Source organism: Chloroflexota bacterium, assembly GCA_018648225.1.
GTDB lineage: Bacteria > Chloroflexota > Anaerolineae > Anaerolineales > UBA11858 > NIOZ-UU35.
In genome coordinates this window covers 1-57,671 of sequence record JABGRQ010000098.1, presented here as the reverse complement: position 1 = coordinate 57,671, position 57,671 = coordinate 1, and the positions used below count along the sequence as shown (strand labels likewise).

General features: G+C 52.4%; 58 protein-coding genes (1 of these 58 running past the window's edge). 27 read left to right on the top strand and 31 right to left on the bottom strand.

All coding sequences use genetic code 11. The annotated features are described in order from the left end of the window. On the bottom strand, positions 1–4 hold the 5' end (the start) of the coding sequence (locus HN413_09025) for a winged helix-turn-helix transcriptional regulator (protein MBT3390541.1). Its footprint begins 641 nt before the window's first position; only the first 4 of its 645 coding nucleotides appear in the window; the start codon lies at positions 2–4; its stop codon lies beyond the left edge, outside the window. Between the two features lie 181 nt (positions 5–185). Between HN413_09025 and sufC the strand changes: the two genes are divergently transcribed. The 8 genes from sufC (at position 186) to HN413_08985 (ending at position 7,245) form a co-directional block, all read left to right on the top strand. Further along, on the top strand, positions 186–959 hold the full coding sequence (gene sufC / locus HN413_09020; protein MBT3390540.1) for a Fe-S cluster assembly ATPase SufC: 774 nt from the start codon (positions 186–188) through the stop codon (positions 957–959). A gap of 79 nt (positions 960–1,038) precedes the next feature. Continuing rightward, positions 1,039–2,445, top strand: coding sequence for a Fe-S cluster assembly protein SufB (gene sufB, locus HN413_09015; GenBank protein ID MBT3390539.1), 1,407 nt, complete (start codon positions 1,039–1,041; stop codon positions 2,443–2,445). Between the two features lie 50 nt (positions 2,446–2,495). Next, a complete protein-coding gene (gene sufD / locus HN413_09010; GenBank protein ID MBT3390538.1) occupies positions 2,496–3,845 on the top strand; it encodes a Fe-S cluster assembly protein SufD in 1,350 nt (449 codons plus the stop codon). 155 nt (positions 3,846–4,000) lie between these two features. Beyond that, positions 4,001–4,276 (top strand): hypothetical protein, encoded by a 276-nt coding sequence (locus tag HN413_09005; protein MBT3390537.1) that lies wholly within the window; start codon positions 4,001–4,003, stop codon positions 4,274–4,276. Positions 4,277–4,334: 58 nt separating this feature from the next. Continuing rightward, positions 4,335–5,585 (top strand): cysteine desulfurase, encoded by a 1,251-nt coding sequence (locus tag HN413_09000; GenBank protein MBT3390536.1) that lies wholly within the window; start codon positions 4,335–4,337, stop codon positions 5,583–5,585. Positions 5,586–5,611: 26 nt separating this feature from the next. Further along, positions 5,612–6,013, top strand: coding sequence for an SUF system NifU family Fe-S cluster assembly protein (locus HN413_08995; protein MBT3390535.1), 402 nt, complete (start codon positions 5,612–5,614; stop codon positions 6,011–6,013). A gap of 2 nt (positions 6,014–6,015) precedes the next feature. Further along, positions 6,016–6,360 (top strand): non-heme iron oxygenase ferredoxin subunit, encoded by a 345-nt coding sequence (locus HN413_08990; protein ID MBT3390534.1) that lies wholly within the window; start codon positions 6,016–6,018, stop codon positions 6,358–6,360. A 48-nt stretch (positions 6,361–6,408) separates the two neighbouring features. Next, positions 6,409–7,245: a metal-dependent phosphohydrolase gene (locus tag HN413_08985; protein MBT3390533.1), complete on the top strand. Its 837-nt coding sequence runs from the start codon at positions 6,409–6,411 to the stop codon at positions 7,243–7,245. Here the strand turns inward: HN413_08985 and HN413_08980 are convergent. Further along, a complete protein-coding gene (locus tag HN413_08980) occupies positions 7,240–8,001 on the bottom strand; it encodes a methyltransferase domain-containing protein (GenBank protein MBT3390532.1) in 762 nt (253 codons plus the stop codon). The genes HN413_08985 and HN413_08980 overlap by 6 nt on opposite strands. Beyond that, positions 7,998–8,600, bottom strand: a complete 603-nt coding sequence (locus HN413_08975; GenBank protein MBT3390531.1) for a nitroreductase family deazaflavin-dependent oxidoreductase — start codon at positions 8,598–8,600, stop codon at positions 7,998–8,000. Before HN413_08975 ends, HN413_08980 begins: the two co-directional genes overlap by 4 nt. A gap of 104 nt (positions 8,601–8,704) precedes the next feature. Between HN413_08975 and HN413_08970 the strand changes: the two genes are divergently transcribed. Beyond that, positions 8,705–9,436: a hypothetical protein gene (locus HN413_08970; GenBank protein MBT3390530.1), complete on the top strand. Its 732-nt coding sequence runs from the start codon at positions 8,705–8,707 to the stop codon at positions 9,434–9,436. A 36-nt stretch (positions 9,437–9,472) separates the two neighbouring features. Here HN413_08970 and HN413_08965 read toward each other — a convergent pair whose 3' ends face one another. From HN413_08965 to HN413_08910, 12 genes are all read right to left on the bottom strand, one after another. After that, positions 9,473–10,618: a hypothetical protein gene (locus tag HN413_08965; GenBank protein MBT3390529.1), complete on the bottom strand. Its 1,146-nt coding sequence runs from the start codon at positions 10,616–10,618 to the stop codon at positions 9,473–9,475. Positions 10,619–10,627: 9 nt separating this feature from the next. Then, entirely contained in the window at positions 10,628–11,245 is a 618-nt protein-coding gene (locus tag HN413_08960; protein MBT3390528.1) for a phosphatase PAP2 family protein, read from the bottom strand. After that, positions 11,242–12,150 (bottom strand): lysophospholipid acyltransferase family protein, encoded by a 909-nt coding sequence (locus tag HN413_08955; protein MBT3390527.1) that lies wholly within the window; start codon positions 12,148–12,150, stop codon positions 11,242–11,244. Before HN413_08955 ends, HN413_08960 begins: the two co-directional genes overlap by 4 nt. Before the next feature lie 90 nt (positions 12,151–12,240). Continuing rightward, positions 12,241–12,834 carry a CDP-alcohol phosphatidyltransferase family protein gene (locus HN413_08950; GenBank protein ID MBT3390526.1) on the bottom strand — a complete coding sequence of 198 codons (594 nt, stop codon included), beginning with the start codon at positions 12,832–12,834 and terminating at the stop codon, positions 12,241–12,243. A 37-nt stretch (positions 12,835–12,871) separates the two neighbouring features. Further along, positions 12,872–14,269 carry a radical SAM protein gene (locus tag HN413_08945; protein ID MBT3390525.1) on the bottom strand — a complete coding sequence of 466 codons (1,398 nt, stop codon included), beginning with the start codon at positions 14,267–14,269 and terminating at the stop codon, positions 12,872–12,874. Positions 14,270–14,320: 51 nt separating this feature from the next. Beyond that, positions 14,321–15,988, bottom strand: coding sequence for a hypothetical protein (locus HN413_08940; GenBank protein MBT3390524.1), 1,668 nt, complete (start codon positions 15,986–15,988; stop codon positions 14,321–14,323). A gap of 40 nt (positions 15,989–16,028) precedes the next feature. Further along, positions 16,029–16,397: a hypothetical protein gene (locus HN413_08935; GenBank protein ID MBT3390523.1), complete on the bottom strand. Its 369-nt coding sequence runs from the start codon at positions 16,395–16,397 to the stop codon at positions 16,029–16,031. Positions 16,398–16,592: 195 nt separating this feature from the next. Then, on the bottom strand, positions 16,593–17,267 hold the full coding sequence (gene phoU / locus HN413_08930) for a phosphate signaling complex protein PhoU (protein ID MBT3390522.1): 675 nt from the start codon (positions 17,265–17,267) through the stop codon (positions 16,593–16,595). Positions 17,268–17,291: 24 nt separating this feature from the next. Further along, positions 17,292–18,047, bottom strand: coding sequence for a phosphate ABC transporter ATP-binding protein (locus HN413_08925; GenBank protein MBT3390521.1), 756 nt, complete (start codon positions 18,045–18,047; stop codon positions 17,292–17,294). Positions 18,048–18,053: 6 nt separating this feature from the next. Beyond that, positions 18,054–18,914: a phosphate ABC transporter permease PstA gene (pstA, locus tag HN413_08920; GenBank protein ID MBT3390520.1), complete on the bottom strand. Its 861-nt coding sequence runs from the start codon at positions 18,912–18,914 to the stop codon at positions 18,054–18,056. Positions 18,915–18,920: 6 nt separating this feature from the next. Then, complete coding sequence (pstC, locus tag HN413_08915; protein ID MBT3390519.1) at positions 18,921–19,817, bottom strand: phosphate ABC transporter permease subunit PstC; 897 nt, start codon at positions 19,815–19,817, stop codon at positions 18,921–18,923. A 50-nt stretch (positions 19,818–19,867) separates the two neighbouring features. Continuing rightward, positions 19,868–20,749: a PstS family phosphate ABC transporter substrate-binding protein gene (locus HN413_08910; protein MBT3390518.1), complete on the bottom strand. Its 882-nt coding sequence runs from the start codon at positions 20,747–20,749 to the stop codon at positions 19,868–19,870. 101 nt (positions 20,750–20,850) lie between these two features. Here HN413_08910 and HN413_08905 point away from each other — a divergent pair, with 101 nt between their 5' ends. Further along, entirely contained in the window at positions 20,851–21,615 is a 765-nt protein-coding gene (locus tag HN413_08905) for a phosphate ABC transporter ATP-binding protein (GenBank protein ID MBT3390517.1), read from the top strand. Positions 21,616–21,740: 125 nt separating this feature from the next. On the opposite strand, the gene HN413_08900 is transcribed toward HN413_08905, so the two are convergent. Genes HN413_08900 through HN413_08890 form a run of 3 tightly spaced genes read right to left on the bottom strand, consistent with a single transcriptional unit; the run spans position 21,741 to position 24,864 of the window. Further along, a complete protein-coding gene (locus HN413_08900; GenBank protein MBT3390516.1) occupies positions 21,741–22,733 on the bottom strand; it encodes a hypothetical protein in 993 nt (330 codons plus the stop codon). 26 nt (positions 22,734–22,759) lie between these two features. Then, positions 22,760–23,890, bottom strand: coding sequence for a hypothetical protein (locus tag HN413_08895; GenBank protein ID MBT3390515.1), 1,131 nt, complete (start codon positions 23,888–23,890; stop codon positions 22,760–22,762). Beyond that, a complete protein-coding gene (locus HN413_08890) occupies positions 23,890–24,864 on the bottom strand; it encodes an NAD-dependent epimerase/dehydratase family protein (protein MBT3390514.1) in 975 nt (324 codons plus the stop codon). Before HN413_08890 ends, HN413_08895 begins: the two co-directional genes overlap by 1 nt. 235 nt (positions 24,865–25,099) lie before the next feature. Here HN413_08890 and HN413_08885 point away from each other — a divergent pair, with 235 nt between their 5' ends. Continuing rightward, positions 25,100–27,844, top strand: coding sequence for a S8 family serine peptidase (locus HN413_08885; GenBank protein MBT3390513.1), 2,745 nt, complete (start codon positions 25,100–25,102; stop codon positions 27,842–27,844). Positions 27,845–27,891: 47 nt separating this feature from the next. Here HN413_08885 and HN413_08880 read toward each other — a convergent pair whose 3' ends face one another. The 3 genes from HN413_08880 to HN413_08870 form a co-directional block, all read right to left on the bottom strand. Continuing rightward, positions 27,892–29,055, bottom strand: a complete 1,164-nt coding sequence (locus HN413_08880; protein MBT3390512.1) for a hypothetical protein — start codon at positions 29,053–29,055, stop codon at positions 27,892–27,894. Between the two features lie 110 nt (positions 29,056–29,165). Then, positions 29,166–31,859 carry a hypothetical protein gene (locus HN413_08875; GenBank protein MBT3390511.1) on the bottom strand — a complete coding sequence of 898 codons (2,694 nt, stop codon included), beginning with the start codon at positions 31,857–31,859 and terminating at the stop codon, positions 29,166–29,168. A gap of 11 nt (positions 31,860–31,870) precedes the next feature. Continuing rightward, positions 31,871–33,334: a hypothetical protein gene (locus HN413_08870; GenBank protein ID MBT3390510.1), complete on the bottom strand. Its 1,464-nt coding sequence runs from the start codon at positions 33,332–33,334 to the stop codon at positions 31,871–31,873. Positions 33,335–33,501: 167 nt separating this feature from the next. On the opposite strand from HN413_08870, the gene HN413_08865 reads away from it, so the two are divergent. Continuing rightward, entirely contained in the window at positions 33,502–34,677 is a 1,176-nt protein-coding gene (locus HN413_08865; GenBank protein ID MBT3390509.1) for a hypothetical protein, read from the top strand. A 59-nt stretch (positions 34,678–34,736) separates the two neighbouring features. Here the strand turns inward: HN413_08865 and HN413_08860 are convergent, their stop codons facing one another. From HN413_08860 to HN413_08845, 4 genes are read right to left on the bottom strand one after another with little or no spacing between them, the layout of a single operon-like run. Next, on the bottom strand, positions 34,737–36,101 hold the full coding sequence (locus HN413_08860) for an FAD-binding oxidoreductase (GenBank protein MBT3390508.1): 1,365 nt from the start codon (positions 36,099–36,101) through the stop codon (positions 34,737–34,739). Beyond that, complete coding sequence (locus HN413_08855) at positions 36,085–36,804, bottom strand: alanyl-tRNA editing protein (GenBank protein ID MBT3390507.1); 720 nt, start codon at positions 36,802–36,804, stop codon at positions 36,085–36,087. The genes HN413_08860 and HN413_08855 overlap by 17 nt, the downstream gene beginning before the upstream one ends. A 24-nt stretch (positions 36,805–36,828) precedes the next feature. Next, positions 36,829–37,266, bottom strand: coding sequence for a carboxypeptidase regulatory-like domain-containing protein (locus tag HN413_08850; protein ID MBT3390506.1), 438 nt, complete (start codon positions 37,264–37,266; stop codon positions 36,829–36,831). A gap of 23 nt (positions 37,267–37,289) precedes the next feature. After that, positions 37,290–37,994: a hypothetical protein gene (locus tag HN413_08845; GenBank protein ID MBT3390505.1), complete on the bottom strand. Its 705-nt coding sequence runs from the start codon at positions 37,992–37,994 to the stop codon at positions 37,290–37,292. 248 nt (positions 37,995–38,242) lie between these two features. Here HN413_08845 and HN413_08840 point away from each other — a divergent pair, with 248 nt between their 5' ends. The 14 genes from HN413_08840 to HN413_08775 all read left to right on the top strand — a co-directional run bounded on the left by HN413_08840 (position 38,243) and on the right by HN413_08775 (position 51,796). After that, positions 38,243–39,268, top strand: coding sequence for a histone deacetylase (locus tag HN413_08840; protein ID MBT3390504.1), 1,026 nt, complete (start codon positions 38,243–38,245; stop codon positions 39,266–39,268). Between the two features lie 99 nt (positions 39,269–39,367). After that, entirely contained in the window at positions 39,368–39,793 is a 426-nt protein-coding gene (locus HN413_08835; protein ID MBT3390503.1) for an OsmC family protein, read from the top strand. A gap of 54 nt (positions 39,794–39,847) precedes the next feature. Beyond that, a complete protein-coding gene (locus tag HN413_08830; GenBank protein ID MBT3390502.1) occupies positions 39,848–40,834 on the top strand; it encodes a hypothetical protein in 987 nt (328 codons plus the stop codon). Positions 40,835–40,997: 163 nt separating this feature from the next. After that, on the top strand, positions 40,998–42,152 hold the full coding sequence (locus HN413_08825; GenBank protein ID MBT3390501.1) for an aminopeptidase P family protein: 1,155 nt from the start codon (positions 40,998–41,000) through the stop codon (positions 42,150–42,152). After that, positions 42,153–43,418, top strand: a complete 1,266-nt coding sequence (locus HN413_08820) for a CpaF family protein (protein MBT3390500.1) — start codon at positions 42,153–42,155, stop codon at positions 43,416–43,418. 40 nt (positions 43,419–43,458) lie between these two features. After that, on the top strand, positions 43,459–44,751 hold the full coding sequence (locus HN413_08815; GenBank protein MBT3390499.1) for a CpaF family protein: 1,293 nt from the start codon (positions 43,459–43,461) through the stop codon (positions 44,749–44,751). Between the two features lie 140 nt (positions 44,752–44,891). Then, the gene (locus tag HN413_08810; GenBank protein MBT3390498.1) at positions 44,892–45,185 is read left to right on the top strand and encodes a glycoside hydrolase; all 294 of its coding nucleotides are present in this window, start codon (positions 44,892–44,894) and stop codon (positions 45,183–45,185) included. Between the two features lie 224 nt (positions 45,186–45,409). Further along, entirely contained in the window at positions 45,410–45,967 is a 558-nt protein-coding gene (locus HN413_08805; protein MBT3390497.1) for a hypothetical protein, read from the top strand. Then, positions 45,954–46,760: a hypothetical protein gene (locus tag HN413_08800; protein MBT3390496.1), complete on the top strand. Its 807-nt coding sequence runs from the start codon at positions 45,954–45,956 to the stop codon at positions 46,758–46,760. The genes HN413_08805 and HN413_08800 overlap by 14 nt, the downstream gene beginning before the upstream one ends. Positions 46,761–46,778: 18 nt before the next feature. Continuing rightward, a complete protein-coding gene (locus tag HN413_08795) occupies positions 46,779–47,408 on the top strand; it encodes a hypothetical protein (GenBank protein MBT3390495.1) in 630 nt (209 codons plus the stop codon). Between the two features lie 76 nt (positions 47,409–47,484). Beyond that, positions 47,485–47,910, top strand: a complete 426-nt coding sequence (locus tag HN413_08790; GenBank protein MBT3390494.1) for a PspC domain-containing protein — start codon at positions 47,485–47,487, stop codon at positions 47,908–47,910. A 13-nt stretch (positions 47,911–47,923) separates the two neighbouring features. Next, positions 47,924–48,991 carry a hypothetical protein gene (locus HN413_08785; protein MBT3390493.1) on the top strand — a complete coding sequence of 356 codons (1,068 nt, stop codon included), beginning with the start codon at positions 47,924–47,926 and terminating at the stop codon, positions 48,989–48,991. Continuing rightward, positions 48,991–49,743: a 5'-methylthioadenosine/S-adenosylhomocysteine nucleosidase gene (locus tag HN413_08780; GenBank protein ID MBT3390492.1), complete on the top strand. Its 753-nt coding sequence runs from the start codon at positions 48,991–48,993 to the stop codon at positions 49,741–49,743. Before HN413_08785 ends, HN413_08780 begins: the two co-directional genes overlap by 1 nt. A 109-nt stretch (positions 49,744–49,852) precedes the next feature. After that, a complete protein-coding gene (locus HN413_08775; protein MBT3390491.1) occupies positions 49,853–51,796 on the top strand; it encodes a diguanylate cyclase in 1,944 nt (647 codons plus the stop codon). Between the two features lies 1 nt (position 51,797). On the opposite strand, the gene HN413_08770 is transcribed toward HN413_08775, so the two are convergent. The 6 genes from HN413_08770 to HN413_08745 form a co-directional block, all read right to left on the bottom strand. After that, the gene (locus HN413_08770) at positions 51,798–53,117 is read right to left on the bottom strand and encodes a hypothetical protein (GenBank protein MBT3390490.1); all 1,320 of its coding nucleotides are present in this window, start codon (positions 53,115–53,117) and stop codon (positions 51,798–51,800) included. Further along, positions 53,114–53,563 (bottom strand): SnoaL-like domain-containing protein, encoded by a 450-nt coding sequence (locus HN413_08765; GenBank protein ID MBT3390489.1) that lies wholly within the window; start codon positions 53,561–53,563, stop codon positions 53,114–53,116. Before HN413_08765 ends, HN413_08770 begins: the two co-directional genes overlap by 4 nt. Before the next feature lie 37 nt (positions 53,564–53,600). Next, complete coding sequence (locus HN413_08760; GenBank protein ID MBT3390488.1) at positions 53,601–53,936, bottom strand: nucleoside triphosphate pyrophosphohydrolase family protein; 336 nt, start codon at positions 53,934–53,936, stop codon at positions 53,601–53,603. Continuing rightward, positions 53,933–54,502 carry an HD domain-containing protein gene (locus tag HN413_08755; protein ID MBT3390487.1) on the bottom strand — a complete coding sequence of 190 codons (570 nt, stop codon included), beginning with the start codon at positions 54,500–54,502 and terminating at the stop codon, positions 53,933–53,935. Before HN413_08755 ends, HN413_08760 begins: the two co-directional genes overlap by 4 nt. 288 nt (positions 54,503–54,790) lie before the next feature. Further along, complete coding sequence (locus HN413_08750; GenBank protein MBT3390486.1) at positions 54,791–55,714, bottom strand: NAD(P)H-binding protein; 924 nt, start codon at positions 55,712–55,714, stop codon at positions 54,791–54,793. A 22-nt stretch (positions 55,715–55,736) separates the two neighbouring features. Then, the gene (locus HN413_08745) at positions 55,737–56,276 is read right to left on the bottom strand and encodes a hypothetical protein (protein MBT3390485.1); all 540 of its coding nucleotides are present in this window, start codon (positions 56,274–56,276) and stop codon (positions 55,737–55,739) included. A 316-nt stretch (positions 56,277–56,592) separates the two neighbouring features. On the opposite strand from HN413_08745, the gene HN413_08740 reads away from it, so the two are divergent. Further along, a complete protein-coding gene (locus tag HN413_08740; protein ID MBT3390484.1) occupies positions 56,593–57,627 on the top strand; it encodes a PAS domain-containing protein in 1,035 nt (344 codons plus the stop codon). Positions 57,628–57,671 lie beyond the last annotated feature (44 nt).

Genomic DNA, 57,671 nt, shown 5'->3' with positions numbered 1-57,671 from the left:
ACATTTAATGCTATTCCTTAGTAAAGGCAGTATATCATCCGTTAATTCGAATGTCAATAATATATATGAAATTTATCTGAAATATTGACCTAAAACAAGCCGCGTGCTATAATACCGCCCGTTCAACCAATAGAAATTTCCGACATCGATGGTGTTTTCGTCATGTCGACCAAGGAGTATTTTTCATGTCTGAGTTGGTGATTAAGGATCTGCACGTTAACGTGGCAGGAAACGAAATTCTAAAAGGGCTGAACCTGACGGTGCGTCAGGGTGAAATTCATGCCATTATGGGACCGAATGGCACCGGTAAATCTACCCTGGCTTATGCGTTGATGGGACATCCCAATTATGATGTTACTGGTGGGGAAGTTTGGTTTAAGGGCGAAAATATTCTGGAATTAGAGCCGGACGAGCGGTCTCACTTGGGGTTGTTCCTGGCTTTTCAGTATCCGGTTTCCATCCCGGGGGTGACCGTGGCAAATTTCTTGCGCACAGCGATCAACGCCCACCGCAAAGCAGCCGACCCAGAAGATAAGGGCATTAAAATTCCCCAGTTTCGTACCATGCTCAAAGAGCGCATGGATATGTTGAAAATGGATCATGCTTTTGCCGGACGTTATCTCAACGAAGGTTTTTCAGGCGGCGAAAAGAAGCGTGCTGAAATTCTACAAATGGCAACACTACAACCCGAGATCGCCATCCTTGACGAAACCGACTCTGGCCTGGATATTGATGCCTTGCGAATTGTTTCCGAAGGCGTGAACGCCTTGCGTAACAGCGAATTTGGCGCTTTGGTGATTACGCACTACCAGCGGATTTTAAATTATATCCAGCCTGATTTTGTGCATGTCATGCTCGACGGACGTGTGGTCGAATCTGGCGGCCCCGAATTGGCGCTTCAACTTGAGGAACAGGGCTACGATTGGGTGCGCGAGAAACATAGTTCGGTAGTGGCATAGTTAGATAGTTGCATAGTTTTTGAAAGTTCAATATCAACTATCCAATTAATAATTACTCAACTATCTTACTGGAGAAATTATGAGTTCAGATAATCAACTTTTAGAAGGTATTGGCGATTACAAGTATGGGTTTAGTGATCCCGATGTTTCTGTGTATAACACCGGCAAAGGGTTGAGTCGAGATGTTGTCGAACAAATATCGGCCATGAAAGGTGAGCCACAGTGGATGCTGGATTTCCGCTTGCGCGCTTTGGCGCATTACGAACAGCGTCCAATGCCCACCTGGGGGGGCGATATTGCCAAACTTGACCTGGAAAATATTTACTATTACGTTCGGCCTTCAGATGGTGAAGGTAAATCCTGGGATGATATTCCCGATAGTATCAAAGATACTTTTGACAAATTAGGCATTCCTGAAGCCGAGCAAAAATTCCTGGCTGGTGTGGGTGCGCAATACGAATCCGAAATGGTCTATCATAGCATTCAGGAGCACCTTGAAAAAAAGGGCGTTATTTTCCTGAGCATCGAAGAAGGCTTGCGTCAGCACCCCGAACTTTTCCGAGAATATTTTAGCACCGTCATTCCGATTGAAGATAATAAGCTGGCGGCTCTCAATAGTGCGGTCTGGTCGGGTGGTTCTTTTGTATACATTCCCCCGGGCGTGAAAGTTGATTTGCCCTTGCAGGCGTATTTTCGTTTGAATATCGCCAATATCGGCCAATTTGAGCGTAGTCTGATTATCGCGGATGAAGGCGCACAGGTTCACTATGTGGAGGGCTGTACCGCTCCGCAATATACAACCGATTCATTCCACAGCGGCGTGATCGAGATTGTGGTCAAGAAGAATGCCCGCGTGCGCTATACCACCATCCAGAACTGGTCGAATAATGTTTATAATCTGGTGACCCAGCGCGCCATCGTAGAAGAAGGCGCCACCATGGAATGGGTAGATGCCAACCTGGGCTCCAAACTGACCATGAAATACCCCTCCTGCTATTTGATGGGGCCGGGTGCGCATGGCGAAATTCTTTCGATGGCATTCGCCGGGAAAGGCCAGCATCAGGATACCGGTGGGAAAGTGATCCATTTTGCTCCGCATACCAGCAGCAAGATCGTATCGAAATCGATTAGCAAAGACGGCGGGCGAGCATCGTACCGCGGCTTGCTCAAAGTGCATGAAGGGATGGGGGATGTGCGCTCGAACGTGGTTTGTGATGCCCTGTTGCTGGACCCGGGTTCGCGTTCCGATACCTATCCATATATCGAAATCGATGACGAAGATGTCAATATTGGGCACGAAGCCTCGGTATCAAAAATTGGCGAGGAGCAAATGTTCTACCTGATGAGCCGCGGTTTGTCTGAAGAAGAAGCTACCACGATGATCGTTTCGGGTTTTATCGAACCGCTGGTCAAAGAATTGCCAATGGAATATGCGATCGAAATGAACCGGCTGATTCAATTGCAAATGGAAGGCTCGATCGGATAGTTGCGTCAGACACCTTGACGTCAAGATGTCGACACTAAGATGGATATATTATGACAACGAAAAAAATAGTTGCGAGAACACAAAGAACGCGTCGAAAAACGCAATTTGAAGGTTTCCATTTTTCACGGGATATGGCAATTCCCGGCGAGGGAGACGGAATTTTGGCTGATTTTCGCGCCCGTGCCTGGGATGCGTTTGAGAAATTGCCTTACCCAACGACGAAAGACGAACCCTGGCGTCGCACCGATATTCGCGGCCTGGAAGGCGATTTTCTATTGCCTGGGGCAGATGCCTATTTGGATTTGCCCGCGATCCCCTCGCGGTTGTTGAAGCCACTGGTTGGCAATCAACACGGGGGCCAGATCACGTTGCTCCCCGGTGGGATGGAGAAAAACTTCGAGTCAGAATCGGCTCCGAAAGGCATTATCTTCACGGATTTTGAAACTGCATCCCGCGAATATCCCAAAGAATTTGGAAAAGCGTTGGGGAAAGTCGTTGATCCGGCAGAAGGGAAATTTGCCGCCCTGACGGCGGCTTTAACACCTAACGGCGTTTTTGTGTATGTGCCGCGGGGTGTACAGGTGAAAGAGCCATTGCACAGCCTTGTGTGGGCGGCTGGCGAAAACTTGGCTCATTTTTCTCATTTAGTAATCTGGCTGGAAGAAGGCGCTGAGCTAACCTATGTTCATGAAGTGGCCTCGCCAAATGGCGCCCAGGCACAAACGTTGCACGGAGGCATTGTTGAGTTGTGTGTGGGCGCAGGTGCAAATCTGCGTTTTGTTGAGTTGCAATCCCTGGGCGATACTGTGTGGAATTTCACCCATGAGCGCGCCCGCGTGGAACAAGACGGCAATATTGATTGGATTTTTGGCGCGATTGGCACTCGCCTGACCAAAAATTTCTCCGATTTGGATTTAGCCGGGAAAGGTGCCAATGGCCGTATGTCGGGCTTTTATTTTACCGATGGACAGCAGCTTCTCGACCATGATACCCAGCAAAATCATCTTGCCCCGCACACCACCAGCGACCTGCTATTTAAGGGCGCACTGAAAGGCGAGAGCCGTTCCGTGTGGCAGGGGATGATTTACGTGGCCCCCGACGCACAACAAACCGATGGCTATCAGGCCAATCGTAACCTGATCCTCAGCAACAATGCCCGCGCCGATTCGATCCCTGGCCTGGAAATTCTGGCTGATGACGTGCGTTGCACGCATGGCGCTACCGTGGGGAAGATTGACCCTGATCTCGTGTTTTATCTCCGCAGCCGCGGCATTCCCAATGAGCAGGCCGAGCGCCTGGTTGTGGAAGGTTTCTTCGATCCGATTATGCAGCGAATCCCCTTTGATGGTGTGCGCAATCGGTTTCAGGAAGCAATTCAAGAAAAAATGGACGCACAATAAGCAAGTTTTGCCTTATAATAGATTGTTTTAAACTTACGCATTTTTCAGCGATAAGCCTGTAAATAGGGGGTGTCATTCCCCGACATCGGCGCAATTGTTTTGAACTGCGTAAGCCCTGGTATTATTTAGTGAGATTTTCTTATTTGGAGGTTAAATTGGCAGGTTTACCTTTTTCCGCTCCTCCCGAAGCAAGGCGTGAATATGAAGTTGGCGACATGGTTGAAGTTCTATGCGACCACGACAACGACAAAAAAGACCGCGTGCGCGATTGGCTTACTGGTGTTGTCGTTCAGGTAGATGACAAAATGGTTGCTATCCAGTTTCGTGAGAATGTTTATTTGACAAATGGCTGGATGGTCCCCGATCATGTATTATGGTGTCCTAAAGAGGCCGAAAATATCCGCCGCCCGAAAACTCGCAGCCGCGGGTGATTAAAAGCACAAAAATGTGGCTGAGAAAAGCCACATTTTTTATATTGGATAATTACGCATGTCTACAACAGATCATATGATAGCAGCATTTGATGTGCAAAAAATTCGGGCTGATTTCCCAATTTTGAGTCGGGAAGTACATCCCGCGGTGCCATTGATCTACCTCGACTCGACGGCAACTAGCCAGAAACCGCTTCAGGTGATCGCGGCGATGGATGAGTTCTATCGGTATTCGAATGCCAATATTCACCGCGGGATTCATGTGCTGGCGGAAGAATCGACCGCGGCCTACGAATCGGCCCGCGAGAGGATTGCCGCGTTCATTGGCGCGGCGACCCCCCGAGAGGTGATTTTCACCCGCAACACCACAGAATCGATCAACCTGGTGACTCAATCCTGGGGGCGTGCCAATCTCAATCTGGGCGATATGGTCGTCCTGACCGAGATGGAGCATCACTCGAACCTGGTTCCTTGGCAGATGCTGGCCCAGGAGCGCAGCCTGCGCCTTGAGTTTATTCCCGTGACTGGGGATGGCCTGCTCGATTTGGATGAGTATGCCCGTCTGCTCAGACTGGAACCCAAAATGGTCGCCTTCACACATATGTCGAATGTGTTGGGCACGATCAACCCCGCGGCAGAGATCATCCGCATGGCGCATGAAGTCGGCGCGCTGACATTGGTAGATGGGGCCCAGTCGGTGCCGCATTTGCCAGTGGATGTGCAGGCGCTGGATGCGGATTTCGTGGCTTTTTCAGCTCATAAGATGCTTGGTCCCAGCGGAATTGGTATTCTTTATGGGCGCAAAGCATTGCTCGAAGCCATGCCGCCTTTTCTGGGTGGTGGCGACATGATTAAGCGTGTGGAGTTGCGTTCTTTCCAAAGCAATGCTTTGCCTTACAAATTTGAAGCTGGAACCCCGGCGATCGCCGAAGCGATAGGCTTTGGCGCAGCGGTGGATTATCTCGCCAATTTGGGCATGGAAGCTGTTGAACGGCACGAGCGCCAGATCATCACCTATGCGCTGGAACGCCTGGAAGAAATTCCCGGTGTGAAGGTCTTTGGCCCAGCGGCAGAACAAAGGGGCGGGGTAGCATCGTTTACCTTGCCCGAAGCGCACGCACACGATATCTCCCAAATTCTGGATGCAGACGGTATTGCCGTGCGTGCGGGTCATCATTGTGCCATGCCCCTGCATACAAAATTCGGTATCCCGGCGACTGCCAGAGCCAGTTTTTATGTCTATAACACCCTCGAAGAAGTAGATCGCCTGGTAGATGGTATTTATAAAGTCAAGAAATTATTTTCATAAGTTTCGTTACAAGAGAACACAAGATCATGGATGACCTATACCGCGAACTAATTATTGACCGCTATAAAAATCCCCAATTCCGCGGCGAGCTTGATCCGCATGATTTTACATTTGAAGATGATAATCCCTATTGCGGCGATCATATTCGTGTGGATGTGCGTGTGGACGATAACGATGTTGTTATCGAAGCCGCTTATAGTGGTGAGGGTTGCTCGATTTCGCAGGCTTCTGCTGACTTGCTAATTGAATTTATCCACGGGAAAACGCTGGATGAAGTCAAGGCGCTAACTAAAGATGATTTGCTCGAATTATTGGGCATTGAACTCGGTCCGGTGCGTCTCAAATGTGCCCTGCTCTCGTTGAAAGTGCTCAAAGCCGGAGCCTATGGTCTGGGCAAAGATGAAGTCAGCGATGACCTGGTGGAATAGCTATGCATTACCATCGGCTAGATCCTTCGGAATGCGAATTTGTCGTCGTTGCCGCGCTGGATGAACTTTCCAATGGAGAGCGTTTATTCATCGAAATTGACGACTTGTATATGGTGGTTTTTAATATCGCCGGGGATATTTACGCAATTGCCGATCTCTGTTCGCATGATGACGGCCCGCTGGGGGATGGCGAACTGGCTGGTTGTGAGATCGCTTGCCCGCGGCATGGGGCGCGTTTTGATGTACGGACTGGCGAAGCGTTGACTCTGCCCGCTGTCGAGTCAATTCCCGCTTATCCGGTGCGAATCCAGAATGAGCAGATTGAAGTCGGTTTGCCGAAAGCTTAGTCTTTGTTTTACTTACGTGACTTATCTCGAAAAGGTGAGTTGAATTCGATGTTTTACTATCAAGAATTGGTCATTGAGCATTTTGTAAAAAGCCTCAAAGCTGCCTATCAGCAGACGTATTCTGCCCTGGAGCCACAATTTGCCAACATTATCGAATGGACAGGCCGATTAGCGCTTGAAAATATCGCCAACTCCGATGCGCTCTATCATAATGTAGAACATACCATTCTGGTTACGCTGGCTGGTCAATCGATCCTGAAGGGCAAACATATTCTACGGGGAGGGGTTACACCACACGACTGGCTGCATGTTATGATGGCTTTGTTGTGCCATGATATTGGTTATGTACGCGGTGTTTGCCGGGCCGATAAACGGGGAGAATATGCCACGGGCATTGCAGGTCAAACCGTGCAGATTTCGGCTGACGGCACCGATGCGGCCCTGTCAGCATACCATGTTGACCGCAGCAAACTTTTTGTGCAAGAGCGTTTTGACATCCATAAATTAACCGCAGAAGTAGAGGCCGAATTGATTTGCGCGTATATTGAACGCACGCGTTTCCCCATTCCGAAAGACGATGCCTATCAGGAGACAGGCGATTATGCTGGCCTGGTGCGGGCAGCCGATCTAATTGGTCAGCTTGGCGATTTGAATTATTTGCGCAAAACTCCGGCGCTATTTTATGAGTTTGAAGAGATTGGGATGAATCAGAAGCTTGGTTATGAAAGCCCGGGGAATATGCGTAGTAATTATATTAAATTCTATTGGGAAGTGGCATATCCTTATTTGTCAGATGCCATGAGTTATCTGGATGTGACGCAAGAAGGCAAAATATGGCTGGCGAATCTTTATGCCCATGTGCATGAAGTAGAGCATGATTTATAGCTGTCTGACCCAACCTATCGCGTAAAATGTGGGCACAAAGAGTACCCGTTGGCCACTTGCCCAGGCACCAGCATCGAGTTGTTTTAAGACGTTCGAGTTCCCAGAGAACTCGGACGTCTGCGCGAAATCTGATTCCAATACGCTCCACTCACTTTTCCATGCATCATCTGTCGGCGCACCGCGCCACTGCCCGCCTAAAACCCCCGTTTCGATATTTTCGAATCCAACATGATGAAATAACCCAGAGAGTTTACGCCCGATCAGCGGATCTGCGCCCTGACGTCTGAGTGATTCGGTTTGCCATGCACCGATTTGCTCCAGTTCCGTGGGAAAGTCGATCCGTCCGCCGTAATCGGGTTCGGCCAGAGCCAGCACCATGCCACCGGGACGTGTCACACGCGCCATTTCGCTGAGCGCCTGCACCGGGTTAGCGACCCACAGGAGCAGGAAATGGCACAGGGTGATATCAAATACTTCATTGGCGTATGGCATTTGGAGGGCATCCCCCTGCGAGAGTAGTACATCTTTGTGAGTACGCGCCAGCCTCAGGTGTTGGCGTTGAATATCCACGCCGAAAATAGCCGCATCGCTTTGGGCCAATAATTCCCCAAATAGCGCGCCTGTACCACAGCCCACATCCAAAATTTGTCGCGCAACATTAAATCCCATTCGCGGAAACAGGTGCGCGCGCAGGGCGCGTGTCCATTGGGCTTGTTGGCTAAAACGGGCGTGCCAGTCTTGCGGGGTGAGACTCATGCGTGATTGCGGCACAGCATTCGACGCAGCAGGCCCCAGGCGAACAGGGCGCTGATCACGATCCAGGCCAGATCGGCGGGGTGTGGTTGCGTGGTTTCGGGAGCGGTTTCGAGTTCAATGCGGATCAAAGGCGAGCGTTGTGCCATCGAGCGAATAATTTCTTTGGGCGCAGTTTTGGGATTCAGGCCTTCAAAAAGCGGTGCGGCGAAACCGCTATTGATCAACACCCGACGGTAGATATCCAGATGATTTTCGAAATTCTCCAACGAATGAGCCATGCCGGGGATGCGTTGCACACCGATCCAGACATTTACCTGCGGGTTATGCTGAATATTGCGATACCATTGGGATTTGGCGCCAAATCCGCTCAGGCAGTAGACCGCGTTTCCTTCGGACGCGATCGCATAGTTGACCGGAGCCTGACGGATGAGGCCGCTTTTGCGTCCAACGTTTTCGATGACCATGATTTTCCCGGCAAATGTTTGTCGGGTGAAAAAAGGGCCAAAGCCAGCGCGGAAGACAAATACGATCCAGCGGTTGAGCCATTTGAAGATATTCTTGAGTTGCCTGGTTTGGGATGGAGAATATTGGGATTGCATGATGCCTCACAATCTTGCAAATTAACAAGGAAAACACGGTAAAATGGAAATTGTTAAGATGTGTAGATGGAACCTACATTGTATCAGTTTTCAAGAGGTGCTTAATGAATCTTTTTCGATCGTTGCGAGAACGCTTTGGCGCCCTGATTTGGGTAGGGATTGGTGCGGTTGTGCTGCTGAGCTGCGGCCTGTTATTCGTGTTTTTTCTCGCCCCCCGGCAAAAACTGGAGGCGCGGCGCATTGAGCAATTGCCGCTGATGGATGCTGCAACCGTCACGAGCTCGGCTCCGGGCGATGAGTTGCTGGTCACCGGGATTTTGCAGGGCGAGGCGCTGCCAGATGTTAATAATTTTGTGGCCTATAAGGTGGATGAGTGGCAGGTTCGCCAAGATACATCTGAAACTAGCGATAGCCAGCCCAGCGGCTCCTGGCAGAGAATCGAAACTCGGATACCCGATTTACGCCTGGATGTAGGGGGACAGTGGGTGGATTTATGGGGGGCAACAGACGTCAATTTGAGTGGCCCGTTGCACGAGGTGTTGATTCTCTCCAATTCGCGAGAGACAGCCCCCTATGATTCACAATCGCTGCCCGACGGCTCTTACCGCTATCTGGGCTTCTACGATGGTGATCTGGTGACCACTCTGGGGAAGAAAGCTGCCTCGGGGGGCATTTTGCCCGATGAGTTATTTGCTGGCGATCGGGTGGCTTTTGTAGAGAGTCAACATGCCGCGGCGCAAGGCCTACTAATTGCCGGGATTATCATGTTGGTATGTTCGCCAGTCGTATTGATTGGGGGTGGCCTGGCGGCCATATTGGGTAGGCGAAGGCGCTAAAAAAAGAGCCGGTCAATGAAATTGACCGGCTCTTTTTTAGCGATAAATCTGTTCCCACTCATCCCGCAGAAGATTGCCCAATATCTGGTTAACGCCCTGCGTGGGCAGCACATCGCCATCGGGTTCTACATAGAGCCAGGCGCGTCCGGCTCCCTGCGGTGGGGCATCTTCTTCAATTTCAAGAGTTACAGGGTTACGTTCAGAGTACGGCACAGGTACATCCCAGACCAGCGAGAGTCCCAATTCGGCAGCCAACGCGCTAGCGGATTGAAGCGTCTCGTTGAGAGCGGGGCTGGATTCGCTGAGCGAAATCGCATTGGCGCCCATTTCGGCAAGACGTTCTAACAGAGCGGGGGTGGCACTGGCATTCTCGGGGGTGATGCTCAGATGTACAGTGGTATGCAAATCTTCAGGGAGAATCTTTTCAAGTGCGGCCCAGGCGGCTTCGTCTTCGGGGCGCAGCACCATCAGCAGGTGATCGAGGCCGGTTTGAAGCAACATATTGAAATAATCTTTATTAGCAAGGCGCAGCCCATCGCTGAGCAACCCCGTCACCTGCCCGTTGGCTTCGGCGTGGGCGATCAATTCGGGTAGATCGTCGCGCAGGGTGGGTTCGCCACCTGTGAAGACAATATGCGGAATTCCGGCTTGCCATGCTTTGTCGATAATCGTCTGCCATTCGGTAGTGGTTAGTTCGCGATCGACGCGTTTGGTCGGGGCAACTTCGGGGTTTACGCCTTTGGGTAGACGATAGGTCAGGGCGCAATCCAGACGGTAAGGTGCAGCAATCTCGCCGCCGTATGGATCGTCGCGCTCGAACCCCAGAAATGACACCGGGTCGAGATCGGGCATATCGATCATCGTCAGCAGGCGCTCTTTGAGATCAGCGAAATCTTGCTGTGCTCGTTTGGCGGGTACGCGATAACGGCGGGCGATCTGGCGGGAGGCCTGTTCAATGGGAGTTTCCTGTACGAGATGGTAGGCATATTCGGCAGCCGTCTGGTTGAGGTGCAGCACCGTGGCAGCGTTGACGATCAGAATGCCTTCACCGCTGGCATCCAGGCGCAGGTGCAGACGGTAAGGATTCTCGACCTCGGGCGGGGTTTGATAATGAAATACGCCCACGGGTAGGGGTTCTTTTTGCACAAAAAGTTCTCGGATAGAATTGACAAGGTTGCTCATGGCGGCCTCCTAAAGAATTGCAAATTGAAAATTGGCAAGCATCATTTGAAATATTCCTGCGCCGAGAATGCCCAGCCCGGCTCCAGCCAGCACATCGAGGGGATAGTGAACACCCAGGGCCACGCGCCCCAGGCAAACGGTCAACGCCAGGATGCTCATCACTACGCCGACGAACAGGGGCACCCCGAAGGTCGTCGGCAGCGCCAACGCTAAAAACCAGATGCGCATGGCATCCCCACTGGGGAAGGACGCATCGTACGGCTGACGCGGTTGTCCCATTTCTACATTGGGCAAAACTGTGAAGGGACGGACGCGTTGCAGCGTGCGTTTGATGCTCCATTCGATGGAGGCGATCAGGGCGAAGACGATGGCAGCCTGCACGCCGCTTTGTAGATTGAAGAGCGCGGCGACGATGAGGCATAGTATGGTAAAAGGTGTGCGTCCCAGGTGCCACAGGATTTGGAAAGTGCGTGTCCAACGCCGCAGCGGGGGGTGCAGGGCAAGGAACAGGCGCGCATCCCACAGGGCGACGGCAGGAGCGAAGTGGGTGGTTCCCAGGAGGAAGAGCGCGATGCCGAGAGCAATGATGAATTGTGAATTGTGAATTGACCCTTGTGAGTTCATCATTCGTCATTCCCAATTAGCTCCGGCCAAACCGGATAATACATCATCCATTGCCCTGGAGTTTGGCGAATATAGCCCTCGATGACCTTCAATACAGCCTCGGCGTGCAGGCGTAAGGCCTCAGCCGGATCAGCGTGCGGCTGGATATAGATCGGTTCTGAAAGGCGCAGGTGATATGTGCCATCGGGCATGAATTGCGGTGCGACAACGATGACCGGCACTTCGGCTTCGAGTGCCATGCGGATATGCCCCGCCGGGAGTGGACTGGGCTGCCCGAAGAAGGTCAGCGTGTGGGCTTTATTACGAATTGGACGGTCTATAGCCGTGAGTACGATGCCACCGCTACGCATATATTCGATGACTTCGACTTCGGTTTCGTGGCCGCGCACGGGGGTGATCTCCAATCCGGTGGCGGCGCGCAGATCATTTTGCAATTTGTAACCGCCGGTTGGGTTGCCATAGGTCAGTACTTTTCCATTCATGCCGTGATAGGCCAACGTCAGCAAGACCAGGTCGAAGGCGCTGGTATGCGGTGCGACGATGAATGCGCCGGGAGTGTCGAATTGGCTGCGCTCAATCAATTTACGCACATTATCGCTGAGTACAAAGAGGGTCTTCAGACCTTCTGGATCGGTGATATTGTGATACAGGTCGACAAAACAGCGTCCGGCGTGGCATAGTACTTCATGGACGGCTTCATCCAACTCAGCGGGGGTAGATTTTTCGCCGCGTGCCACCCACTGATTGCTGCGTACAGCGCGGGTGATACTGTTTTCGCGGCGCGCAATTCGCCCGGCAAACCATTCGGCCAGCCGGTAGGCCATGCCTAGAGGCAGAGTTTTGCCGATCCACAGGGTCAACCCTACGGCAGCACGGCTGTTGGTGAGGGATTGGAAGTTCAGATTCATGGTTTTGATGTATTTCTATAAGGAAGCTAGGAATGCAGGAGAAAAAATTCTTGGCTTCCTGGTTTCCTCATAGGAAAAATCAAGGAAATTTTACGCGGTTTCCTTCAGCAAGCTATAGCCTTCAATTAGCACGGGTAAGCCGCGGGCAATGGTAAAGCTGACTGCCAGCCAGGACAAAATTAATGCAGTGGTGTGGATTGCCGGGCTCCACGGTGAAGCGGCAGTGGTCAGGCCGAGATCAAGTGTTAGAAAAGCAAATGCAAAACCTTTGGCAATACCATAGCTACTGCGCATGAAGCGCGAAGATACCAGAAAACGAGTGATGGGATGCTTGACCTGCTCGAAGGCGCTCAGGCTTTTTTGCATGCCCACCGAGCGCACCGCATCTACGGTGGTGCCGCGGGTGATGACGATCAGCGGAATGAAGATTGGGATCAGACCCAGGTGGGCGAAGACGACCCACAGAACGATTTCGAGCGTGCGGTCGGTGGCAATATCGAGCACGCTGCCGATCAAACTGGTTTCTTTGAGCGCGCGGGCAATCATGCCATCGAAGGTATCCATCAATATAATTACAACGATGAAAGGGACGCACCACAACTGAATCGCCGCGTTTTCAGAATATAGCAGAGCGACGTATCCAAACAATAGGGGGAAACGAAATAAAGTAATCAGATTTGCCATGGGTGGTTGGTTCGTCAGTTGTTGTCTTTAGCGCCTTTTACAAAGCAATCAGTTGTTCCAAATTTTCTGTCAATGTAGCAATGCTGTTAAAAGGGATCAACGCCGGTTGGTTTGCATCTAGCGAGAGCGGGCAGCCCGCCCCGCATTCGGGCAGCAACATGCAATTATGGCAGGCCTCGGGGGCATAGCTGCGCTCCCGGATGCCAATAGCCAACTTGTGGTTCCAAATCGAATCCCATGTATCGTGCAGGATATTCCCCAGCGGATGATAATAGGACTGGCAAGGCAGCACGCCGCCATCCGGCTCCACACACATATTATAGAGCGCCGCTGTGCAGCCTTTGACGCCGAGATCATATTGCATGGGGTCAAAATGGCAGTACTGCGTGGGCGTGTACCAGATCAGGCGCTGGCCGCGGGCCTCGGTTTTCTGGATGGCAGTTTCCAACAGTGGGTGCAGTTCATTTTCATGCAGACCAGTGCCTACATCCAGACCGCGCCCGGCATAAATCAGCGCGTTTAGCCCGATGGTTGGCACGCCCAGGTCGGCCAGAAAATCGAGCGTAGCGCCGATACCGGCGTAATTGGCTTGCAGCATAGTAGTATTCGTCATCACGAAAAGTGGGCTGGCGAGCACATTTCTCAGCCCGGCGATGGTCTGTCGCCAGGCGCCATTTTTTCGTACCATTTGATCGTGGATGGCTTCATCGTGGGATTCGACCGTAATCTGGATGTGATCGAGACCAGCCCCGGTGAGGGCTGCCACAAACTGGGGATCGCTCAACCGTCGGGCGTTGGTGTTCATCCCGGTGATCTGCCCATTGGCCTCGGCGTGAGCGATTAATTCAGGGAGATCGTCCCGCAGGGTGGGTTCGCCGCCGGTGAAAACAATATGCGGAATGCCCAGTTCCCAGGTGCGGTCAATGACGCGTTTCCAGTCGTCGGTACTCATTTCAGGGAAGTCGCGCGGTCGGGCATTGTAGCAGTGGGCGCAATCGTCGTTGCAGCGATAGGTGAGCGCTAAATCCATGCGATAGGGGGCCAATGGACGCGTACTGAAAGGCATGGCGATTTCCAGCTCGTCCAGCGAACAGGCAAGGCAGCCACCCGGTTGTAAGATGACCTCGAATTCATCCAGAAATTGATAGTAGTCACGCTGCGCGTCGGCGGCAGAAATTTTATATTGACGCTGAATCAGGCGCACAGCCTGCTCTTGCGTTTTTTTTTCAAGAAAGAGAAAAGCCATCAACGTCGCTGTCGGGTTAAGATGCACTACCTGATTGGCATTGATCATCAGCGTGCCGTGCCCGTCAGGGTCTACGCGCAAATGGACGCGCGTGCGCTCGCCGGGCGCTTCGCGCAGGTAATGATGCAGGCCAGGGGGTGGGAAAACATCTTTTTTTATAAAGGATTGCATACCGCTAAAAAGGTGCATAAGTGGCTCCATAAAACGTTTGAACATTCAAACGTTGGGAAGTTGGAACGTTTATCGTCCTCCTCCTGCGCAGGCGCAGGCGCAACCGGCACAGGCGCAAGCACAAGCGCAACTGCCGCCGCTACTGCGGCCTCCGCTGCTCGTGGCAACAGGCGCCGGATTTGTCTTGTTGGTGACGCGGCTGGTAAAGTCGGTCACATTGCCGACCACATCACTGGCAAAGCCTTGCATCCCGGTCACCATCGAGGCGGCAAACTCGCCGCCGGGCAGGCTTGGCATGGAGGGCGCAGAGCGCCCGCTGCCGCTGCTGGGTACGCTGCCGGTCGATACGGGTCGGGAGATGGTTTTGCGGCTCCAGGTGGGGTCGTAGCGATTCCACCAGATTGGCACAAATACCGGCCCACCGCGAAAGACATCCTGCGTGCGCTGGTCGAAATCTTTATCCAGCATGGTCCAGCCCATGTGTTCGTCGTAGCGTTCGCTGCGCACTTCGGGCGTATCGGATTGCTCGATTTGTTGCCAGGCTTTTTGCATGATGTGCTTATAGTAGGCCACCGATTCCTTGTGGCTGAAACCTTTCATCTTCGTGCTAACACTCTTGATTAGATCAATCATCAGGTCTTGTAATTTTTTGCGTCGCTGGGCGGCTTTGGGTTCGCGGAAAGCTTCCAGGAATTTTTGTTCATACGAACGCAATTTGGCATCAATCGGATGCTGAATATCCAATTTCAAGGGGTCTTGCGAAATTACGCTGGCGGCCTCTTTTTTCAACACGGCGAAAAGGATCATCGTCAGCACTTTATCGGCGGGGTGCTCCATCAAAATCGCCGCTTCTACGGCGGTCAGTCCGCGTTTGATGCCATGCCCTTCAATGCGAATCTTGGGCGGCAGATACTTCATTTTACGTTTCTTGGCGCTGCGATTTCCGACCCAACTCAGGAAGACGAAAAATAGCCCAAACCCGCCGCAACACATGAAGCCGATGATCGCATCCGGGTCAATACCCAGGCGTTCGAGCAGGCCGGGCGCGTAGATGGCGCTTTCAGGCACATAACTTTTCGGGAAGGATGCGCCAAATTTATATTGTGTATAACCATTGGCATTTGGATTTTGCCAGGTATACATAACCCTGCCCTGGTTGTCGATCGCGGCCTGGGGTTGCTCCGGGAAGCCCGAGGGGGAAGCGTGCCAACGGGGTTCTTCAGATGTGACCCCTGGCGGCAAGTGATAAATCACAGTAATATCTGTAGAACCGAATACATACTCCGAACCAAACCAGGTTGGGCTGAAAACAGCGCTGGCATACGCGCTGTCTGTCGAGTCTGTATACAATACATTGCGGATGCCTGCCACCGCCACGCGCACGCGTCCGCTGCGCCCGGGCTGAATGGCATTGCTGCCCAAACCCAGCGCCACGCCGTTATCTACGTAGGGAGATGATTCAATATCGAGAATGGGGTGCCCATCGACATCGGCGGTGATGTTTGAGATGTTGTAATTATTATTCGGCATACCCACATCTACGAAATCAATCGGTGAGACGCCAGCGCCGTTGGTGAAGAAGAAGACATATTCCAGCGCTAGGGTGCCATCTTCCTGCCAGTAAACATTGACAATCTCCTGGTCGAGACTGAAATAATAAGTCTGAGCCAATGTGTCAATCGGTATGGATAGTAGAATCGTGAGAATAAAAAGAAAAGAAATCAGTTTTTTCTTCATTTGTTTTCTCCTTCACGCTTGACGTCAGGACAGAGATGCGTCACCACTTCGGTTCTTCAGTAAGCTGATAGCTGGAATTGCAAAACGGGCAGTTGACCACTGGCGCTCCGGCCAGCATTTGGATATTATTTGCAGTCAGCGCGCCGCCGCAAGATTGGCATTTCATCGTTTCCAGGTTGACATCGCCAGAGAGTTCAATATTGAGGGTTACGTTCTCCCCCTGACCAGCGGGTGTGGCTTTGCTGCGCCCGGCAAACCAGATTAATCCAAATCCGATGGCGACACTGATCACACCCACTACGAGCCATCCGATTTGCCCCTCCGGGCTGAATGTGCCCCAGATAAACAGCACACCAAAGAAAATCAGGATAGCGGCAAAGACATACGCAATAATTTTTCCGGCAGACATAGCGAGACCTCCAAAACGGATAAGGGATGATGCTTCATGTAGTGTAGCATTATCTGGAATTGAAAGCAATTGGAGATTCATCACCCTCATGAGATACGAAAACAGGAGTGTTTGGGTTGCGCGGCAGCACAGACACTCCTGTTTTTATGGTGATACCACGCGATTACTTTCGTTGCAGTAGAGAATTGATACAGGCTAGCGCGCTTCGTCGTCTGAAACGTCAATCTCGTCCAGAACACCCGTCGCGATAAACACAGTGCGCTCGCAAATATTGGTCACGCGGTCGGCGGTGCGCTCCAGATTATGCGCCACCCACAAGAGATAGGTAGCTCGATCAATGGTGGTGGGATCTGAGATCATAAAAGTTAGTAATTCCCGATATACCTGATTATACAGTTGGTCAACTTCGTCATCCTCTCTGGGAAGGGCCAGCGCGCAATCTTTATCCGCACTGACAAAAGCGCCTAACGCACGGTGGAGCATCCCGGCGGTAATATCGGCCATGCGGGGAATGTCGATCAGCGGCTTGATAGGCGCTTCGGTTCCCAGGCGAAGCGTAATTCGCGCGATTCCTTTGGCATAGTCGCCCATGCGCTCCAATTCTCCGGCAACATCAATCACGGATGCCAAAATGCGCAGATCGCGCGCCATGGGTTGTTGGGTCGCAATGGTAATAATGGCCGCATTTTCGACTTCAAAGCGTTTTTGATTGATGATCGAATCGGCATCATAAATGCTCTTCGCCGATTCGATATCGCGGTTTTTCAGCGCGTTAACAGCTTTGATGATGGCTTCTTCAACCATGCTGCCCAATGCCAGGATGCTGTCGAGTAAACCCTGAATTTGGTGATCTAATGTCTCTCTGGTCATGCAATTTTCCTTTCCAATAAATTATTATCCAAAGCGGCCTTCGACGTAATCTTCGGTTTGTTGATGTTGGGGATTCGTGAACAGGGTTTTTTCGGCGGCATACTCGATTAACTCACCCTGAAGGAAGAAAGCGGCAAAATCGGCGGTGCGGGCGGCTTGCTGCACCGAGTGGGGGACCAATATGATGGTGTAGGTTTTCTTTAATACTTGCAGCGACTCTTCGACTTTCCCCGTTGAAATCGGGTCCAGGCCGGAGGTAGGTTCATCGAGCAAGATCACTTCGGGTTCCAGGGCCAATACACGCGCTAAACATAAACGCTGCTGCTGCCCGCCAGAGAGCGCAATCGCGGCATCGTCCAGGCGGTCGCTGACTTCACCCCACAGCGCAGCTTGCTGCAGGCTGCGTTCTACGGCGGATTCCAGGCGGGCGTGGTCTTTCACTCCGGCAACTTCCAGGCCGTAGGTTATATTCTGGCGGATGCTCATGGGCAGCACCACCGGTCGGGCGAAGACCATCCCCACACGGCGGCGCAGTTTAATCACATCGATCTTGGGGCTGAGAATATCTTCATCGTCCAGGAGCACGCGCCCATCCAGATAGGTGACATCCGCTAAATCGTTGAGACGATTTAAAACCCGCAGCAAACTCGACTTGCCCCCTCCTGCCGGGCCGAACAAAACCGTAATCTGGTTGGCCGGGATGCCCATCGTGATATTGCGCAAGGATTCAGTGCCATCCGAATAATGCAGAGTCAGGTTTTCGATGGAGATTTTATTCATGCTGAGTTACCATTGACGCCGCGCCCGCGCCCGCGAGCGGATGGTGGTGGCGATGAAGTTCATGCCGAGGACGAAGGTGAGCAGCACCAGCGCCGTGCCATATTGAATTTTGACCGGCATCCCTGGAACCTGGGTGGAGATGACAAAAAGATGGTAGGGTAACGCCATGGTGGCATCCAGCGGTGAGGAGGGCAAGCGCGGCAGGAAGAAGGCAGCTACAGTGAACAGAATGGGCGCAGTTTCCCCCGCGGCGCGTTCCAGGCCCAGGATTACGCCCGTGAGCATACCGGGCAGCGCCTGCGGCAACACAATCCGGCGGATGGTTTGCCATTTGGTGGCTCCGAGAGAAATACTCACTGTGCGAAAAGCTTGCGGTACAGCGCGCAGGGCTTCTTCAGTGGTGCTAATGATGACGGGCAGCGTCATGATCGAGAGCGTCAGCGAACCGGCCAGGATGCTGGTGCCGAATTGCAGGAAAAGCACAAACAAGCCCAGACCAAACAATCCGTAGACCACTGAAGGTATGCCCGCCAGATTGATAATTGCAATGCGGATAAGCCGCGTCCAGCGGTTTTCGGGGGCATACTCCGAGAGATAGATCGCCGCGCCGATGCCCAGCGGCACAGCAAAGACGGCTGTACCCAGGGTGAGGTAGAACGTGCCCACGATGGCAGGCCAGATGCCCCCGGCGCGCATTCCCTCACGGGGAAAGCCGCTGAGGAATTCCCAGGATATTGCCGGTGCGCCGAGAACGACAATATAAATGACCACGGCTAGAATCGGCAGCACGGTGAGCAGTGTCATGCTGGTGAGCAGGCCGAAGCCGATGCGTTGGGTGGTGAGACGAGATTTGGATGTAGAAGCCATGATGGTTTACGAAAGAATACGCTCCTGGCGTTTGCGCTGCCGGAAGACAACCGCCGAAGCGGTGACGTTGACAATCAGCGAGATCAGGAACAAAATTATGCCGATGAAAAATAGCACATGGTAGTGAACACTGCCGTTGGCAACTTCGCCCATTTCGGCGGCGATGGTGGCGGTCATGGTGCGGGCAGGGGCGAAGAGCGCGCTCAGGCCGGTTGGCAACACTGGGGCGTTGCCCGTGACCATCATTACCGTCATGGTTTCGCCGATGGCGCGCCCGATGCCGAGCATCACGGCGGTTAGCACGCCGGAGCGCGCCGCGGGCAGCGTCACTCGCCAGATGGTTTGCCATTCGGAGGCGCCCAGCGCCAGGGCCGCGTCCCGGTACGATTTTGGCACCGCGTCGAGGGCATCTTCGGCTACAGAGACCACCGTGGGGATAGCAATGCCCCCCAAAAGCAGCGACCCGGCCAGAGCGGTCAGCCCGGTGGGTAAATCGAGCAAAACGCGCAAATATGGCGAGAGCACTAAAATCCCCAGAAAGCCAAGAACGACCGATGGCAGCCCGCCGAGAACTTCCACCAGCGGTTTGAGGATTTCACGCATCCAGCGGGGCGCGATTTCGGAGATGTAGATTGCGGCTCCCACGCCAAACGGAACTGCAATCAGTGTCGCCCCGATCGTGACGATCAACGAGCCGCCAATCAGCGGCAAAATGCCGAAATAGTCTTCGATGGGATACCAGCGAGTGGCGAACAGACTGTTGAATTGAACTTCGCCGAGCGTAGGCAAGCCTTCGCGCAGCAGAAAATAGAATATCAGGCCGACAAAAATAATGGCGGAGTATCCGGATACTTTGATGAAACGGGTAATGATTTTTTCGCGCCAGTTGAGAGCGTTATTCATGGGGGTATCGTAAGGGTGAGACGCACTTGTCAAGTGCGTCTCACCTGTGTCTATGGGAAAACCGGCACAAAGCCAAGCTCGGTCACAATTGGCTGGGCCGCGGCAGAAAGTATCCAATCGAGATAGGTCTTGACCGCTCCCGTAGGTTCGCCGTTGGTATACATATATAAATCGCGTGCAATGGGGTACTTGCCGTTGTTAACGGTTTCTGCGGAGGGCAGAATATAACCGGTGTTGATTTCGCGCGCAACCGCGATGACTTTCATTTCATCGGTCACATAACCCAGCCCGTCGTAGCCAAGCGCATTGGGGTTTTGGCGGATCTCAACGCTGATGCCCTCCGACGAAGGCAGCAAGAGCGTATTTTGAGAGAACAGGGTTGTGTTGTCTTTCTCGCCCAGGCGCAGAACTTCTTCGAGAAAATAGACATGCGTACCGGAGTTGGTTTCGCGCGACAGGCGTACAATTGGACGGTCGTCGCCGCCAACTTCAAGCCAATTGTTGATCTTCCCGCTGTAAATATCCGAAATTTGTTGCAAGGTGAGTTCATTGATCGGGTTTTCCAGATTCACAATCACCGCAATCGCATCGCGGGCGATCACAAACTCCACCGGGTCGCTGCCGTTGGCCTGGGCGGCTTCAATTTCCTCGGTTTTGATTTGTCGTGAGGCGTTGGCAATATCCACCGTGCCGTTAATCAGCGCCGCGATGCCGGTTCCCGATCCGCCGCCAGTGACCGAGATACGAATATCAGGATTGACGTGTTGGTATGCTTCAGCCCATGCCAGTGCCAGATTGACAATCGTGTCGGAGCCTTTATTCTCGATCGTATCCGCGTTCGTGGAAGATGAACTCGCCGCACCGTTCTGGGTGGCACACCCGGCCAGGAAAAGCAAGAATATAACAAATGGAAGAATGCGTAAATACTTCATTGGTTGCAGATTATAGCCGCAAATAAAATCGAATACAAGAGAACTTGGTTGGGTAAAACTCTATCTACGCAATGCGCTATGCCTTGTGTATAATCTCCTGTATGAGCAAACCACCTGTCTTCGCCATCCGAGATTTAGATTTTTACTATGGGGTCAGCAAAGCCTTGAGCCAGATCAATATGGATATTCTGCCTCAAAAAGTGACCGCGTTAATCGGCCCGTCGGGCTGCGGAAAATCCACCTACCTGCGTTGTCTCAATCGCATGAACGATACCATCGCGGGAACGCGCGTTGAAGGACAAATACTATTGGATGGAGAAGATATCTACGCTCCGGATATGGATTTGGCGTACCTGCGCCAGCGGGTTGGGATGGTCTTCCAGAAGCCGAATCCATTCCCGCAGAGTATCTACGATAATGTGGCCTTTGGCCCACGGGTTCTCCAGATGACGAAGAGCCGCGCCGACCTCGACGAAATTGTCGAGCGCAGTTTGCAGCGTGCTGCGGTTTGGGATGATGTAAAGGATCAACTTCATGATGATGCGCTGGGTCTCTCGCTGGGGGAGCAGCAGCGTCTGTGCATTGCCCGCGTATTGGCAGTTGAAGCCGAAGTCATTCTTATGGACGAACCGGCTTCGGCGCTGGACCCGATCGCAACCGCAAAAATCGAAGAGCTGATTCATGAACTGAAGGAGCGTTACACGATTGTGATTGTGACACATAATATGCAACAGGCCGCACGGGTATCCGATTCTACGGGGTTATTCTGGTTAGGTGAATTAATCGAATTTGATGTTACTGAAAGAATCTTTACAAATCCGGAACACGAACTTACCGAAGCCTATATTACCGGGCGTATGGGATAGCCCCATGTTCACGCTACGCGGTGACGCGTTTCTGTGTTCTCATTTCCGTTGATGAATACGCTTTTTTGTAACTGCTCAGCCTTTTTCTGTTCGAGGCTGAGCAATTACATTTTTTTATTTAAGCATCAGGGTATCGTTTTGTGGGAAACGTAAATATCGGCTTCTAGCATTTGGCTTAAGTCTTTGTCGAAATAATGATGCACGAAATAGAGCGTGTTCCCATCTGGCGAGAGAATGGGTTCGCCTGCGAATTGTGAGACAATCTCCTGCGCTGTGTCCCATGTGCCATCGGTCTGGCGTTCGGAACGGAAAACGGCTGGCCCGGGGTAGTACAAGCCGCTGCGAGTGGTAGAGTCAAACCACAAGGCCGCACCATCCGCCGTTAAAAAGGGGCGATTCTCATCAGCGGCGGTGTTGACCCCCGGCCCCAGGTTAATGGGTTCGCCCCAACCCTGATCTGATTTTACCGACATCCAGATATCAAAACCGCCATACCCGCCAGAGCGCTCCGAGCCGAAGTACAATTCATTTCCGTCGGCTGAGATATGCAGTTCGCCGACCTGATAGGCCGGGTCAATTTCGTCGCTCCAATCTTGCCAATCTACCCAAACTGAATCCGCCTTTTGGGCGCTGAACCAGCGGATTTCGCTCCCCGTACTTTCGCGCACCGAGCAGAATAGCATCCAATCTCCCAGCACAAAGGGGCAGCCATCCAGGTGGAGTTCATCTTCGGGCGCCAGAATCACGCGGCTTGGCGCCTCCCACCCCTCCCCAAGTTTGGCCGCCACCCAGATACCGGTTACGCCATCGTGAAGCTGTTCTCCCGCCGGGACGCGCACATCCGGCGTAAAAAAGAAGTACAGTGCGCTGCCATCTACGGGGATAAAGGGACTGTCTTCGCCCCCAGCGGTATTGATCGGCGCCCCCAGCGGCTGCGGCTGGCTCCAGCCTGTGGCGATCACCGGCGGCCAAACATCATCATCGGGAGTTTTTTTGATATTATCGGAAGGGATGCTGCTCTGGCGTGAGATCGGTGTCGGGGAGGCTTGCAAAACAGATGTGGATGCGCAGGCCAGAGAGACAGACAAAAGCAGGAGAATGATAGAATAGCGTTTCATGTCTCGGCTCCGTTTAGTTTAATTCTTCATTCAGTGCGAATTTGATCCCAGGTTTCCAGCGCTGGTTTCGGGGCGCCATCCATCTCGCGCAGCCCCACAGCGGCAAACCACAGAATCGTGTCGGCGGTGGATTGCATACCATTCTGGGCCAGGAATTCGCGGTAGGCTTCGCCGTTGATGTCGTCCAGCATCAGATAGATCCAAAAATCCAGCCGTGACCCAATTTGCTGATGTATGGCGTTGAGATAATCGCTTTGGTCTTGTGGCGTGCCGGGGAATTGCCCAATCGGGCGTGAGTTCATCCCGCCCTCGGCCACAGCCAGCGGTTTGTCCGTGCGCGTCAGCAGGGGAGTGTAATAATCGGCGGGGATGTCGGCGGCGGAATCGAAGACCACGAAGGGATAGGATGAAATTGCCCAAAGATCCAATTGCGGTTCGAAGACTTCGATTTGCTCCCACTTGGGCTGGAAAGGCTCTCCATCGGCGATATCAAACGGAATTACGTTGTTGAGATCATCCCATTGAAAGGTGACGAAAACCTGTGTTTGCGGTGAAACGGCTTTTATTGCGGCATAGGTTTCACGGTACAGATTGACGAAATTCTCAAAATCGGCAGGTTGGGCGTCGGCGTAGGTGTTGATTTCGGAGGCCAATCCCAAATAGCGCGGCTGAAGATCGCCTGCCAGCCGGGTGGCGTAATTTTTGAAGGCGGCGCGTATTTCGGGCGTGCCAAAATTACTACCTTCGAGTTCGGCTGGCAAGCTGGCGAACTGGCGGCGGTCGAGGCCGTTGAGAGGGTCGATCACCAGAATATATTCCAGATTGTGCTGGGAAGCCACGGTCAGCAAGTCGACCAGATCGGTGTATTCTTGCGACTCGGCATCCGAGGCCTCGATGAAAGCTTCCCAGGGGACGGGACGTTGCACCAGAATCACGTCGCCGTGCTGGTGGATGCCATCCAGTGTAGATAGCAGACTTTCAGTGGTCAGTTCCGGCGGGCTGGGGAAGAATCCGTAAACCGTGCGCCCGGAATCAAAGACAGAAATTTCAGGTTTAGGGGGGATGGCCGAAGTTGGGGCGGCGTTGCCGCAGGCTAAGGTTGTGAGCAAGAGTGCAATGATACCGACAATTATTCTGTGACGTTTGGATCGTATCATCACAAATAACCTTTTTGTTTGAACCAGTGTAACGCGTCGCGTACAGTTTCATCAAAGGGACGCGGCACCAGGTCCAATTCAGTCTGCGCTTTGGCTGTGTTATAGCCCTGCCAATGGGGGAGGGCGCGCAGGTGATTGCCAGAAATCGAAACGAAGGGCAGCGCGTCATCGAGAGCGACGAGGGCGCGCGTAACCCATAGTGGAATCTCGAAACGCGGCTCGGGCATATTAGCCGCGTGGGCGGCCTGACGCAGCGCTTCTTCAACCGTGAAGTTATACCCGCCAAGAATATAACGCTCGCCGCGTTTGCCATGTTGCGCCGCGGTAATATGTGCCGTGGCGACATCGCGCACATCTATGGCATTGATGATGCCCGGTAGCCACGCGGGGATGCGCCCACGCGCCACACCGATGAGCAATTTACCCATTGTCAGGTGCACATCGCCGGGGCCGAATACGGCTGTGGGGCAGAGTACGATCGAGTCTATATCTTCAGCAGTCAGCACGGCGTTTTCCATGGCAATTTTGCACTCGTAGTAGGCGTTTTTTGGCATTGAGCCGGGTTGGTAAATATCGCGTTCATCGGCGAGACGCTTTTCTTCGGGTGGGGGTTGCCCAATGGTGGAGAGCGTGGATGTGAAGATCAGTCGCGGTGCCTGGGTTGCGCGCACAGCATTGAGCACAGTTTCGATCTCCTGCCGGGCGTGGGTAACGGCTGCGGGCACCTGCCGCGGATGTGTGCCGCTGGGATAGTAGGCCGCGGCATGGAAGACAATATCCATGCCTTGCATTGCCGCCCGTAAGGAGGCAGAATCGGCCAAATTTCCGGCAACCCACGCTACAGGCGCGCCGTCGAGGTCCCCATTGCTGTTGGGGTTACGACGCAGGGCGCTCACTTCCCAGCCTGCATCCAATGCTGCGCGGGCGATTTGCCCGCCAATAAAACCGGTGGCTCCGAGTACGAGTATCTTCATAGTGTGCCTCTTTGGTAATGACTTCTGTCCGCGGTCAATGGTAGAATTATAGTAACTGCTCAGGCTATACTAAGGCACGTAAGCTTCACAGAGAGAATTCCGAAAAAGGGTGTGCGTGGGGTGCGCAGCACCCCACGCACACCCTTTTTCGGCCTCTTTTGGTTCGATGTTGAGTTGTTGCGAATTATAAACGATTGAAAAATTCATGGCGGAGAATTACTTTGGGAACGCCCGAATGAAGCATAAGCAACGCATACTAACCGGCATACTCATTTTTACAACACTGTTTGCCCTCGCCGCACCCGTTGTGCAATCTTTGGTGGCGCTGGCCGCGGATGCAGGCGAAGACCCGCAGCCTGTGATTGAGCCAGAATTGCAGGCGCAGTTTATGGTGGAGCAAGAAGCCGGATATATGATCCAGTTTCGCCACCAACCCAACCTGGATTTAGCTTACGAGTTAGACTGGGAGACGCGCGGCCGTTTTGTGATCAATATGTTGCAAATATCGGCAGATAACTCACAACAGCGCGTGCGCGCTTATCTCGATGTCAAGGGGATCGATTATCAATCTTTTTGGATTAATAATACCATTCTGGTAAATGTCTCGGATCAAACGACATTTAACGGGCTGTTGAGTTTTGTGGAAATTGATGCGCTACGCGCCCGTCGCCGCCCGCAATTGGTCGAGCCGATTGAAGATATTGCCGCGCCGATGAATGTTCCCAACGTGGCGCAAAGTAATATTGCCCAGATTGGCACGGCTGTAGTTTGGGATTTGGGGTACGATGGTTCGGGGATTGTGGTGGCGAATATTGATACCGGGGTGCGTTATACGCATGAAGCCCTGGTAGATACCTACCGCGGTAATCTGGGGGATGGGACGTATGACCATAATTACAACTGGTGGGATCCGGCGCTGGGCGGCAGCGACCGCGAGCCAAACGATTGGCATGGGCATGGATCGCACACAATGGGCACGATTCTTGGCTCGGGGGGGATCGGCATGGCCCCCGGTGCGCAATGGATGGCCTGTCAGGCGTTTGAGGGTAACGACAGCGAATTGCTCGAATGCGGCCAGTTTTTACTGGCTCCCTGGGATTTGAACGGCCAGAATCCCGATTCGTCCAGACGCCCGCATATTATCAACAACTCATGGGGCGATTGCGTGCAGTATCTCGATACCTGGTATTTGGGCATGATCGAGAGTTGGCTGGCCGCGGGAATTTACCCGGTTTTCTCGAATGGTAATAGCACATCGTGTGGCTATGCTTCGCCGCCGGGATTGAATACGGTGGGCAACCCGGCACGCTATGGCAATGTCACCGCGGTGGGTTCTACTGGCAATACGGGTGGCGTGTACGCGCCGCATTCCAACTGGGGGCCTACCGACGACCCGGATGTACTCAATCCCGCGGAGTACCCGAATTTAAAACCACAGGTAGTTGCCCCGGGCGTCGACATCCGTTCGGCGGCGCGCAGCGGAGATCGCGATTATCGCCTGATGAGTGGCACATCCATGTCGGCGCCGCATGTCAGCGGGTTGATTGCCCTGATGTGGGATGCCGCGCCCTGCCTGATTGGGGAGTATGCCACGACGGAGAGTATTTTGCAGGTCACGGCCAATCCTGTGCTGTATGACGATGGTACGGGTAATGGCGTGCGTTCACCCAATTATGCTACCGGTTGGGGCGAAATTGACGCGCTCGCTGCGGTGCAGGCCGCTAAAGATTATTGCGGGGCCGATTTCCGTATTGACGCTGCGCCCGAAACCGTGAATATCTGCGCGCCAGAAGCGGCCCTGTATGATGTTAATATCAACCCGTTATTGGGCTTTGACGAGTTGGTGACGTTCAGCGTGCAAAATAAACCCTCGGGGGCAACGCTCCACTTCGAGCCGGATTCGCTTACCCCGCCGGGGAGTAGTGTACTCACCCTCGGCGCCACTCAATCCATCGCCGCAGGCGATCATGAATTTTCTGTTGTCGCCACATCTGGCGATCTTGTCCACACCGATATCGTCACGCTGCATGTCGATCAGACTACGCCCAATTTGCCCGAGTTGAGCTTTCCTGCCGATGGCGCAGATAATATCTCGGTGGCGCCGACGTTGCGCTGGGAGGCAATCTCACAGGCCTATTATTATCGTATCGAGGTTGCTGCCGACGCGGCTTTTAACATCATTTTGCAAACTGCCGAAGTCGTCGAAACCAGCTACACGCTGCCAACCTGGCTGGAAAATAGCACGCGTTATTATTGGCGTGTCCAGGCGGGTAATTATTGCGGCCTTTCGTCGCCCACCGCGGCCAGCTTTACTACTCGTACGCCGGTATCGGTTTTGCTGGTGGATGATGATGACAATAACCCCGATGTGCGCGGCTATTACACCGCTGCGCTGGATACGCTGGGGCAATCCTACGCCGTTTGGGATACGCACAATAGCGACACCGAGCCGAGTGCAGCGCAGTTGGCCCCTTATGAAATTGTGATCTGGTTTGTGGGGGATGGGTGGAAATCGCCCGCCGGGCCGGGAACTTCGGGGGAGGCGGCTTTGGCAAACTGGTTGGATACAGGGGGCTGTCTGGTCGTCAGCGGGCAGGATTATTTGTGGAATCGTCAGGTGACCGATTTTATCGGGGAATATCTGGGTGTGGCTTCCTTTGCGGGCGACGCGGCGCAAACCTCAGTAACCGGAGTTGGGGAGGCGTTTTCAGGGGTGGGGCCTTACTCGTTGAGTTATCCCTTCTATAACTTCAGCGATGTGCTTTCGCCAACAGCGGGCGTTTCGGTGGCCTTGCAAGGCGATAAAGGCTCCGCCGGGCTGCTGGTGGATACAGGCGTTTATAAAACCACGCTCTGGGCCTTCCCCTTTGAAGCGGTTAGTCCCGCCGCCGACCGCGCCGAATTGCTTGAACACACCCTTGCCTGGTGTCGCAGCGGAGCGACAGAGTACCAGATTTTCTTGCCCTTGATTGAAAAATGAACCTAAAAAGAGAGTGGCTCTCGGCAAAGCCGAGAGCCACTCTCTTTTTAGGAAAGATTCACTTCAAACTTAATCCCCCGTTCACGCACAGCTTGCATAAATTCCGTTGCCGGCACAGCCACTTCCATCGAGACGCCGCCCGCCGGAACGCGACCGCGCGCCTGAAAACCCATCATCATGGCGCAATGCCAACCGGTCAAGCGTTCCATAGCGGTGAAGCCGGTGGCTTCGTCGTAATAGTCAATCAGGTCAATCGTGACGGTGGTTTCTTTACCATCTTTCACCCCATAGCCGATTACGCGTATTACGCACACATCACGAATTTCAGTTGCGCTGAGTTTGGGAGCCAACAGGGTGTGATAGACCTCGCGCGGGACGATAGTGGAGCCATTCACCTGCAACGCTTCTTCCGAGAAAAGCCCTAATTCCTTGAAGGCGCGCAGCCATTCGAAGTGGCCGGGGTAACGCAGGGTTTTGTTGGTGAAATCCTGTAACTGGCCCTCAAACGTCCACGGCGAAGTGGAAAGCCCGCCCGAAGTGACATCCGCTTCCAATTTGCCCAGCGGAGCGAATTCAATGAATTCCGATTCGGTGAGGGTATCTACGGGAGTCAGGTTACCATCTCGCAGGAAGGTAGCCTGTCCATCCATCTCGTTGGTCAGGCCGTTGATGTGGAAGGTGGCCTGGTAATTCCACGGCGGGATGGGTTTTTGCGGCAGGCCGCCATCAAAGATATGCACAGCGCGCGGTGCATCGAGCAGGTCTTTAGCGTAGGCTGCCATGGTCACGTTAAGTCCCGGTCCCATGCCGCAATCGGGCACAATACTGATTCCCGCGGCTTTGGCTTCGGTATCCAGCGCCAATTGCTCGCGCACAACGCCGGTGTGCCCGCCCATATCGCACAGGCTGGAACCCGCTGCTAGACAGGCTTTGGTGATTTCCAGATTATAGTAGTAGGGCACGGCGCTAAGGGCTACATCCACGCCCTGTAGCACGCGCGCCAGTGCGGCGCGGTCGCTAACACCCAATTGCTGCGCAACAGCCACTTCCCGCCCGATGAGCTGGTTGATACGTTTTGCGGCATTTTGAGCGGCCTGTGCATCCAGGTCGGCCATGATGATCTTTTGCGCCGCACCAAACTTGGCGAGATCGTAGGCCGCGGCGGTTCCCTGCCGCCCGGCGCCCAAAATAGCGTAAGTGTATTGGGTCAAAATTTGCTCCTTGTAGGGATAGTTTTATAACCACAGATCCCCTGAGGGGCACACGTGAACACAGATGAAAAGCGAAAATCAGCGTGTATCCGTGTTTATCTGCGATTTTATTATTTTGTACACCAGTGTACTTGATTCGATAAAATCGTCTGCTGACTTCCATCCTGATTTTGCACGACAACCGCCTGAGCCAGAAGATGCCCCTCCGCCTGTGTCCCGATGACGAAAACATCCTCGGCGTGGGGGAAAGCAGCGGGTGCTTCTTCGAGCGGCAAGATCACATTTACATTTTCTGGCCCGGCGACCAAAAAGCCAATCCGGGCGTAGGGATAATGGTTATAGGCTGCCCAAACTCCCCAGCCGTAGCCTTGATTGGCTGCATAAAACCGGGGATACAACGCTCGCCCCTGAATCACGGTCACACCTTCATCCAGACCGCAAATTTCTTCCAGCTCAATGGGAAGCACGGCAGTGACGGCTTCGGTTGTGCGTTCCGGGTAACGGGTTGGGGGTAGAAATTCCAGGATGGGGATCAGCGCGCCGAGTAATGCGATACTTCCCAGGAGGGGCAGCGGGCGCATCAACTGGGATGCTCGCGCGCAGCCTGGGGTGGGGGTTTGTTTCACAGGGATTTTTCTTATCCCGAACAGGGCGCGCACCAAAACCACCAAGCCGATGATGTAATACCAGATGATGATCCAATCGACTGGCAACATAAACCGTGAACCGGAGACGCGCGCAATCGCCGTGCTAAAACTATACGCCAAATGAATGCCCAGCGGCATAAGGCCAATCCAGCGTGTCCGCCGCCACGCGGCTGCGATCCCCATGCCGAGTATTGCCAGATTAAAGATGATGGGAATTACAGCGCCGGGCGGCCAATTGCCTTGCCAGCGTTCTTGAAAGCTCCAGAAGGGGAGGTTTTCGATGTAGGCTCTCCGGTGTGATGCCTCGCCGGAGGGTATGTATCTCAGCCGGGATAGCCAATAATCTGTCAGATCAAAGCGCATGGGCAATGACAATAACGCCGTCACTTCGTTATGGAAAAAGTGATTGCTGATAAATTGGGCTACGTAACCTGGGTTGGCGCGGGCAAAATCTGCCGCATTGCCGAAACCCTGCTCGATGCGCTCATTTGGCGCGGCTTGCGCCAGATCAAAAACGCCTGGTTCGCGTGTGTATTGACTGTCCAAATAAACCGCCTGCATGGGCTGTGAATAGCCAAATTTGCCAACTACGAATCCATTGCGGACCATCCACGGCAGGATAAAAACCGCTGTACCGAGCAAAAAAGCCCCCAACGGCAGGAGAATTTTGCGCGATTGACCCCAGAATTGAAACACCACCACGCCGAACACCACGGGAACAAAAATAATTGCCTGTGAACGGATGAGAATAAGCGCGCCCAACGCGCTCCCGGTAATCATCGCAGATGCAATGGCACTGGCATCACTGGGAACGCGAATATCGCGTATGGGCAAATGGCGCGAATTTTTCTTGTTTTTATTTGTGTCATTCACTGCATTCGTGACATGCGTGTTCCACCATTTTACAAATAACAGCCCGAAAACCGCCATCCCTAACGCCGCCGGAAAATCGGTCATTATTAATTTGGAATGGGATACATTGATGCGGCTGGAAAGCGCAATCGCATTTTGTTCGCGCAGAATCAGGGCTACGGCGGCGACCAGCCCCGCCAGGCGTTGATCCATGCCCACGGAGAAGAGGTAAACCACCGCGGGGAAGAAGGCCAAAGTCCCGACTTGCAGCAAGATGATGGTGTTATAGTCATGCCCGCCGAGGGCGGTTAACAGTCCCAGCAGTACATTATAGAGCGGTTTTTCCGCCGGGAACTGGAAGCCCTCGCCGATGAGCATATCTTCGGCGTTCATCATCAGCAGGGCCGCGTCGGAATAGGGCGTATACATGAAATTGGGAGCGTTCGGCTCCAGCGAATAGTGTGTGGGCTGCATTGGTTGCGCGGCCCACACACCCAACGCCGCAGCCCAAATGACGAAGAAAATCAGCCGGTCACTGATTTTGGTTGTGCGTGTAGCCACAATATAGACAACGTTACCCGCGATCAATGCCAGAATGATTTGGCTGAACAATAATGGAGTGCCGGGAAAATCCCAGCCAACAATGTCGGGGATTAGTCCCATGCCGGTTGCCTGAATCACCACCGCCAATCCCGCGAGGGTGATCCAGGCGATTAGGAGAGAAAATCCAAATTTTGCAGAAAATACTTCTTCCAGATGCTGGCTAGTTTTTACCACAATACCCTGAAGGGTACGAGCAGTACGTAGGCTCGAAGAAACTACTTTTCTTTGTGTCTTTGTGTCTTCGTGGTGAATATTTCTTTTCACCGTTGTGAACATGATGATGGTAACGCCCGCGTTCCAGGTTGTCCATCCAACCAGCGGGGCGATGCGCACAAGCAAGGGAAAAGCGGTTTGATCCCAGGTATATGCGAGGGCATATAAATAATCGCCCCCCAGGATGAAGATGCCGAGAGCGCCAGACAAGCTACCGTAGAAGATGCTGTGATTTTTGAGACGAGTCACGCTGGAGTTGAGGCGGTTTTCCCACACGGATGGTTTATGCGAGAGCACGAGGATAAAAACCAGCAAGCTGATTTCGATGGCAGCCATGCTCGCGGTGAGCAGCAAACGGTTGCGTGAATAGCCAAAAAGCCCAGATGCATATTGCTCTGAAGGTATCGCAAATAGGGTCAGGAGCGCGACAACACCACCCAGACAGAGCAAGGCAAGATAGATGCGTACTACATTTAAGGGTTTATGCACAATTTCCCCGGCTAGTCACGCGGTAGCGGCGGCAATTCGTCCATGCCGATATTTTTGGCGGCTCGGGTGGTGATGGCGCGCAACTCGACGCGCAATTCGTCAGCGATAGGTGAGGGTTTGTAGGTCTGCAATAGTTGGCTGACGCGCGCTTTGGCTCTGTCCCAGGTTGTCAACGCGCCGGAACGCTCCCAGTCTTCGGGTTCGCGGCGGTCAATCACCATTGAAGGGATATAATCTTCTTTGCGGAACCATTGATAAGTATGGTCATGTGAGAAATATTCGGCATTATGTCCCATCTCACGGATTAGATCCAATCCAATAGGATCGTCGCGTACTTCAATCCCGCCGATGATGTGTTTTGCCATGCCGATGATTTCGGCATCAATGACCAGTTTCTCGAAACTTTGGCAGTTTTCAAAGGCCATCATCCCCGCGCCCGAAACCATATTGACGCCAGCCAGGGCTGCCATCAGCGCCCCGCCGGACGATTCCAGCCCGCATTGGGCATCCACGACTTTGGCATCGCTCATCCCCAGATAGGCGTGGGTGGGCATCCCCAGAGCTTTGCCGACCTGCGAGTAAGCGCAATCGATCATCCAGGTGCCGACCGCTCCCATCGGTGTAGTACCCTGGCGCATGTCGAAGGCCGCGGGCGAGCCGCCCCAAATAATGGGCGCACCCGGATTCGCAAGTTGCGAAAGCGTCACTCCGCTGAGACACTCCGCGGTATGCTGTACTACCGCTCCGGCCAGCGTGATTGGGGCGGTGGCGCCGGTTAGAGGCATGGAGACCAGTTCGGCGGGGATGTTGTAGCGGGCCGAGTCGATCAGGTTTTGGCAGGTGATGTCGCTCCAGAGCAAGGGTGGGGAGGGGCAAACGTCGAAAACAGCGATGGGTTTTGCAGCCAGCGCCGCTTCGCTCCCGGCGGTTGCAACGAGCATATCTTTCATATACCACCAGGTGTCTTTCTCAAAAGCCCCGGTGATGATGGGTTTGCGCATGAAGTTCAGGGCCAGATACAGGCGATACAGATCATGAATCCCGATGGCGACATCCGCGGGGATGAAGGCTGTGCTTTGGGCGTCTAATTGGGGCAACATTTCGACCAATTTGACGAAGTTTACAAAATCGGCGGTGTTGGGCTGGCGCATCTTTTGCGTCTCACTGTCGAGTAGTAGCAGAGCCGCGGAACCGGGATCAAATTGCACGCTGTCGCCACCGTAATGCACTGCCGGATCGCCGTCTAGATTGTAGAGATAAAATTCTGAAGGGCGCGTTTCTAAGGCTCGCCGAGCGATGGTTTCAGGGATGCGGGCGACCTGGGTTTCAAAATCAACTTGCGCCCCGGCTTCAGCTAATAATTCTAGCCCCTCCCGGTTATGGATTTGAATCCCGGGGTCCATCAGAAGTTGGAAGGCTTCGTCAATAATTTGATGTACGACTTCATCGCTGAGAAAATGTACTTTAGGACGCATGATGTATTCTCTCCTGTTGGCGTGTGATGGCGGTTGGATATACACAAATACCTGAAATTAAAAATCAGTTGAAGGATATTGTATCGCAAGTTATTAGTGCCGGTTTCCCAAAACACACAGACAATTTATGATATATTTGAGAAAACAGATTCTATTGGAGGATCACAATGAACCGAAAACTGTTATTTGCATTATTGCTCGCGATATCCCTTTGGGTAGGAGCCTGTTCCCCAGCCGCAACGCCAGAACCCACGGCTGTTCCTACGGAGCCACCGACAGCTACTGCTACGGTTACTCCCGAACCCACTGCGACTCCAGAGCCAACGGCTACAGATACACCAGTCCCCACAGAAACGCCAATTCCCTTAGCTTCCGTAGATGGCGGCATGTCTGCTGAGTTGGTCTTGTCCAATACATCGGATCGCAATCTTGCAATCTACTGGTTGAATCTGAACGGTGAGGAAGAATTCGCCAAACGTCTGACGCCGGGTCAATCTTATACGCAGGAAACCTTTGTAGAGCACGCCTGGCGGGTGCGCGACGAAGCCAGCGGCGAGATCGTCAAGGATATTGTTGTCAAAAGCCGGGAAACCAATCTGCCAATCCTCGTTCCATCAAGTATTGCCAATTTACCCACCCTCGAACCCACCCCGACCATTGTCTCGGTTTTGGTAGAAAATGGCGATGGGTGCGAAATTACGGATCCGGGGCATAGTTACTTTGGAAAAGAGTGCAGTATTGACGGTATTAAAATCTTGGCTTCTGATGCGGTTCAAGATCAAGCGCTGAAGCAAGCGTGGTACATTGTCTCAAATATGCTGGCATCCCGCCCGGATGTGCGCGAGCAGTTATCTAATCGAGGGTTGGAAGTAATGATCTTTCCGGCTGGGAAAAATGCTTCTGATCTTCCCGCAGCTATTGACGCAACCGAAGCCTTCGCGAATGCGGATGCTGACGCTGACCCTCGATTTATTACAGGTGAGAATAATCTTATGTGTGTTGGTGGCGGGCAAGAGTACCAGGGGTATTCAGTCACCGCTCATGAATTTGCCCACTCTATTCATATGGTTGGCCTAAATTCGGTTGAACCCGGTTTTGATAATCGTTTAGCGACGGCATATAGCGCAGCTATGTCTGCTGGTAAATGGGAAGACCACTACGCCGCTACTAATAAGTACGAATACTGGGCAGAAGGTGTTGTCATGTATTTCGAAGCTAGTCCAACAAACTATGAAAATCATCCGGTCAACACGAAAGCCGAATTACAAGAATATGATCCCGATTTATACAGTTTGGTTGAAGAAATATTCCGCGGCTTTGAGTGGACTCTTAATTGCCCCTAAAAAGATTATCCCTAAAATAAGCAGCCCCCGGAAGTTCTCAAAACTTACGGGAGTTTTTTTTATAACTGTCCTTCATCTCCCCAATCTTCAAGCAGTTTTTGATATTCAGCGTTCTGGTATCGCTCCAGGGAGAATGACGGGGCATACGATGGTAATTCAATACCGGTGATGTGGGCTGCCAACAGGTCCCCAGCCCCGCAGGCAGACATGAGGCCATAGCCGGAAAGCGCCCCGATGATATAGGCCCCCTTCACAGGCAGCGGCCCGATCAGCGGGCGGTTCTCTTGGGTCTTGGTGTAGTAGCCGCCGTCGAGCATCGGCTGGGGCATGCGCTCGAAATACTCGCTGAAACGCGGCAGCAGCGCCGCCATACCGCGCAGAGCGATCTCAGGGTACATCTCATCCAGGGGCGGTGGAATAACCGGCTCCACCACATGCGTGTGATACTCCCACAGCAGCAAAATAATATCGCTGTCTCCTGCGCCCTCGGGGCGTGTGTGCGCTCCGGCGGGCATTTCATCTAGCAGCCAGCCTGTCTCGTTATCTTCGGCCAGGAATTCCTGTTCTTCGGCATTCCACTGCAAGGTTTGCGGATCGGTCCAGATCAGCATCGGGGCGTGGCGCGGCACTACGCCCAAGTGATCGCGGAAGGCAACTTTGAGATGCAACTCGGTGTGGATGGGGAGATCAAGTCCCAGCATTTGACCAACTTCTTTGAGCATTGGGCCGGCAGCGTTGACGAAATGGTTGGTTGCAATCGTCGAGTCGTTGTTCAAGTGGACGGCTGATACACGTCCCTGAGAGACATCCACCCCTGTGACGCGGGCTTTGACAAATTTCACGCCATGAGCGCGCGCCTGATCGAGCATATACATGCCCAATTGTTGGGCGCTGAACCAGCCCGCCCGCCGGGCGTGCAGCGCGGCGGTGATGGTATCGGGCAAATAGGGGAAATACTGCTGGATGGCGACCGGATTTAGGAAAAGATCAGCGCCCGCGGGGTTGCCACGGAAGCCCTCGGGGCTGGATGGCTGGTAGGTTGTGGCCTCCCTCGGGGAGCGGTACACTCTCAGGGGGCCAGCGCCCAACTGCGAGGGAGTCTGCGTGTCCTGTTCAAAGGCAGAGATTTTCTGCGGGTCAGCCGTCAAATATAAATAGCCGCGCCGGTTCAAGTGAAAACTATTCCCGCTCTCTTCGGCGAGTTCTTCCAGGATGTCAATCGAGCGGTTCATCAGGCTGACCATAGGCGCATCGGGCCACCAGTTGCGATAGCATTCCGTGGATTTGTCGCTGGTCAGTGAGAGAGGGGCGCGCTCGTCGACGAGAATAATATCGCGAATGCCGTGCCGCACAGATAGGTGATAAGCAGCGGCGATACCAGCGATGCCCGCTCCGCAGATCAGAATTTCAGTCGAGTTCGACATAGATGCGCTTGTTGATCGCCCCTTTGCTTTTATAATTGGTGACGCGGATCGTGCCGACTTCAGATGTGTTGCGCACATGGGTGCCACCGTCGGCTTGCAGGTCTAGCCCTTCGATTTCGACGACGCGCACTTCGCTGATGCCTTCAGGCAGCAGGTTTATTTTTGTGCGGATCAGATCGGGAATTTGGAAGGCTTCTTCACGCGGCAGCGCGCGCCAACTCACTGGGCGGGCGTTGGCGACCTCGGCGATGATGGTCTGGTTGATCTCCTCGACGAGTTCTTTCTGCATCGTCTCGAACTCGAAATCCATGCGGCCTTTGAGCGGTTCCATATTGCCGCCGGTGACGGAGGCACCGTAATCGCGGAAGATGACCCCGCACAAGATGTGCATGGCGGTGTGCGTGCGCATAATTCTATAGCGGTGTTCCCAGTCGAGTTGTCCGTGAACTTTTGCGCCGACCGCGGGCAACGGATCGTCGCCTTCGAGCAGATGCACAAGCTGGTTGCCAATACGCTTGCCGCGTTTGAGTGTATAAATTTTTCCGTCAACGGTCAAGGTTCCCTTGTCGGCGGGCTGGCCACCGCCACCAGGGAAGAAGATGGTGCGGTCGAGCACGATGCCGTGGTTCTCTTCGTCAATGGCGGTGATGGTGGCGTTGAATTCTTGCAGGTAGCTGTCAATATGATATAGGGCTTCAGTCATGTTTTTTTCCTGGGGGGTGAAATGTTACTCCAAGTCTAAATCTGTGGGTATTTGAATATTTCCGAGATCTGTTTCACTACCGGGGTTAATTTGAGCCGTGACCTCGGCTCCAATTTCACCGAAAATGAAAATTACAGATTGTTCTCCGGCGGGAACGCCATCGAGGTAGAAATAACCATCGGTGCTGCTTTCACCCCGCATAGATGTGCCAAAGACGATGACCCTGGCGGCAAGGGGGGTGTTGCTTTCGTCCATAACGTAACCGCTGATAGCCCCTTTGCGCATCAATGTGGCGGCAGTTCCGCTGGCGAAAAAATTATAAGCTGCCAGAGCGATAAGTGTTAAACCGAGCAGCGCGAGCAACACCCGCGCCGGTGATTTTTTTTCAGGTTTTTCTTCCCCAGAGTGCGGAAATATTTCGCCGCTCATATCATCAAGTTGAGGGGAGTCTTCTAATTTCATGATTATCTCCTTAATTATTTTTGCTAGGGAAGTAAGCCAACACTCAGGCCATCGAGGCAAGTTTTTGAGCTGGGTTTATTCCGCAGGCCCACTTTGCCCTGCGTGTATGCGTCGTCGGTGGCCTGGAGAAGCAGGTCGCCTTCACGGAAAACCTGAAAAGTATCACCGACAACTTTGATCTCAAAGTCATTAGCTTGTGTGTTCCACGCATTGGGCACGTTAGTGTGCGCCAGACGGATCCATGCTCCATCTACGCGCTTCCAGATACGCACGAAATTATTTTTTGTATTGTATGTGAAGTGATAACCGTTCTTTTCATCCTGCGCGCGAAACCACACATCAAGGCCGGTATTCTTATCGTTATCGACAGCTTTATCGATATTGGCAGCCGTAACATTGATGACCACATTGTCGCTGCCGAAATCAGTTGCACAACTGTTGAGATAAGAATAGGCGTCCTTTCCATTCCCGGTGATGCAGGCTTGTCCATTTTCTACGCTGAAACTATCTCGATTGCCTCCCTCCCAAGAATCCAGCGCGCTTGCATCATCAAAGGTAAATTGGCAGCCGCATCCAGAGCCGCCCAGTTCGCTGACTGCACTACAATATACTTGTTGCAAGCTGGTGCCCATCGTTGAAAGCGCCAGCAGGGCAATCAGCGCGACGGCTGTGAAAATCAGGGCATATTCAACCAACCCCTGGCCTGATTCGTCGGTGTATGTTCTCATTTTTTAGCTCCTGAAAAATTGGGAGAAATCGACATATAATGATTTTATCACTAACCCATATGAGATTTGTTGCAGCAACCCTAAATGTGGGGTTTCTCACCGCAGTTCCCAAAGAGACCTAAAAAGTATGGTTTTTGTCTTACGAAGGACTGGTACAATGTTAGCAAAGGTATCAGGTTTGTCAAACCTGTTCATCTAAAAAAATCAACTACAAGCAAATCACCAATCGCTGATTTCCGGAGCCATTCATGCTCGAACTTGTCTACTTTTACCCCAAAGGCCACGCAGCTCACTATGAACGTGATCACCCCGAACGCCCGGAACGTGTCGAAGCCATGTGCCGCGCCCTGGATGAAATCGGCTGGTGGCAGCCTTACCCCAAATTGCCGCCGGTTGAAACGCCCGCCGCGGTACTCGAAGCGGTCCATACGCCAGATTATCTAAAAACATTGCAGCGCGCCTCAGCCCGCGGCCAGCATCTGGATATGGATACCTACACAACGCACGAATCATGGGATTTGGCCGTCAACGCCGCCGGGGGCGCGTTAGCTGTTTGCCAGACGGTGTGGAGCGGAGAAGCTCGGCGCGGTTTTGCGTTCACCCGCCCGCCGGGACATCATGCCACGCAAAACCGCGGCATGGGCTTTTGCCTGCTCAACAACATCGCCCTGGCCGCCGAAGATTTGCTGCAAAACGCCGGGGCGCAGCGCATTGCCATACTTGATCTCGACCAGCATCACGGCAACGGCACGCAAGATATTTTCTACGCCCGTGGGGATGTGTTCTATATCTCAACGCACCAATCGCCGCATTATCCTGGTACCGGCCGCGTGGATGAGATCGGTGTGGGGGAAGGCGAGGGGACGACAGCCAATTTCCCGCTGCCCGCCTATTCGGGGGATACGGCTTTCGTCACTGTAACCGATGAGTTGATTCTGCCCCTGCTGGAGCGCTTTGCCCCCGAGATGATTTTGGTCAGTTACGGCTTCGACCCGCATTGGCGCGACCCCCTGGGGAATCTGCTGCTGACAGCGGGGGGCTATAAAACCATCATCGAGCGGCTGTGCGCCTGGGCTGATGCCAACTGCCAGGGACGCATTGCCCTGGTTCTCGAAGGTGGTTATGATCTGGATGCGGCAGCGGCCTGCGCCCAGGGTGTGGTTGCGGCGTTGCTTTCTCAGGGATGGGATGATCCTCTGGGCGCGCCTCCCCAGCCCGAGACCGAGTCCTGGAAATCCATGCTGGGGCAGGCGAAAAATCTCTGGGAACTATAAAATCTTAGTACGCGGGTGATGCTTGACTTTCAGGCATCCTTCTCACATAATGGGGAAGATGAAACCCCAACGAAGCAATGAAAGGAATTAAATCATCGTATGGATACAGTCTCAGGAACGGTTTCACTAAAATGGGTGGACGCCACTTTTTTTGTGGGTTCAGATTCACGGGGCAGCACCATCAGTATCGGGTTTGACCGCCAGCGGGAACCCGCCTGGAACGCGGTAAAACCCTCCGATTTGTTATTGATGTCGGCAGCGTCGTGCTCAAGTTATGATGTAGTCACAATTTTGGAAAAACAACATGAGCCATTGGAAGCGCTTGAAGTGCAGTGTACCGGCGAGCAGAAAACAGAGCCGCCCTACGTGTTTGTGACGATGCACTTGAAATATCTTGTCCGTGGAGCGGTTGATGAGAAAAAATTGGCGCGGGCGATTAAACTCTCGGAAGATAAATACTGCTCTGTGTTGGCTACCTTGCGTCCAACCGTGGCGATTACGAGTTCGTATGAATTTGTGGAGTAATACATCCACTTGCGGAGATAAAACCACATAACTGTATCGTAAAGGAGGATACCGATGAAAAAGTGGAATATATTGATTGTGTTGTTGTCGTTGGCGCTGATATTTGCGGCCTGCAAGCCGGATGCGCCCCCCGCGGTTGAAGATGCTCAGCCAGAGCAAGCCCAACCTGAGGCTGCCCAGCCCGAAGAACCCACTGAACTCCCGCCCACGGAGCCGCCTCCCACCGAGACCCCGGAACCGACTCCAGTGCCGCCTACCGCGACGCCGGAGCCTACGGCAGAACCGACTCTGGAACCGTTACCTGCTGATCCGCAGGAGATCGAGTTCCAGGCCGCGGATGGCTTTACCCTCAAAGGGCGCTATTACCCCGCCGCGGTGAACCCTGCCCCAATGATTGTGCTGCACCATTGGGCGGGCGGCGATATGAACGATTGGAACGAGATTGCTTTTTGGTTCCAAAACCGCGGATTGAGTGGAACCAGCCCCAATGTGGGCGCCGAGCCGTGGCTTGACCCAACCTGGTTCCCGCCAATGCTTGAAGGCCGGTCCTTTGGAGTATTCTCCTTCACATACCGCAAATGTGCGGGGGGGTGTTCTTCGTTTGAACCGGCAGGCTGGTTATTGGATGCTCAGGCGGCGATGGAAACGGCCTATAGTCTCGAAGGCGTCGATCAACTTCAGATCGTTGCAATGGGAGCCAGCATCGGCGCGGATGGCGCGCCGGATGGCTGTTTCTGGCTAAATGATCTGTACCCCGGAAGTTGTCTGGGGGCGTTGTCGCTTTCCCCAGGATCGTACTTGACAATTGATTATGCCGAAGCCGTAACCGCTGTCGATGAGGATGGCTACCCCGTTTGGTGTTTCTTTTCCGCGGGCGATAGCGAATCCTCCCGCACCTGTAAATCGGCAACAGGCGATTTCTATCAGTTGTACGAATGGCCGGGCAGCGATCACGGCATGATGCTGATTCGCCCCGAGATTGACCCCTCTGCCATTCAGCTCATGCTCGATTTTGTGGAAATGGTTTTTGCCATCGAGTAAACTGGTTCTACAAGAGACACTGAGATACACTTTTCGACAAAGGGAAGCCAGGAAATCAGGAAGAAAAACTTCCTGCATTCCTGGTTTCCTCATAGAATACAATCAATAGTACAAGGATAAAATGAGAAAAGTATCGTTGCATATTCAGGCCGAAGAGTACCAGATGCGTGTTAATCGTCTGATTGACCACCTTGTAGAGCAAAAACTTTCTGGTGCGGTGATTTTTGATCGCGACTATATTCTCTATTACACCGGATTCGCATTTATCCCCACCGAGCGCCCGATTGGTTTTACGGTCAATGCTGCTGGTCTGAGGGCCATGTTCGTTCCCCGTCTGGAAGTGGAACATGCTTCGGGCAACGCGTTGATTGATCGCGTCGATTATTATCTCGAATACCCGCATCACCCGCACCCGATGTTCATTTTCAAGGATTTGCTGGCCGAGATGAAAATCCAGGGCGATTTTGGCGCCGACCATGATGGTTATCCGTGGATATTCGGCTACCGCGGTCCGGCGTTGAGTGAACTCACCGGGGTGAAACCCACCCCCCTGGCCGGGTTCATCGAAGATCAGATGATGGTCAAGAGCGACGCCGAGTTAGATTTGATTCGTGAAAGCGCCAGGTGGGGTAATCTGGCTCTGACGTTGTTGCAACGCTATACACATCCAGGAACCAGCGAGACCGAAGTGTCCATGCGCGCCAGCAATGAAGCCACACTTGCCATGTTAGATACATTAGGCCCGCTCTATCGTGCCCAAAGCGCTTTTGCCAATGGCGCGCAGGCGGTGTACCGCGGCCAGATTGGGCGCAACTCGGCCATTCCACATGCGTTGGCGAATAATATTATTTTTCAGGTGGGCGATGTGTTGGTGGGCGAATCCAACGCTCCGGTGTGGGGCTACAACTCAGAGCTTGAACGTACCATGATTATCGGGCCAGCCAGTGATGAGCAGAAACGCATCTTTGACCACATGCGCCAATTGCAAGATTTGGCCTTGTCCTCCATACAGCCGGGAATCCTCTGCGCAGAGGTGGATAAAACGGTGCGCGCCTATTATGAAAAACACGATCTGATGCCCTACTGGAAACATCATGTGGGGCATACCATCGGCTTGCGATACCATGAAGGGCCGTATCTGGATATTGGCGACCAGACGATCATCCAGCCGGGGATGGTTTTTTGCGTCGAGCCGGGGTTATACGTCCCCGCTCTGGGTGGATTCCGGCATTCGGATACAGTAGCCATCAATGAAGCTGGCATCGAAATTCTAACCTACTATCCGCGCGAACTGGAAGCGCTCACCATCCCAGCGTAGTTGAAAGGCATCCCTGTGGACGAATATCAAATCAAAGCCTATTTGCTGGAAGCGGTCACACGTAGATCGCAGGGCGAATCATTGGCTACGTTTGAGCATCAGCCGCAAGTAGAAACCTGGCTGCAGCAAGCCTATCAACACGCAGATTTTGAACTCGATGAACCGCTCCGCAAAAAAATATTTCGGGATGTGCGCGCCGAGCTACTTGGATATGGGCCGCTTCAGATATTGCTGGACGATGAAGATATTAGTGAAATCATGGTAAATGGCGCCAAGCAGGTGTATGTAGAACGCATGGGAGAATTGCGGGATACAAATATCACCTTTGAGGATGACAATCATGTGATGCGCATCATCGACCGTATTCTAAGCCCGTTGGGACGGCAGGTAAATTACGATTCGCCCACAGCAGATGCACGCTTGCCAGATGGTTCGCGGGTCAATATTGCCATCCCGCCAGTGGTGTTGGACGGCCCGGTGATTACAATCCGCAAATTCCTGAAACAGCATCTCACCATAGAGCAACTCATCCAATTGGGGTCGCTCACAACCCACATGGCGCAATTTTTACAAGCCTGCGTTGCAGCGCGGCTCAATATCGTAGTGACCGGGAATACCAGTTCGGGGAAAACTACGCTGTTGAATAATTTAACGCAGTATATACCGGGCAATGAGCGTATAATTACCATTGAAGATGCCGCCGAATTGAGCTTGCGGCAAAAATACGCAGTGCGTATGGAAACCAAATCCCCAAATGTGGACGGTTCCGGTGCGGTTTCGCCGCGTGATTTGGTGCGCAATGCGCTGCGGATGCGTCCCGACCGAATCGTAATTGGAGAAGTGCGCGGCAGCGAAGCGTTGGATATGCTTCAGGCGATGAATACGGGCCATGAGGGTTCGCTGACCACGCTGCACGCCAATGCTCCCCGAGATGCTATCTCGCGGCTGGAAACCATGGCCATGATGGCCGGACTGGAAATCCCGCTGATGGCGATTCGCAAACAAATCGTTTCGGCTGTAGATTTAATTGTCCATATGCAGCGTTTTACGGATGGCTCTCGAAAAATTGTGCGTATCAGCGAAATCCCGCGTATGGAAAGTGATATTGCCACACTATCTGATATTTTTGTCTTTGAACAAACCGGTATGGACGCGGCAGGAAGAATTGAAGGCAAATTGCGCGCCACCGGGTTACGTCCGTTATTCACGCCGCGTCTGGAAGTGGCCGGGTTTAAATTAGGTGGCGAAATTTTTGGCGCTGTATAGTTTGTTGATATATATGCCGAAGCAGATCTAAGGAGCGGTTATGAGTAATTCTGAAGTCAAACCCTTCAATTTCAACGATACCCAGTCCATCAAAACCTACCTGATGGATGTTGTGGCGCAACAAATTGAGCGTTACCCGCCTTCTGCGACTGAATATCGCAACAAAATCGCTGATTGGATTGGAAAAGCGTTAGATGGCACCAGCCACAATTTGAGCGCACCCGCTCGGCAGGCTCTGATCCGTGAAGTGCTGGCTGAACTCATTGGCTATGGCCCAATCCAGCCTTTATTGGAAGATCCGGGGATTAATGAAGTCATGGTTTATGGGCCGAATCAAGTATATATCGAGCGCGAAGGCCATCTCGAAGATACACCCATCAAATTTGATGATGAAGCGCACGTTATTCGCGTGATAAACCGTATGTTGCACCCCGTTGGGCGGCAAGTCAGTATAGACAACCCAACCGCCGATGCGCGCTTGCCCGATGGCTCGCGTGTCAATGTGGTCATTCCCCCAATTTCTATCGATGGCCCCTGCATTACTGTGCGCCGTTTTCTCAAAGATAGCTTTACGATAGAGCAACTGATCCGCAGCGGCTCGCTGAATGAAAGCATGGCGAATTTGCTGGAGGCCTGCGTTGTTGCCCGACTAAGTATTGTGATCAGCGGGAATACCAGTTCAGGAAAAACTACGCTTATGAATGTGCTTTCAAGCCATATTCCCGATGGAGAGCGAATTGTTGTGATCGAAGATGCTGCCGAACTGAAATTGCAGCAAAAATATACCGTTCGCCTCGAAACTCGGCCTGCCAATACCGAAGGCAAGGGCCTGGTTACCACCCGCGATCTGGTACGTAATGCCCTGCGAATGCGCCCGGACCGCTTGGTGATTGGTGAGGTACGTGGCGAAGAATCCCTCGATTTGCTTCAGGCGATGAATACCGGCCACGAAGGTTCGCTGACAACGCTGCATGCGAATTCGCCCCGCGATGCGCTTGCTCGCATTGAAACCATGGCACTAATGACTGGACTTAACCTGCCGCTATCGGCCTTGCGCCAACAAATTGCTTCAGCGATTGATCTAATCGTTCACATGGACCGGCTTTCAGATGGGTCTCGCAAGATCACTTTAATTTCTGAGGTTTCGCGTATGGAGGGTGAAGTGATTACTCTGCTCGATCTTTTCCGTTTCGAGCAAACCGGGCTGGATGAGCGCGGCAAAATTATGGGGACAATGCGCGCTACCGGCATGCGGCCATCCTTTATGCGGCGGGTGGAATTATCCGGGCACAGGCTGCGCGGGGATACCTTTTTGGTGAGTTCCAGAAAATAGGCCCGATTCTGTCTCCGTTGGCGGCTTGCGATTTATGTGGTATTCTTCCCGGCTGTTACGGTAGGAATACTCGGGAATTGCGCCATAAGTTGTGTAAACGATCCGGATTCCTGCAACATAAATGCTAAAGGAGCTAAAAAATGAAAAAAACATACGCAAAATCAGGCAAAACTTGCCGGGTGACCTTTGAATTCCCAGCAGAAGCCAATGCCAAAACAGTTTCTCTCGTTGGAGAATTCAATAATTGGGATAAAGAAGCCAATCCGTTGACTCAACGCAAAGATGGTCGTTTTAGCGGTTCGCTTGCCCTTGAAACTGGCAAAGAATATCGCTACCGCTTTTGGGTAGATGGAGACCGCTGGGAAAACGATTGGAATGGTGAGAAATATATGCCGAACGAATTCGGCAGCGAAGATTCTATAGTGGCCGTTTAATTTTGCTGTAGTTGAAGCTAAAAAACACAAAGAGAGTGGCAAAGGTGCACAGCCACTCTCTTTGTGTTTCTGCAACTTTTCGATCTTTTACCCGTAAATATCCTTGCATGTGGATGTCACCTGAGTTGAGTCGATTAATTTCGGCTATAATCAATTTGCAACTGCTTTGGCGTAGGTTTTTTTATAACAACTTTGGACAAGTTGAAAAATATAGGAGAAAAACTATGGATCGCACCACGCGTACAAATTTGGGTTTTGGCTTTTTGTTGATTTTGATTGGCGGGCTATTTCTTGCCATTCAGCTTGTTCCGGATCTGAATTGGGTTTGGAGCATCTTTACTTGGCCGATGTGGATCGTTGGTGTCGGAGTTTTCTTGTTACTTTTGGGGCTGTTGCTCGGCGCTCCGGGTATGGCTATCCCTGCTGTAATTGTGGGTGGGATTGGCGGCCTGTTGTATTGGCAAAACGCAATGGATAATTGGGAAAGCTGGGCGTATGCCTGGTCGCTGATTCCTGGTTTTGTGGGTGTTGGTTTGATGCTGGCGTCAATCTTAGGCGAAGGTGGTAAAAATGGATTCCGGGTGGGCACATGGATGGCAGTGATCAGCTTCAGTGTGTTTGCTGTCTTTAGCGGCATCTTTGGCAACAGTATTTTGGGCGACTATTGGCCGATAGGGTTGATTCTCTTTGGGCTATGGTTGTTGGTGCAACCTTTGTTCCGTCGAAAAACCATACCGAATGTTGTCTCTGATCCTCAGGAGCATATTGATGAAGCGCAATAGTGCCTTTTGGGGGTTTGTGTTCATTCTATTCGGCGGGTTGATGATGCTGAATACACTTGGCTGGTTGCACTTCAATATTTGGCGCGTGTTCTGGCCGAGTATGGTCATTTTGCTGGGGATTTGGGTGTTATGGCAAGCACAGATGGGTGGAACCGCGCTCGAATCCGAGAATATTGTCATTCCTCTCGAGGGCGCGCGCCAGGCCCGGGTGGTGATTCACCACGGAGCCGGGGAATTGCGCCTGCGTTCGGGCGCCTCCCCGCACAATTTGCTGGAGGGCGCTTTCGATGGCGGTGTGGATCAGCAAAGCCGCCGCCGTGACGATAATCTGGACGTATCCTTGAAAGTACATCACCAGGGCATCCCGTTTGTATTCTTCCCCGGAATGTTCAACTCTGGCAGCCGCATTGCATGGGATATGCGTATGAACGCTGATATTCCCCTGGCATTGGAGCTTCACACCGGAGCCAATGACACACACCTTGATTTGAGTGCGGTTCAGTTAACCGAATTGAAAATACAAACCGGCGCCAGTGCTACACAAGTCGATTTGCCCGCTCAAGCTGAATTTACGCGTGTCAAAGTCAGCGCCGGGGTCGCGTCGGTAACATTGAATGTTCCCGCTGGCGTTGCTGCCCGCGTGAATGTCGATGGCGGCTTGCTGGGTGTGGATGTCGACCTGGCGCGTTTCCCGAAAGTTGGCGGCGTGTATCAATCGGCAGATTATGAAACGGCTGCTCAGCGCGTGGAAATCAATGTAGATGCCGGGGTGGGTTCGATCTCGGTTCAATAGTATTCAGGAGTATCTTTGATGAAATACATCGATCGTCGTTGGCTTTGGGGCATATTACTGATTGCATCCGGGATTTTGTTCATGTTGCAAAATATGTCGCTGATCCCCAGCGCGTGGAGCGCGCTTTGGGGAGTGTTCTTTGGCGCTGCGGGTGTGGTGTTTTTATATGCATATCTCAGCGACCGTTCGCAATGGTGGCCTTTGATCCCTGGCCTGAGCTTGTTGGGGCTGGCCGTGCTGGTTTTGGGAGAACAATTCATCCCCGGCTTTAGCGGGCATTGGGGCGGTGCCATTTTTCTGGGCGGGATTGCCGTGGGGTTTTGGGCGGTCTATTTTGCCAATCGGGAAATGTGGTGGGCCGTTATCCCGGCGGGAGTTTTGAGTACGCTGGCCGTGGTTACATTTGCAGACGCATATTTTAACGATACTGGCTTTATATTCTTTCTGGGGTTGGCGGCTACCTTTGCGTTGGTGGGCGTATTGCCTACACCCTCTGGGCGCATGACCTGGGCGTTTATCCCGGCTTTGGTGTTGTTCTTGTTGGGAATACTTACATCGGAAGCATTATTGCCAGTATTCAACTATATTTGGCCGGTTGGATTGATTGTCTTGGGCGGCTACTTCGTTTTGCGCAATTTCCGTCGATAGCCAGAATATTTCTCGAATTGAGAACTTTTTGCGAAAGCTCAAGCTTTAGCAATTATGATATTTTTAGGAGACAAAAATGGAACGCAGACTATATCGCAGCCGTGAAGATCGCATGTTAGGCGGCGTGTGCGGCGGGCTGGGCAATTTTCTCGGCATGGACCCCACCTGGATTCGGTTGGCCTTTTTCTTGCTGGTCTTTGGCGGCGGCGTTGGATTTTGGGTCTATATCCTCATGTGGATTCTCATCCCGGAGCAAAATACCACTATTTCAAGTGATTTTGGCGAACGCTTTCGCGTGGTCGGTGATGATTTTGCCAAAGCCATGAATCAGCCACACCCGAAATCGGGACTGATCATTGGCGGTGGGTTGATTATTATGGGAACGGTGTGGCTGCTCGAAGCCCTGGGAATCCCCTGGCTGTGGTGGTTCGACTTTGACATTCTCTGGCCGGGTTTGCTCATTATCGCCGGTATCGTCCTTTTGCTGCGCTGGAAACGTTGAGGAGATTGAAAATATGGAACATAAACCCTATCGAAAACAACACCGCGGCAGCATTGTCTGGCCGCTGATTCTGATTTTGGTTGGCGTGCTTTACCTGCTGGCTAATATGGGCATCATTGACCCCATCGCTACACAATCAATTTGGCGCTTGTGGCCGTTGATTTTCTTTGCCATCGGGTTTGATTCTTTGATTCGCCGTAAAGAAATTGCCGGGCCTGTTTTTATGTTTGGGCTGGGGGCGGTCTTTTTGCTGAGTAATTTTGGCTGGCTGGCCTGGCCTGCCTGGGATACGCTCTGGCGCTTATGGCCGATTATGGTCATCGCCATCGGTGTGGATATTATGCTGGGGCGGCGTCATCTGTGGCTTTCTATTCTGGGTGTGCTGGCGATCTTTGCCATGCTGTTTGGCCTGGTTTGGATGCTGGGGGGTGGTCTTCCGGCATTGGGCGGACAACCCCTCCCGGGTGAGGCCATTTATCAGGAGTTGGGCACTGCGCAGGCGGCAGAGATTTCGCTCTCACCGGCTACCGGTTTGCTAAATTTATCCGCCTCGGAGGATGACGCCGCGTTGATTGAGGGTGAGGTCAACATGACAAATCCAAACGATGTGCGCGGCGATTATCAGTTGCATGATGGCGTGGCAGTTTATTCGCTGAGTAGCCATAGCACGGCTGCTTTGCCGGGCAGCGCTCGCGGCTGGACATTGGCGCTCCATGCGCAAACACCACTGAATTTAGATGCCTCGATGGGCGCAGGCCAGATGAACTTAGACGCGAGTGAATTGCAACTTGAGAACCTGGATGCCAGCCAGGGGGTTGGCGAACTTTCTCTGTCGTTGCCTGCCGGGGTTGCCCTGCAGGCCGATGTCAGCCAGGCGATTGGTAAAATCACAATTCAGGTTCCACACGATGTCGCCGTGCGCATCGAAATCAGCAAGGCGCTCTCTGCGTTGAATGTCCCTTCGGCTTTTGAGTTGCGCGACGGGTATTATTATTCGCCGGGTTATGAGAATGCGGATTATGTAGTGGATTTGAATATCAGCCAGGCGATTGGCAATATCGAAATTATTGCAGGAAAATAGTGTCGCAGCGGACGCATCAGAATTCCCCGGAGTGGGGCAATAAATCCGGGGAGAGTTCTCATCCCAAAGCAGTCGTACTTATCTCGGCGGATATGGAATGGCAGATTGTCCGCGAAATTTTACCTGAAACCGAGATTCAACCGACTCCCTATGGAGAGTGGTTCTCCCTGCGGGTGGGCGCGCCCACCCTGGGCCTGGATGTGAATTTCCTGCATGGGGGCTGGGGGAAAATCGCTGCGGCTGCATCCACAGAATATGCCATCCAACGCTGGAATCCCGATCTGTTGGTGAATTTGGGAACTTGCGGCGGCTTTGATGGGCATGTCCAAAAGGGGGAAATTATCCTGGCGGAACGCACTGTAGTGTATGACATCATCGAGCAGATGGACGATTTTGACGCGCATATCCAACATTATGCCACCGAGATTGATCTGGCATGGTTGGGCGCTGAATTGCCATTGCCAGCGCGGCGCGGGGTGCTTGCCTCAGCCGATCGAGACCTGTTCTACGATGAAATCCCCAATCTGATAGCAAAATATGGAGCAATTGCAGGTGATTGGGAGAGTGGCGCGATTGCATGGGTCGCGGCGCGCCATCAGGCGCCGTGCCTGATCTTGCGCGGTGTCAGCGATGTGGTTGGAGGGCAGGGCAGCCCGGCCTATGGGGATATGGATTATTTTGAGATCGGTGCGCGCCAGATTATGGAAAACTTGTTAGCCGTACTCCCTGTCTGGCTTACGAAATTCTACTGACTACTTCAAAACCCCAGAAGATTGCTTTATAGTCAAAATTTTTGCCGTGGTAAGATTATCCTAATTGCTAACTGTAAAAGGGATGATCTTTTCTTTGAACGATCTATTTTTGTCTAAAACTTTTATCGAAGCCATGCCTGAAGCCACGATCGTTGTGGATCAGCAAGGTTTGATTCAGGTTGTGAATCACCACGCGGAAGAATTATTCGCATATTCTGTTGACGAAATGATTGGCATTTCAATAGAGAACCTGATCCCGATTTCCCAACGGCAACGCCATCAGGAACTTCGGAAAGAATTTTTTCTCGCGCCAAGTGTTCGTTCCATGAATTTGGGGAAAGATTTTATAAGTTTGCGAAAAGATGGCAGTAGCTTTTTTGCCGATATTGCCTTGAATCCTGTTGATACTAAAACAGGGCCGATTGTAATTATTTCGGTGCGTGATATTACAGCCAGGGTAACTGCACTAAAATTGCTGGCCGAAAAAATTGCCCAACTTGAAACTTTGCACGAAATTGGAATTTCAATTGCTTCCTCACGCGATGTTGGCGGTTTGTTACAGTTCATTGTCAGCCAGGCAACTGGATTGCTAGATGTAACGAGTTGTTCACTACTGATGCCCGATTGGGAAACCGGCGAATTGGTTTTTATGGCCTCGGTGGATGATCTGATTGGCGTGCGTATTCCCCAGGGAAAGGGGGTCGTCTCGCGGGTGTTAAAAGCCGGACAAGCTGAATTTGTTGTGGATGTCTCACAAGATGCGGATTACTTTCCAGAAATTGATCTAAAAACAGGCGTGAAAACGCATTCGTATCTCGTGGTACCACTTTCGACAGATGGTAAAACCATTGGTGTATTAACGGCAATCAACAAAAAAAAGGGCGCTTTTACTCAGGAAGATTGCGATTTATATGCCATGTTAGCCAATTACGCGGCAATTTCGATCGAAAAAGAACGCCTGTACGAGCAAATTCACGATCATGCCGAAGATCTGAATCGTCGAATCACCCAGCGGACGACCGCATTGCGCGCTTCAGAAGCCGCCCTGAAAGAACGCAATTTGGAGTTGAATCGGCTATTCCGCGCCTCAGAAACGCTATTTTTTAGCGGTGTCCCTGTTGTTGAGGAAATCGGTCAGGTGATTGTGAAAACTGTGCTTGACGTATTTGGCCACTCGAATTGTAGTTTGTGGATGTTTGGCAAAGACGACCAAGCATTGGAGCATATTGCTGGCCTGGGGCCATTTGCGGCAGAAATTTCTACCGCGGACACTCGTCTGGAAGCGAATCATTTTGCTGCCGCCATTCGCCTGGGCAAGTCTATTCGCTTACCTGATGTGCAGTACGTGCCTGAGTATATTCCGCGCTGGAAAGACGTTGGCTCTGAACTGGTGATTCCATTAAAAATTGGCAAGCGCATCATTGGCATTCTTGATATTCAGAGTGAACAGCCGGATGCGTTTAGCGCCAATGATGAGCGTTTACTAACGATTTTTGTCGAAAGAGCAGCTCTGATTCTTGAGAATGCGCGCTTGTTTAAGGAAACTCAGTGGTTGGCTACCACGGATAGTTTAACCAATGTCAATAATCGGCGCCGTTTTTTTGAGCTTGGCCGTATTGAAATTGAAAGGGCGCGGCGCTATCAGCATCCCCTCTCGGTGATTATGATTGATATCGATCATTTTAAACAAATCAACGATACCTATGGGCACGCTTTGGGCGATCAGGTTTTATATGAATTAGCGCAGGGGTGCCGCCAGAATATTCGCGAATTTGATATTATCGGGCGCTACGGGGGCGAAGAATTTTCAGTTTTACTACCCACGACAGACCTGGCCGAAGCATTGGCTACAGCCGAACGGCTGCGTCAGTGGGCGGTTGCGCAAGTATTTGCTAATCTCACAGAGACTGAAACAGTATCTGTGACGATCAGTTTGGGTGTGGCCGAACTATCTGTTGATATTTCTGATCTGGCCGTACTGCTCGATCGTGCGGATTCCGCATTATATGCCGCCAAACAAGCCGGGCGGAATTGCGTGCGTGCGAATAGTTAATCTATTGATCGGATAGCCACACGCGCAGCATCCCTGTATCTAATCCCGCGCCCAGCCAAATTTTCCCGTCATCGGAAGTGGCGGAAGCCAGATTGCTGCTTAACACACCTTGAAGCGGCAAACTCCATACCACTGTGGCCCCGTTTTCATCCCGCCGAATAGCGCCCAATTCAGTGCGGGCCTGATTTGGGGTCAGCAATTCCAGGTTTCCATCGCCATCGAAATCGCCTGCCAGCGCCATATCCAGATTGCGTGAATTAATCACATGCGATGTGTAGCCGCCTAATTGTGCGGTGAGCCTGAGATGGTCACCGGTCAACTGATAGAACTCTACAATCCCCCCTAAGTGTGGTGTCAATACCGTAACAAGCTCCATTTCGCCATGCGGCCCAAAAGGGGCTACCGCAATTTGATGCCGCCAGCGATAGCCTTGCCCAATCACATCACTGCGTGCAATCAGCGCACCGGTTTCATCAAAGACGGCTAATTGGGCGCCATGAGTTGCATCGCTAAGCGTTATAACGATCTCGCGTTGTCCATCGCCGGTCAGGTCAGCCCAAATCGGAGCAATCCCCTCAATCACTCGACCCTCTGGAATCTTAAATACATGTACAAGCTGTGTTACCGGATGGGTTTCCACCAAACTGATTTGGGTTGCTTCGAGTGCATCGCCGAGCACGCCGTGCGAATAAATCTCTGAGGGACCGCTCAGTAATAAGATACGGCCAAATTCGTCTTGTAACAAACGCGCATCGGGCAGCGCGTTCACCGGCAAAATCACTTCACCGACGTGAAGGTTTCCGGATGGGTCAATGAAAGCAATTTCTCCCTGAACTTGAATTGGATGGGTGAATGGGGAAGCGCTGTCCGGAGCGTGGGCGAGTAACTGAAGTTGGTCGCCATCGAAGAGCAGTAGCGGCGGCGTGGATGGATTGAGTTGATCCGGGACGATGGCGATGGGTTCTGCACCCTCGGCTGATACGCGAAAAGCCTGGACGCGCCCATCGGCGAGTACTGCCGCCCAAAGACTGGTCTCACCATCGGGCACAGCCGCCAGCCACACCGGCGTCCCGCCCAGCGGGATGTCAATCCAGGCCGCTTTTGGCAAATTGCCAGTGCCATCGATCAAATGGTTTCCATCTGATGAGCTTTGCGTATAGCCAAAATAAAGTATTTTGGGTTGGGCTGTAGGGGGCAATGGCGGGGGAAGCGTCGCTTGCTCAACAGGGGCAACAGTTGTGGTGAATGTAGCTATTGCGGTCGGGGTTGGGGTGCAGCTTACCAGGCAAAAAGTCAGCAGCATGAAGGCAAAGGATTTCATAGTGTCGGCGGCAGATGTGGCGCGGCCCAGGCCGGAGATTTATGCACATGTACGACCTGCCAACGCCCGTCCAGTTTTACGATAACCCGGCTTTCATTATGCGAGGCAACTACAACGCCCTCAGGTTGGCCGCTGCTGAGCAGCAGGGTGTAGCTGGCAATCGCGGTATCGCCATACCGTTGAATGTGCAGGTTTGCCAGGTCAAAACGGAAGTTGGGCGTTGTTGTAGCCGAATCGCCTTCAGCGCCGAAAACGGTGCCGCGGCGCGCATTTTCGACCATCATAAAATCATGGAAGGGCAATCCATCGATGCGATGGGGTGTGACCCACCATTCGTAGAGAGTCAGGTCAGCGCTGGTGCTGCTGTGATAGGCAGCGATGTCATTCTCCATAATGCTTTGCAGGTGCTCGAGCAAAAAGGCATGGATTTCAGGGTCTGGGGCCATCGTGTCATCTCCGAACTTCTTTATTCAGTTTTCCTTTTTATTTCTCGCGGTTGATACTGCGTTCCTGGCTGAATCCTTCGGGGTAGCGTTGGCGTAATTTCTCGACATTCTCTTGAGCGATTTGCTCAAGCGAGACGCCCACCGCGCTGGCAGCTTCAGCCAGATACCAGAGTACATCGCCCAATTCGTCAGCAAAAATTTCTGCGCCAAGCTCGTGACCGTGGGCGGTGTGCTTTTTGACGATATTGGCAAATTCTCCAGCTTCGCCTGCCAGGCCCAGGGCTGCGATGATCAGCCTGCGTTCACCGTTGCCGCCCGCTCCGGCGGTGCGTTGTGCCAGTTGTTGATATTCATTCAGTGTGAGTGGGTTCATGATTTTTGAGCTACTATTTCAATTTGAACGACGACGCGCTCAAATTCTTGGATGAGAAAGTTATCTTCCATGATTCGAAATTTGTCGAGCAGGCTGCGATAATACCACAGCGTGCCATCTTTGCCGCCGTTAAATTTCTTCCAAATAGCATCGCCATCGCATTGGAGATCGCGCAAGATCGAGCGGGCGTTATGCACTTTGTCGGCCAGTGAAACCAGGCGCGCTTCTGGCATTGCTTGGGCAACATGGGAAATATACTCTTCTTTACGTTGACGCCAGGGTGGTTTCGGCTGGGTATCGGCATCGGTACATTGTTGAACAATATTGGCAACTTTTTCTCCAAAGTTCTCTCGAATTTTGTCGAGTGTGGGTATCCCGCCCTGATCTTCCACGGCATCGTGTAGGAGCGCGGCGATAGCTTCGTCTTCGCTGCCACCGGCTTCGAGTACCAGCGCGCTGACGCTCATCAGATGTGCAATATAGGGTGTATTGTTGCCTTTTCGGGTTTGTGAGGCATGCAGTTTTGCAGCCATGCAGATGGCTTGCGTGAAACGTGGTGAAAGGATGGGGTGATTCTGGTTCATCTTACACTTCCTGGGTCGGTTTGAATTTCGGGGAGATTGAGTCATATTCTGGAATATCGGTACATTAAGAGAAAGTCCCCATTGTGTGGGGACTGGTTGATTGTGTATATTATAGCTGTTTTTTTTGTGAATTTGCCGAATTTTGTATTGGTCAACAGAAGCTTGAATACTGAATTTTTATAAGGAAGCCATGAATTTTTCTTCCTGTGTTCCTGGTTTACTTTTGAATACATGGCTATTTGCCGCATCTGTTCAAGCTATTCTTGACGATTACCGATTTTGGGCGTTATAGTGGCGTTTGAGTTCCGATGCGTAGCGGCTGCCGACGTGGTTGGCATTGGCGCGTAACCAGGCGCGCAGGGATGTTTTTCCGGTAGGCGGTTCTGCCGAGATGAGCAGATTTGCCATCAGGCCCTGGATTTCTTCTTCGGTCAGGACGACATCCCCGACGACGAAGCCGATCAGGCGGGAGAGTTGCAGCACCATGCTTGGGGGCAGGTTGATCAACCCGGCGCGGCTACCCACCACCGAGCGAGTCAGTTGCACCAACTCGTTAAAGGTGTAAATCTCCGGGCCAACTGCATCCCAGGTAAGGTTTTCTTCCCGATGGCCTGCATCCACAGCCAGTTGTGCCATATCTTCAACAAAGATCGGTTGAAGTTGATACTCGCCCGCGCCGGGGATGGCAAAGAGCGGAAAGCGCCGCAGCAGATAGGCGATATTATTGATGAGAATATCTTCGTCGCCGAAGATAACCGTAGGCCGCAAGATGGCGTAGGATAGCCCGGAGGCTTTGAGATTTTCTTCGAGTTGGGCTTTGCCGCTGAAATAGGGCAGTGGTGATTCCAAAGTTGGGTTGCTGATGCTAACGTGAACGAAGCGCCGCACTCCGGCAACTTTGGCGGCACGGATCAGGGTGCGCGTGTTTTCTACGGCGTTATTGAAGGTGGCTTTGCCGTGGTCGAAACGCACCAAGTAGGTGTTATAGAGCGTATCGACGCCGCGCAGGGTTTCGGCCAGCGCTTTGGGATTATCGAACTGGAAGGGGTAGGCCTGGACTTGCCCGTCGAAAAGATTTTGATCGTCTTTACGGCTGGTCAGGGTAATCACGTGCTGCCTCTGTTCAAGCAGCAAACGGGTGATATATTTTCCGGTGTAACTAAATGCGCCAGTGACGGCAGATCGTGTGGTCATGGATACCTCTAATCGTTGGGGGCTATTGATCGGATGTGTTGCTGAATAAACGCTGGATGGTGTTATGGCGTAATTCGTCCAGCGCCATGACAGTTGCAACCAGGCTGTCCAGATTATGGAAGAAGCGTTGCATGGTTTCCAGGCGGATTTTATAAAAAGCCGCCAATTCTGCTTCTTCGGGGGTGATATTTTCGCTTTGTGAGAGTTTCAAACTTTCATCCACGGTTCTCAGGGCGGCATCGAACTCGTTTTTCTCGCGCTCGCGCAAGATGCCTTTGATAATCTTCCAGAAATCGGTTTCGGCGGTGTAATAATCTTTGCGGTCGCCGATGCGAATTTTTTTGTGTACCATCCCCAGGCGTTCGAGCTGGCGCACATTCGTGCTGATGGCTCCCTTGCTAACGGCGGCCTGTTCGACAAGCTCATCCAATGAAAGCGCCTGCGGGGAGAGGTAGATCGCACCAAAGATCGCGCCCATGGCCCTCGGAAAACCCCAAAAGTGGCTGATACGACTCATCCCCTGAATGAAATTTTGACGGGCGTTTGAAAGGGGTGTGTTCATAGTTTTAGTTAACCTTCTTTATTGTACAATATGTTTAGTATAAACTAAATGAAATATATCATTAATAATGAATTTGTCAAGTTGTCTCGTTTAGAACGATATTCTTTGTTTCAAAAAAGAAAATTCGTGCAATTTGTGGCACATGTGCCCTTTGGGTATTCGGTGTCATTCGTGATTAAAACTGTCGGGTGGCTAGACGAAATTCAACATAGAGAATTTGGATTCAAGTGGTATCATAAATCCTAACACGCGCAGCTAACCGCGCTTATTGCCGAGCGATAGGGTTGGATTTCTGCAATCAAGGCGAGGAGGAAAAATGAAAGAAAAAATGTCTTCCCGTGATTCACTGGATCCGCTGAAGGTATCTGTTGACGATTTAATCCGCCTCACAGAACAGTATCAGTTGGCCATTGATGGCTCAGGGGTTGGTTTGTGGGATTGGCGCGTGCAGACTGGTGAGTTTGAATATAATGAACGTTGGGCGGAAATGATTGGTTTTACGCTGGATGAACTTCAGCCCGTCAGCATTGAAACCTGGCTCCAAAATGCTCACCCGGACGATCTAAAAAAAGCGAACGCAGCCATCGAACAGCATTTTTTGGGCGTAACCGAGGTGTATGAGTGCGAAGTGCGAATGAAGCATAAATCAGGGGAGTGGATTTGGGTGCTGGACCGCGGCAAAGTTGTCGAGTGGGATACCGCGGGCAAACCAGTACGCATGGTGGGAACCCATCTGGATATTACGGCTCGCAAAGCCGCCCATGCCGAGTTGGTGAATAATGCGGTCCGCTATCGTGAGTTATTCAATAATATGAGCAGCGGCGTGGCGGTTTACGAAGCCGTTGCCGATGGCGAAGATTTTATTTTTGTGGATTTCAACCAGGCTGGTGAAAAGATCGACAATGTACAAAAAGAAGACCTGATTGGGAAGAGCGTCTTGCAGGTGTTTCCAGGCGTGAAAGACTTTGGTTTATTTGATGTTTTTCAACGAGTATGGCAGACAGGTGTACCCGAGCATCACCCCATCTCACAATATCAGGATGAACGTCTGATTGGATGGCGCGCGAATTTCGTGTATAAATTGCCTTTAGGGGAAATTGTGGCAGTCTATAGCGATATAACCGAACAAAAACAAGCTCAAATTGCCCTGGAGGCCTTAACTCTCGATCTGGAAGATCGGGTTGCCAGGCGCACAAATGATTTACAGACCCTGGTCAATGCGATGGCTGGGCGCGAAGTGCGTATGGCGGATTTAAAGAAAGTCATTCGTAAACTGCGCGCACAACTGAAAGCCGCCGGGATAGAACCGGTAGCCAACGACCCTTATCTGGAGCCTTTCAAAGACGAATAAATTGGCTAACGAAATTTAACCAAAAACAGGGCTGTACAGGGTGC

Coding starts and splice junctions, on each gene's coding strand:
- sufC (MBT3390540.1), top strand. CDS start 186: ATGTCTGAGTTGGTGATTAAGGATCTGCACGTTAACGTGGCAGGAAAC.
- sufB (MBT3390539.1), top strand. CDS start 1,039: ATGAGTTCAGATAATCAACTTTTAGAAGGTATTGGCGATTACAAGTAT.
- sufD (MBT3390538.1), top strand. CDS start 2,496: ATGACAACGAAAAAAATAGTTGCGAGAACACAAAGAACGCGTCGAAAA.
- HN413_09000 (MBT3390536.1), top strand. CDS start 4,335: ATGTCTACAACAGATCATATGATAGCAGCATTTGATGTGCAAAAAATT.
- HN413_08995 (MBT3390535.1), top strand. CDS start 5,612: ATGGATGACCTATACCGCGAACTAATTATTGACCGCTATAAAAATCCC.
- HN413_08990 (MBT3390534.1), top strand. CDS start 6,016: ATGCATTACCATCGGCTAGATCCTTCGGAATGCGAATTTGTCGTCGTT.
- HN413_08985 (MBT3390533.1), top strand. CDS start 6,409: ATGTTTTACTATCAAGAATTGGTCATTGAGCATTTTGTAAAAAGCCTC.
- HN413_08980 (MBT3390532.1), bottom strand. CDS start 8,001: ATGAGTCTCACCCCGCAAGACTGGCACGCCCGTTTTAGCCAACAAGCC.
- HN413_08975 (MBT3390531.1), bottom strand. CDS start 8,600: ATGCAATCCCAATATTCTCCATCCCAAACCAGGCAACTCAAGAATATC.
- HN413_08970 (MBT3390530.1), top strand. CDS start 8,705: ATGAATCTTTTTCGATCGTTGCGAGAACGCTTTGGCGCCCTGATTTGG.
- HN413_08965 (MBT3390529.1), bottom strand. CDS start 10,618: ATGAGCAACCTTGTCAATTCTATCCGAGAACTTTTTGTGCAAAAAGAA.
- HN413_08960 (MBT3390528.1), bottom strand. CDS start 11,245: ATGATGAACTCACAAGGGTCAATTCACAATTCACAATTCATCATTGCT.
- HN413_08955 (MBT3390527.1), bottom strand. CDS start 12,150: ATGAATCTGAACTTCCAATCCCTCACCAACAGCCGTGCTGCCGTAGGG.
- HN413_08950 (MBT3390526.1), bottom strand. CDS start 12,834: ATGGCAAATCTGATTACTTTATTTCGTTTCCCCCTATTGTTTGGATAC.
- HN413_08945 (MBT3390525.1), bottom strand. CDS start 14,269: ATGCACCTTTTTAGCGGTATGCAATCCTTTATAAAAAAAGATGTTTTC.
- HN413_08940 (MBT3390524.1), bottom strand. CDS start 15,988: ATGAAGAAAAAACTGATTTCTTTTCTTTTTATTCTCACGATTCTACTA.
- HN413_08935 (MBT3390523.1), bottom strand. CDS start 16,397: ATGTCTGCCGGAAAAATTATTGCGTATGTCTTTGCCGCTATCCTGATT.
- phoU (MBT3390522.1), bottom strand. CDS start 17,267: ATGACCAGAGAGACATTAGATCACCAAATTCAGGGTTTACTCGACAGC.
- HN413_08925 (MBT3390521.1), bottom strand. CDS start 18,047: ATGAATAAAATCTCCATCGAAAACCTGACTCTGCATTATTCGGATGGC.
- pstA (MBT3390520.1), bottom strand. CDS start 18,914: ATGGCTTCTACATCCAAATCTCGTCTCACCACCCAACGCATCGGCTTC.
- pstC (MBT3390519.1), bottom strand. CDS start 19,817: ATGAATAACGCTCTCAACTGGCGCGAAAAAATCATTACCCGTTTCATC.
- HN413_08910 (MBT3390518.1), bottom strand. CDS start 20,749: ATGAAGTATTTACGCATTCTTCCATTTGTTATATTCTTGCTTTTCCTG.
- HN413_08905 (MBT3390517.1), top strand. CDS start 20,851: ATGAGCAAACCACCTGTCTTCGCCATCCGAGATTTAGATTTTTACTAT.
- HN413_08900 (MBT3390516.1), bottom strand. CDS start 22,733: ATGAAACGCTATTCTATCATTCTCCTGCTTTTGTCTGTCTCTCTGGCC.
- HN413_08895 (MBT3390515.1), bottom strand. CDS start 23,890: ATGATACGATCCAAACGTCACAGAATAATTGTCGGTATCATTGCACTC.
- HN413_08890 (MBT3390514.1), bottom strand. CDS start 24,864: ATGAAGATACTCGTACTCGGAGCCACCGGTTTTATTGGCGGGCAAATC.
- HN413_08885 (MBT3390513.1), top strand. CDS start 25,100: ATGAAGCATAAGCAACGCATACTAACCGGCATACTCATTTTTACAACA.
- HN413_08870 (MBT3390510.1), bottom strand. CDS start 33,334: ATGCGTCCTAAAGTACATTTTCTCAGCGATGAAGTCGTACATCAAATT.
- HN413_08865 (MBT3390509.1), top strand. CDS start 33,502: ATGAACCGAAAACTGTTATTTGCATTATTGCTCGCGATATCCCTTTGG.
- HN413_08860 (MBT3390508.1), bottom strand. CDS start 36,101: ATGTCGAACTCGACTGAAATTCTGATCTGCGGAGCGGGCATCGCTGGT.
- HN413_08855 (MBT3390507.1), bottom strand. CDS start 36,804: ATGACTGAAGCCCTATATCATATTGACAGCTACCTGCAAGAATTCAAC.
- HN413_08850 (MBT3390506.1), bottom strand. CDS start 37,266: ATGAAATTAGAAGACTCCCCTCAACTTGATGATATGAGCGGCGAAATA.
- HN413_08845 (MBT3390505.1), bottom strand. CDS start 37,994: ATGAGAACATACACCGACGAATCAGGCCAGGGGTTGGTTGAATATGCC.
- HN413_08840 (MBT3390504.1), top strand. CDS start 38,243: ATGCTCGAACTTGTCTACTTTTACCCCAAAGGCCACGCAGCTCACTAT.
- HN413_08835 (MBT3390503.1), top strand. CDS start 39,368: ATGGATACAGTCTCAGGAACGGTTTCACTAAAATGGGTGGACGCCACT.
- HN413_08830 (MBT3390502.1), top strand. CDS start 39,848: ATGAAAAAGTGGAATATATTGATTGTGTTGTTGTCGTTGGCGCTGATA.
- HN413_08825 (MBT3390501.1), top strand. CDS start 40,998: ATGCGTGTTAATCGTCTGATTGACCACCTTGTAGAGCAAAAACTTTCT.
- HN413_08815 (MBT3390499.1), top strand. CDS start 43,459: ATGAGTAATTCTGAAGTCAAACCCTTCAATTTCAACGATACCCAGTCC.
- HN413_08810 (MBT3390498.1), top strand. CDS start 44,892: ATGAAAAAAACATACGCAAAATCAGGCAAAACTTGCCGGGTGACCTTT.
- HN413_08805 (MBT3390497.1), top strand. CDS start 45,410: ATGGATCGCACCACGCGTACAAATTTGGGTTTTGGCTTTTTGTTGATT.
- HN413_08800 (MBT3390496.1), top strand. CDS start 45,954: ATGAAGCGCAATAGTGCCTTTTGGGGGTTTGTGTTCATTCTATTCGGC.
- HN413_08795 (MBT3390495.1), top strand. CDS start 46,779: ATGAAATACATCGATCGTCGTTGGCTTTGGGGCATATTACTGATTGCA.
- HN413_08790 (MBT3390494.1), top strand. CDS start 47,485: ATGGAACGCAGACTATATCGCAGCCGTGAAGATCGCATGTTAGGCGGC.
- HN413_08785 (MBT3390493.1), top strand. CDS start 47,924: ATGGAACATAAACCCTATCGAAAACAACACCGCGGCAGCATTGTCTGG.
- HN413_08770 (MBT3390490.1), bottom strand. CDS start 53,117: ATGAAATCCTTTGCCTTCATGCTGCTGACTTTTTGCCTGGTAAGCTGC.
- HN413_08765 (MBT3390489.1), bottom strand. CDS start 53,563: ATGGCCCCAGACCCTGAAATCCATGCCTTTTTGCTCGAGCACCTGCAA.
- HN413_08760 (MBT3390488.1), bottom strand. CDS start 53,936: ATGAACCCACTCACACTGAATGAATATCAACAACTGGCACAACGCACC.
- HN413_08750 (MBT3390486.1), bottom strand. CDS start 55,714: ATGACCACACGATCTGCCGTCACTGGCGCATTTAGTTACACCGGAAAA.
- HN413_08745 (MBT3390485.1), bottom strand. CDS start 56,276: ATGAACACACCCCTTTCAAACGCCCGTCAAAATTTCATTCAGGGGATG.
- HN413_08740 (MBT3390484.1), top strand. CDS start 56,593: ATGAAAGAAAAAATGTCTTCCCGTGATTCACTGGATCCGCTGAAGGTA.